The following is a 57,671-nucleotide window of genomic DNA, read 5'->3' as shown; positions in this document are numbered from 1 at the left end:
GATCGTCGGTAAAAAACTTGATGCCTATACCTGCTATGTTGACTGCAATGGCTAAGAGCAATACAATTAAATATGGCCGCTTTTGCGCTGAGAAAATTGAAACCGATGTACTATCCACTAAAAATAATTATGCCCAAAAATAGCTGAAATTAATTATTCCATGGCAGGTATTTTAGTTGATCGCGTTCGATTAGGGTTGGCTTGTTTTGGTTGAGTTGTTCCCCATTCAATACATTTCGATATAGGGCGAGATATTCTGTAGCCATTTTGCCGATGTTAAAATTATCTATAGCATATTGATGGCAATATTTTTTATCAAAAGCATCTGCATTTTTCAAGGCATCGGCCAGTTCAGAATTACTTGCTGATAAAAAACCAACTTCGGCAGGCACCAGCTCAGGAAGCGAGCCGTAAGGCGTGCCCAAAACCGGGCAACCAAAATAAAGGCTTTCAACAATAGCTATCCCGAATGGCTCGTGCCATAACACTGGGAAAAGCAAAGCTTTTGAACTGTTCATTACTACAGATTTTGCCTCGTCGCCAACCATGCCTTTAAACCTAACATTTAAATTAGGCGTAAAACGCAGGCCCATTTTAATGTTAAGGCGTGTACCGCCAAGCACCACCAGCTTATTGCCACTTGTGGTTGCTACATCAATAGCACCTTTTACATTTTTAACCCGCCAGGCGGCTTTGGCTAAAAAGTGGGCGTGGGTACGTTTGTTATTAAGATCGGGCTTTGAATAATCGGCAGTATCGATGGCATTATGTACAAACACTGATGAACCGTGCCTTTGGGCATGATTAGCTGATACAAATACCGAATTAACATCCAATTCGGCACTTCCCGGATTGTTATGCACTGTAACGATGTAAGGTTTTTTGGTAAAACCATGCACCTGGAACTGAAAATGCACCACATCAATATCATCAGGCACTTGCTGGTTTATGTCTTTAGCCGGATCATAGATCAGCACTTTTCCAAACGGACAACTCGATCCCTCCCCTACCAGGTAAGTAATTTTATGGCCAAGCCTATTCAATTCGCGGCCAAGCCACCAGATGATACGTTCGGTACCGCCGTATTTGGTTGCAGGGATTGGGGTGTTGTTTACAATGAGGATGTTCATAGATGTTGAGGCAAAGGTAATCATCTGCCTATTTGCTGTTTAACAAAATATACTATTTAGTTTTAGAGTTTAGTATATTCACTACAAAATCAATCCTTATCACAATGAAATTTAAACTACAACTTATATTAATAGCAGTAGCCTGCTTCATTCAACCGGTTTTAGCGCAGAACAACATGACCGACTTTAAAGCGCTTATTGCCAAAGACGATACAGCAGGAGCATTTAAACTATTGCAAAACTGGCAAAAAACAGGTACAAATGATCCCGATTTTTATATAGCCTTTTATAACTATTACGCTAAAAAAGCAATCACAGAGGTGTTAAGTCTTCAAAAAGACCAGCCGGAGGGCAAAAGTTTTCAAATTTCTGATAGTACAGGCAAAACGGTAGCTTATCTTGGAGGTGGTAGGTTGGCCTATAATTTCGCTTACGTGGATAAAGGTTTTAGCTATATTAACACCGGAATTGACAAATTCCCATCCAGACTGGATATGCGCTTTGGTAAAGTTTACCTGCTTGGAGCAATTGAAAACTATAAAACTTTTAGCGAAGAAATTATAAAGACTGTTACCTACGGGCAAACCATTGGCTTTAAATGGGTATGGAGTAATGGCAAACCGCTTGATGATCCTGAAAATTATATGCTCGGCACCATCCAGGATTATGTTTTGCAATTGTATAATGCCGGCGAACAAAACATGAATTACATCCGCGATATTTCGCTGGCCATTTTAAAATACAAGCCCGATCATGTGGTTAGCCTTTCCGACCTGTCAATTAGCTATATCGCGAAAAAAGAGTACTCCCATGCGCTCGAAGCCTTGCTGAAAGCCGAAAAGCTGTCGCCCCACGATTATGTTGTTTTAAATAATATCGCTTATTGCTACCAGCAGCAGGGAAATAAGCCCGACGCGATTAAATACTATCAGCTTGTAAAACAATATGGCGATGATGAGGCAAAAGTTGAAGCGGACAAAAAATTAGCCGAACTTAATAAATAGCTTTATTTCCTAAACCATTTCCTGCTCGCCACCAACAACCCAAACTCTTCCGAAGGATGCTTTTCGGTTGATTTATGATGAATTTTATGCGCCCTGCGGATCCCCCCCAAATAACGGTTATCGCTTTTAAAAGCCTTGAACCGGTTGTGAATAAACCAATCGTGAAAAATAAAATAGATAATGCCGTAAATGCTAATGCCTGTGCCTATCCAAAAACGATAATCTAAACTTAAATGACCTACCCACATCAGCCATAAAGCAAACAAGGCAAAGCCAATGCTGAACAAATCGTTCAATTCAAACCAGCCGTGGCGTTGCTGGTGGTGCGTTTTGTGGATAAACCACAGCGGGCCGTGGAACAGGTATTTATGCATTGCCCATGAGATGAGTTCCATGCCTCCTATGGTCAGCAACAAAATTCCAATGTTGATCAATACCTGCATTAGTGTATAAAACAAAAGCAGGAACATAAAGTTGTTCCTGCTTTTAAAATTAAAAATCCGAAATCGAAAATCCCAATCACGAAATTAGATATGTATCGCCCTGTTCTCGGTAGCCGCTAAACATGCCTCACGCATAGCTTCGGTATAAGTTGGATGGGCATGGCTCATGCGCGAAATATCTTCGGCACTTGCACGGTACTCCATCGCAACAACAGCCTCAGCTATCATATCGGCAGCACGCGGGCCAATCATGTGTACACCTAAAATCTCGTCGGTAGTAGCATCAGCCAATACTTTTACAAAACCATCCAAGTCGCCGCTTGCACGGGCACGACCGCTGGCTTTGAATGGGAACGAGCCCGTTTTATATTTAACACCAGCAGCTTTCAGTTGTTCCTCTGTCTGACCAACTGCGGCAACCTCTGGCCAGGTATAAACTACACCAGGGATTAGATTGTAATCGATATGTGGTTTCTGACCTACGATGATCTCGGCAACTAATGTACCCTCATCTTCGGCTTTGTGGGCAAGCATGGCACCTTTAATAACGTCGCCAATGGCATAAACGCCTTTAACGCTGGTTTCCAGATGATCATTAACGGTAATTTTGCGGCCACGTTCTTCAACGGTGATGCCAATATTTTCTAAACCTAAACCATCGGTGTAAGCAACACGGCCAACAGCTACCAGGCAGTAATCGCCTTTCAGTTCCAGCTTTTCGCCTTTTGGTGTATCGCAGCTTACGGTTACTTCATCGCCATTAACAACAGCGCCGGTAACTTTGTGGCCCAGGTAAAATTCCATACCCAGTTTGGTCAACACTTTTTGCAATTCGCGACCTAAACCCTTATCCATAGTTGGGATAATACCATCCATGTATTCAATTACCGATACTTTGGCACCAAGGCGGGCATAAACCGAACCAAGCTCCAAACCAATAACACCACCGCCAATCAACACAAGGTGCTTAGGCACTTCGCTCAGGCTTAAAGCTTCGGTTGAGGTGATGATACGTTTCTTATCAATAGGTAAAAATGGCAATGCCGATGGTTTTGAACCGGTGGCAATGATCACGTTTTTAGAAGTGATCTCGGTAGTAGTACCATCGCTCTTTTTAACAACGATGGTGTTTTTATCTTTAAATGATCCCACACCAAAATGGGTATCAATTTTATTTTTTTTCATCAGGTAGCTGATACCGCTGGTATTAGCATCTACAACCTGTTGTTTACGTTTGATCATCTGCCCAAAATCGATGCTCAGGTTATCCAGATTGATACCATGAGTTTTAAAAGCGTGGGCAGCGTTATGGTAATGCTCAGACGAATCGAGCAGCGCTTTTGATGGGATACAGCCCACGTTAAGGCAGGTACCGCCAAGGGTATTATACTTTTCAACAATAGCGGTTTTTAAACCCAGCTGGGCGCAACGGATAGCGGCTACATAACCACCCGGCCCCGAACCGATAACTATAACATCATATTGCATAGTAGTGTGTTTTTTATGGATGGCAAAGTTAAGGAATATTAAAGGGGTAATAAACAGTATTTTGTTAAAGTTGAGGGGAGTGATTGGAGGTTAGAGATCAGAGGTTAGTAAGAACCAAGATTTGGGGAGATTTTGAGGAATACAGGATTTTTTCTTTCATGACTTAAAATCCTGTCAATCCTTTAATCCCACAAATCATGGTTCAGACAATAATAAAAATCCTACCAACCCTTTAATCCCATAAATCATGGTTCAGACAATCAGCGAAATCAACGTAATCAAACCAATCAACGGTCGATAATTACCCTTATCCACCAATATTTTATCTCATTCTGTAACAGAGTTAATGATAAATCGGTTTATCGTTAACAGTTTATTAAATTTAGCCCAATTTAACCCCGACTGGTCTCATGAAAAAAATCAATTTACTATTGGTGCTGGTATGCTTTTGTACCGGCGCTTTTGCTCAAAGCAATTATGTTAAGGAGCATTTTACAAAAAAGGACGTTTACATCACCATGCGCGATGGTGTAAAACTGTTCACCTCCATCTATACGCCGAAAGATGCTTCGGCTACCAACAAGTACCCGATGATGATGCAACGTACCTGCTACAGCATCGCACCTTACGGCGAGGATAAATACCCTGCACGCCTTGGCCCATCAGAAATTATGATGAAAGAGGGCTATATTTTTGTGTACCAGGATGTGCGCGGCCGCTACAAAAGCGAAGGCACCTGGACCAACATGACGCCCGTAATCGACAATAAAAAAAGTAAAAAAGATGTTGATGAAGGTTCGGACACCTACGATACCATCGACTGGCTGGTAAAAAACGTAGTCGGTAACAATGGTAAAGTTGGCCAATACGGTATCTCGTACCCCGGCTTTTATACCGCGGCTGGTATCTTATCAAACCACCCGGCGCTTAAAGCTTCATCGCCACAGGCCCCTATTTCCGATTTCTTTTTTGATGATTTTCACCATAACGGCGCTTTTATTGAAGGTTACTTTTTCACCTTCCCGGTATTTGGTGTGCAGAAAACGGATACTACTTCAAAAGCATGGTATGCCAACACCATGTTTAATCCTGGTACTAAAGATGGGTACCAATTTTTACTGGACCTCGGTCCGCTTAAAAACGCTGATAAATATTACAAGGATAACTTTTTTTGGCAGGAAACCATCAACCACCCTAACTACGATGAGTTTTGGCAAAAACGTGGACTGCTGAAACACTACGGCAAAGTAAAACCTGCTGTAATGCTGGTTGGCGGCTGGTTTGATGCTGAAGATTTGACCGGTCCGCTGGCCATTTATAAAACTATTGGCAAAAGTGATCCGAATGCTTACAATACCATTGTAATGGGGCCATTTGGCCATGGCCGCTGGTCGCGCGAAACTGGGCATACTATGCACAGCAATGTTTATTTTGGAGATAGCATTGCTACCTTCTACCAAAAAAATATCGAGGCTAAATTCTTTAACCATTTTTTAAAGGGTAAAGGCGATAAAAACTCAGGCCTGCCAAACGCCTACATGTACAATACCGGTAAAAAAGAATGGGCTACTTTTGATAAATGGCCTGCCACCAATGCTGTGCACGAGAAATTGTTTTTAGGTGCCGATGGTAAACTGGCCAATACGCAACCGGCTGCCGAAGGTTCAGTATCGTACATCAGCGATCCGCTTAAACCGGTTCCTTATACCGAAGATAATACCACCACCATGGGCTTTACGCCGCACAATTACATGAGCGAAGATCAGCGCTTTGCAGGTCGCCGTCCGGATGTGCTGGTTTACCAGAGCGAGGTATTGAATGATGATGTTACCCTTGGCGGCGAGATCATGGCACACCTTAAAATTGCTACCACAGGTACTGATGCCGATTTTGTGGTAAAACTGATTGATGTTTATCCTCCCGATGAGCCGAACAACCCATACATGCCAAACAAAAACATCATCCTAAGCAATTACTGGCAAATGGTACGCTCGGAAGTGATGCCGGCACGTTTCCGCAACAGCTTTGAAAAACCAGAGGCTTTGGTAGCTAACCAAAAAACGGATGTAAACTTCCGCCTGCAGGATGTGCTGCATACCTTTAAAAAAGGTCACCGTATAATGATCCAGGTACAAAGCACATGGTTCCCGATAATTGCACGTAACCCACAAAAATTTGTGGAGAACCCATATAAAGCCGATGAAAGTGATTACATCAAAGCTACCGAAACGGTTTATAACGATAGCTTTATTGATGTGCAGGTATTGAAGTAGGGAGATTAGAGGCTGGAGGTTAGAGATTAGTTTTTTGCCTCTTTTATAAGAGACAATTGGAGAGAGGTTATAACAGGACAATAGCTTTTAACTTACCAAAGGTTAGGAGGCACCTACGGAGCCAAAAAGTTCCTCTCTGTTTGCTATAAACATGTTACTCCTACGGAGTTTAAATTATTCGCATACAACTCCGTAGGAGTAACATGTTTATAGCAAACAATTTTTTTAGTATTCCAGGCTCCGTAGGTGCCTCCTTTTTAAAGTGATTTCGCTGAGTTAGGTGTTTATCGCTCAAAATAAGCCATGGTAAATTCATAACTTTCGGGTATAATGAAAGAAAAAATAAGGCTGCATAAAGAGGCTGGCCATAGGGTGAAAATTTATAGTAAAGTATCGAAAAACAAGGAGGAGACACGTAATGGTTATATACTTGATTTTTCTGATAATTTAATATTGATCCAGCAAACTGATGATTTCAAACTTGATGGCTACGCTATTCTACCTATTAGCCAGGTGCAAAAAATACGTTATAACCGATCCGAAAAGTATTTTAATAAAATAATGCAGTGGGAAAACAGGCTTGAAACGTTAGGAATAAAATACCCTATTGATCTTGACAACTGGCGCTCTGCTTTTAAATCATTAAAAGCCCTCGATTTGAAAGTTATAGCCGAATGTGAAAGCGAGGTGATAGATAGCTTTACCATTGGCCCAATAGCCAAAGTGGGTAAAAAACTAATTCACATTACCTATTTTGATGCCGCGGGTTATCTTGATGATGGACCTACCAGTATCGATTACGAATCACTTACCCGGGTTGCGTTCGATTCGGAATACATCAATATATTCAGTAAGTATATCCGGCAACGAAAAGCCGCCAAATAATATTTTCTATGAAAATAGCGCTTCCCATCATATTACTCTTTATTGCGCAGACCTCTGTGGCTCAAATAAAAGTTACTCAATTAGCTAAAACAGATGTTCCAAAATCCATCATTTACAAAGGGCATATCATTAACGCTGCAAAATACGCCGATAAAACCGGCGATCACCTGGTGATCACTACAGAAACCGGCGAAACTCCAACCAAAAACAGCGAGAACAGCGACAGCAGGGACGCTGCCTTGTACGCTTATCATTATGATATGGGCGGGAACAATCAATTTAAATTGAGCTGGCAGTTGTATGATTTTATTTCAGATTGCCCGGTGGATATTAAAGCCAACTATGTTCAGGGATCGTTCGCGGTAACAGATGTTGATAATAACGGGATAGCCGAAGTATGGTTGCTTTACCGTACTACCTGCCGTGGCGATGTAAGCCCGAGCACTATGAAATTAATTATGCACGAGGGTGATAAAAAATACGCCGTGCGTGGCGAAAGCAAAGTAAAACTATCCGAAAAAGAAACTATCGGCGGTACATATACCTTTGATGCCGCTTTTAAATCAGCACCTGCCTCATTCAGGAAATATGCAGCCGATACCTGGAAAAAATATATAATGGATACATTTTAATCCTACACAATTAATTACATGAAAATAAAACAACTATACATTGCCGCAATTGCCCTTTTAGGCACCGGCACTTTTGCACAGCAAGCCAATGCCCAGCTATTGGAAGAGAAGGGCAAATTTACCCATGCCGATACGCTCCGTGGCATGCTTACGCCTTTGCGTACCTGTTATGATATCAACTACTATCACCTTGATGTGAAGTTTGATATCGATAAAAAATTTATCAGCGGCAGCAACCAATTCAAATTCACCGCTACCCAGGATTTTACCAAACTCCAGTTCGATCTGTTTGATAACCTGAAAATTGAAAAGGTTGTTTATAAAGGCAAAGAAGTTCCTTTTACCCGCGATGGAAACGCAGCCTTCGTAACCTTCCCGCAAACCATCAGTAAAGGCAGCAAGGATGAGTTTACCGTTTACTACTCGGGCAACCCGACTATCGCTAAAAATGCTCCATGGGATGGTGGTGTGGTGTTCAAAAAAGATTCGTTAGGTAAACCTTTTGTGGCTACCGCTTGCGAAGGAGTGGGCGCCAGCATCTGGTGGCCTAATAAAGATCACCTGGCCGATGAGGTGGACAGCATGATGATCAGCATCAGCGTACCAAAAGGTTTAAAAGATGTATCGAACGGTCGCCTGCGTAAAGTAACCCAGCTGAAAGATGGCTACACCCGTTTTGATTGGTTTGTGGCTAACCCTATTAACAATTACGATGTGGTTGCCAACATTGCCGATTATGTACACTTCAGCGATACCTACATGGGCGAAAAAGGCAAGCTTAACCTTGATTATTGGGTGCTGCCAACCAGCCTCGAAAAAGCTAAAAAGCAATTCGGTGCCAACGTAAAGCCAATGCTTAAAGCTTTTGAACATTGGTTTGGCCCCTACCCTTTTTATGAGGACAGCTACAAACTGGTTGAAACACCCCACCTGGGCATGGAACACCAAAGTGCTACCGCATACGGTAATAAATATCTGAACGGCTACCTGGGCTATGATATGTCGGGCACGGGCTGGGGTGCTAAATGGGACTATATTATTGTGCATGAAAGCGGTCACGAATGGTTTGGTAACAACATAACCGGTAAAGACCTTGCCGATATGTGGGTGCACGAAAGCTTTACCTGCTACTCCGAATCGCTATTTATTGAAGATAACTGGGGCAAAGCCGCCGGGCAGGAATACAACTTCGGTCTGCGTAAAGGTATTAGCAATGATAGCCCGATTGTTGGTATTTATAATGTGAACAAAGAAGGTTCGGGCGATATGTACCCTAAAGGCGCGGTTGTGCTGAACATGGTGCGTACCATTATTAATGATGATGAAAAATGGCGCAATATTTTGCGCGGCCTCAACAAAACCTTCTATCATCAAACAGTTACTTATGATGATATTACAGGTTACATCAGTAAGGAATCGGGCATGGATCTGACTGCCGTGTTTGATCAGTACCTGCATTATAAAACCCTGCCTGTGCTTGAATTTGCTAAAAGTCAGGATAACAGGTTGATTTGCCGCTGGGTTGCAGAGGCTAAAGATTTTAAAATGCCTATCCGCGTAAAAGTAAAAGGTGGCGAATATAAATTTATTACACCGGGCAACAGTTTTACTCCTGTTGATCTGGCCGGAGCAACTAAAGATAATATCGAAATAGATACTTTAAATTACTACGTGGGCATGCTCATCGATTAATCCCCCTAAAAAATGAAGACCAAATTTTTAAATATCTGCGCACTTGCTTTAGGCCTGATGGCTGCGGGACTAAACCCGGCCCATGCCCAATTAGGTGTTGATAAGGAAACTTTTACCCGTGCCGATACCCTCCGCGGAAGCTTAACGCCGCTACGTACCTGTTATGATATCAGCTATTATCATTTGGATGTGAAGTTTGATATTGCTAACAAATTCATAAGCGGCAGCAACCTGTTCAAATTTAAGGCAACGCAAAATTTCACTAAGCTGCAGTTTGATCTGTTTGCTAATTTGAAAGTAGAGAAAGTGGTTTACAAAGGTGCTGAAGTCCCTTTTACCCGCGAGTTTAATGCCGTATTTGTAACCTTCCCTACCGAAATTAAAAAAGGCAGCATTGATGAGTTTACCGTTTACTACTCGGGCAACCCAACTATTGCCAAACATGCGCCATGGGATGGCGGCATAGTTTATACTACCGATTCGTTAGGCAAACCATGGGTGGCTACGGCTTGCCAGGGCATTGGTGCCAGCATCTGGTGGCCTACTAAAGATCATCAGTACGACGAGGTGGACAGCGCCCTGATCAGCATCAGCGCCCCAACCGGATTGAAAGATGTATCAAACGGCCGTTTGCGTAAAGTAACCGACCTGGGCGATGGCTATACCCGTTTCGATTGGTTTGTGGCCAATCCCATCAATAACTATGATATTGAAGCCAACATTGGCGATTACACCCATTACGAAGGCATCTACCAGGGTGAAAAAGGCCCGCTTACACTGGATTACTGGCCGCTAAGCTACAACCTCGATAAAGCCAAAAAACAATGGGGACTTGATGCGCCACGCATGCTAAAATCGTTCGAGTATTGGTTTGGACCTTATCCTTTTTATGAAGATGGCTATAAACTGGTTGAAACCCCTCACCTGGGTATGGAACACCAAAGCGGTACGGCTTACGGCAATCATTATAAAAACGGCTACCTCGGTCGTGATTTATCAGGAACAGGTTGGGGCTTGAAATGGGATTTTATTGTAGTGCACGAAAGTGGACACGAATGGTTTGGTAATAACATTACCTCGAAAGATGTAGCCGATATGTGGGTACACGAAAGTTTCACCAACTACTCCGAGTCGCTGTTTATTGAAACCTTTTACGGCAAACAAGCCGGACAGGAATATGTGAACGGCACCCGCAAAAACATCCGTAATGACAGGCCTATTGTTGGCCCCTATGGAGTGAACAAGGAAGGTTCGGGCGATATGTATTACAAGGGTGGCAACCTGTTAAACATGGTTCGTACCATTATCAACAACGATGATAAATGGCGCGAGATCCTCCGTGGGTTAAACAAAACTTTTTATCACCAAACGGTTACTTATGATGATATTGTAGGCTACATCTGTAAAAAAGCAGGGATGAACCTTGCCCCTGTTTTTGATCAGTATTTGCATTATAAAGATCTGCCAATACTGCAATTCTCGGTTAAGGAAGACAAACTTTACGCCAAATGGCAGGCCAATGCCGTTGGCTTTAACATGCCTGTAAAAGTGCGCGTAAAAGGCGGCGAATATCAATTTATTAAACCTACCAATCAGTTTACACAGGTTAAAATTGATGGTATCAATAAGGATAATGTAGAGGTGGATACCTTTAATTATTATATTAAGGTGGAGTAGAGGTTGATATTAAAACAGACGTCATTGCGAGGAACGAAGCAATCGCACACAGGCAGGTCCGCCCTGTAAAGTTCGCGATTGCTTCGTTCCTCGCAATGACGTTTTGTTATTCAGCTGCCCAACAATCAATCCGCCATCTCACTGGCAAGTGCAATTTCCTTGTGACTATCCAGCGCTTCCAAACGGGATACCAGCGCTGCACGCACATCACGATAGGCATCTCCGCCTAAAGCTAAACGTAGCGGTGCAGGGGAAATGTCAACGCTGTCTATCATGGCCTGCACAGTTTTATTTACGTCGCCCTTTATCGGAAAGCTACCCGCTGCTATGGCCCTGCGCACATCACCGGCCGGGGTTTTATCATAGGCTTCCATTACCGGCGCGGTAACCATACCTGATGCAAAAGATGTTTTATGCGCGCCAGGCTCAACAATAGTTACACCTATATTTAGCGGTGCTACTTCTATGGCCAAGGTATCGCAAAAACCTTCAACTGCCCATTTAGTGGTATGATAAAAGCTAAAGTTTGGATAGGTAGTTTGCCCGCCTGCCGATGATAGCTGTAGGATGCGGCCGCCGCCTTGCTCTCTTAAATAAGGTAACGCCGCCCTGATCACCTGTATAGATCCAATGATATTGGTATCTATCTGCTGCCTGATCTGCTCATCACTTGCTTCTTCGGCTGCGCAAAACAGGGCGTAACCCGCGTTATTGACAATCACATCTATCTGCCCCAAATCGTCAAATGCTTTTTTCATTACCTCTTTTATCTGGGCGTTATCGGTAACATCCAGTTTTGCTACCCATAGCTTGTCGGTATATTTTTGTTTCAGATCGTCAAGTGCTTCTACCTTCCGTGCCGTAGCAACAACGCGGTGCCCTTGCGCTAATAATTTTTCTGTAAGTATTCGTCCCAATCCGGCAGATGAGCCGGTGATAAACCATGTTTTCATAACCTGATGTTTTTTTAATAACAGCAAAGTTATAGCCAGTTAAAAGCCCAACACCGACTGTATTCAAACCAATACCGGCATAAATCAAACCATTTGCCTTAATGCAGAAGGTTTTTGCCCGGTAGCTTTCCTAAACGCTTTGGCAAAATGTGTTGGATCGTCAAAACCAAGGCTATCGCTTATCTGGCTTACCGACCAGTTGGAATGGATCAGTAAAGCCTGCGCTTCCTGCATTGTCCTTTCGGCAATAAGCTGCGTGGTGGTTTTACCTGTTACGTCTTTCAGCGCCCGGTTCAAATAATTGGTATGTACTGCAAGTTTATCAGCAAACGCCTGGGGCGAGCGCATGGTTAGTTTCTGATAAGGATTTACTACCGGGAACTGATCATTCAACAATAACTTAAAAGCATCTGCCAACCGGGTTGCCGCGGTTTGGTTATTGCTTACGGAACGGGGTTTCAATTTGAGTGCCGCGTGCACACACTCCAACATGTATAAAAACAAAAGCTGGTATTTATTTTCGTAAGCTGATTCCTGCTCTGTTATCATTTTTTGGAAGAGGGCTTCAAAAGCGGCTTGCTCTTCTTCATTAAGTTTTAAAAACGAATAACCGGCATCATTAAATACGGCCATATCTGCCGGGCGCAGGTAGGTATGTAGCGGTAAAAAATCTTCGGTGAACATACAAGCGTAACCATTACAGGCCCCGCTATGGATCTGCCAGCGATATGGTGTTTCGCGATTGGTGAAAACCAGCACACAATCGCCGGGTTTTACCTGGTAGGTTTTTTCGCGGTAGTAATAGGTGGCATCACCGGTGATGAGCGAGATTTTGTAAAAATCCTTCCGGCTGTAAACCGCGGTTGCAGCCAAACTCTCATCCGAAAATTCATGCAGACGGATAGCCGCGAAATACCCGCCATTTAAAGAACCACTATCCGGTGGGGCATTTACATAATCGGTTAAAGTTTGTTGCTGAACCATAAACAAAGTTAATCAACCCGTTAAAGGCAAAAATGTTCGGTATGTAAAAATCCTCCGCATCAGTTTTACAAAAAAGACAAAAAAATCATGCTGCGGTGCAACTTTCGGTTACACACCGGCGTCTAATTTGAAACACAACTAAAACAATCGTCATGAAATCGATCTCAAAAATATTATTAGCAGCCATATTGGCAACCGGCACAGTAAGCTACAGTACAGCAAAACCAGTACATTATATTGTTAAACACGCCGATCAAACCACGCAAGACCGCCATTTATCAGGTTTCAGTGCTATCGACCTGGCCGGTTCATTCGATGTGTACTACACTCAGGGCGCTAACGAATCGGTAAAAGTAGAAGCACCATCAGATGTGATCGACAAGATCATTACCGAAGTTGATGGCGGTGTATTGAAAATTTACAGCAAAAAAGGCACCAACTGGGATAGCTGGAGCTGGGGCAAAAACCGCAAAATGATAGTACACGTAGTATCTAAAGATATGACCAGCATTAACGTGGCCGGTTCGGGCGATGTTTATTTTAGGGAAGGCATCAGCACCAACTCGTTAAAACTAAAAGTAGTTGGCTCGGGCGATATGCTGGGCAAAGTGACTGTTAAAAATTTGGAAAGCAGCATTTCAGGATCGGGCGATATGAAACTTTCGGGCCGCGCAGACAATTCGCGGGTAACGGTTGTTGGCTCCGGTGATTTTACCGCGCGTGAGTTGATCACCGTTAATACACAAGTTTCAATAGCCGGCTCGGGCGATGCAACTATCAATGCGAGCAACAAAATCGATGCCTCGGTAAGCGGATCGGGCGATGTGCATTATACTGGCGGTGCGAGGAATATTTCTTCTTCTAAAGCCGGTAGCGGAGATATTGAGAGGATATAACAGCCCTAAATAAAAACAGAAAGGTATAAAAGCCGTCATTGAGAAACGAAGCAATGACGGCTTTTTTTGTATTAAAACCTCGTATAAACAGCCACCTGAGCCACGTGGTTCACCACGTAAGCATCAGCCTGCTTAATGTATTGGTTCAGATACCCCGCTTCCGCATCAAACGATTTGCTGAAACGATAACCCACCGCTACATAAGCACGGTTCTGATCAAAAAAATGTTTATTTACTTTATTCTTATTCTGTACGTTTACAAAAGCCTCGTTTTGTAACGCGAGGAATGTACCCTGGGTAAACGCGACCGAATCCGGTTTCATCGGGATCACCGCACGAGCGAAATACCTGAAACGTTGTGCGAAATAACTGTCGTTTTTATTATCAGCAGTATTACCTAAAAAGCGCTGCTCCAACCTTAAGCGGTGTGAAAGTTGTACCCGCTTAACGAGTTTATGGCTGTAAGTGTACTGCTCCCAAATGCGGTGCTCCGGGCGAAATGTTGTTTCGTTTGCCGGGGTACGGCCATAGGTAGCTATATAAGCATAACCTAAAGCACCTACTTTATTTTTGGCGAAATAGTAGTTAGCCGCCGGACGGAGCAAAATGTGTTTGAGGTAGCTTACCTCATCGTGCGAGCGTAACTGCCCATCAAACGAGTAGCCCCAATGCTCGGACAGCTTATGGAAATGAAACCAGGCCGCCCAGCCCGAAAATTGATTGTCTTGTGCCAACAGCCTTGCAGGTGCCGCGAGCAACAGTACAACCACAATCAGTAGTTGTTTTTTTAATTGCATGGATTGTATATGTGTGTATAAAGGTTAACATTTGCAATTTATTGAATGATTTGGCGAGTTACAAGGTAAGTTATCTAAATCAGCAGACAACCACTCACCAAATCAACCCAATCAACCGTTCACTATTCCTTAAACCTCACCAGTGTGCGCCTACCCAGATCAACCGTTACCCTGAAGGCTTCCTGGTTGCTGCTGTAGCCCGGTGTTTGGTGCAGGCTGAATATAAACTGGCCTTTTACGCGTTTGTATAAAAACGGTGTGTAAATAATATCTAAACGGTTATAGGTTTTCTTTTCGAAAAACGCGTCGCCATAAATAATGTGGCTCCCCTTGCCTTTGTAAAACTCATCAAACAGTGCGAAACGTTTCCAGCTTAAATAAGCATTGGCTACAAAACCTTTGGGTGTTTGGAAACCGTCAACGCCACGCACCCGCTCGAAGGATGCCATTCCACCTGCTTCGATAGATAACGAATCTAATATGGTTTTATGACTGAGGTCTAAACCTAACCTGATCTGCCCTCCGCCATTATCCTGGATATGGTCGTTTGGTAGCAGAACTTCCGCGCCTGCATCGTGCATCAACAAAAAGTAATGGCTTATATAAAACGGCCCGGTAAGGCTCGGCCGGTATTTACCCGAAAAACCGAACAAAAACTGCTCACGATCGGTAACGGTTTGGCGGCTTACCCAATCTATCCAGGCTGTTTCGGTAAAATGATCGTTATGGAAACGGGTTAACAAACCCTCCACATTAGGGCGATAGTAGCGAAGGGTATCATTCAATAATGCACGAGGGTAATCGTCAAGCAAACCCTCCCTCGGGAAAGCACCTGCGTTAAACAACCAGTTTTTACCTGTGTAACTGTAATAGGCAACAGGATTCACTTTTAAAAAGTATGGTTTAGCACCAAACTCGTGAATGCCGTTGGCTCCAAAAACAAAGTGGTTCACGCTATCGAGGTTCAAACCCAGATCGAGCGTGGTACGTACACCTGAGTAGGTGCGCGAACGCGCCACAAAATCCTTATACTCTCGGTTATCCATAAACCCGAGGGCATTAAAATGTATATCAAGGCTTCCCTGTGCAAAAGAGGCGGTTGCGGTTATTATCGAAAAAAGGACTAAAAGGTATATCCGTTTAAACATAGCTATGGTATTATTCTACTGTAATATTGATGATCTTATTGTTGCGGCCGCCAACAAAAGGTTCAGTACGGATAGAGAAGATCAACTCGTACTTGCCCGGCTGTTTAGGCGCGGTTACATTAAATTTAAAGTTCCCGGTATCGCCGGTTTTTAATGAAATATTATTGAATGTGCTGTCGGCTTGTTGCTGGTTTACCTGGTCGGTGCCCTTAAAAAAACAAGCTTCCAGAAACACCTTATGCTTCGCGTTAACATTACTAAAGTTGATAGGGAAAGGATAAGGGTTTTTAAACTCCAGATCGAACTCTTTATTTGCCCCCGGAGCCATTACCTCTTTATATGATGCCACCTGGAAATCAATTTTTTGATAAGTGCGTATATCATCAACCCATCCGTTATACCATTTTCCGGCACTGTTAATTACCGAATCGGTAGTTGTACCGTTCATTGGGATATCGGCGCTCACCACGTAAGCCCGTTTATGTTGCAGGCTATCCTCTATCGGCCAGATATCATATTGAGTACGGCGGTAGTAACGCGCATCGTAGTCGAAACCTTTAATGGTATTATTGTAGAAATTGTATTTAGATGGATTTTGAAAGCCCTCGTTAAATATCACATAGTTATCCCCGGCTTTTTCGCGGATCAGTTTCGCCCATTCCTTAAAACCAAAGAAACTCCGTACCGCATCAACTTTTAACAAAGGAGGGAAAGCGATAATGATACAAACCCGGAGGATTACGATCATGGCCATGTTAATAATGGCCAACCTGTTAAACCATGAGGGTTTTACACCCGGCTGGGTAAAACTGATCAGTACCATCATGGATAGCGGTACATAAGCAATCAATGTCCAATGTAATTGTACCTCACCTTTAAAGGAGGTTAGGAAAAAGAAGGCCAAGATCCCAATGGCGTTAACACGTAATGTACGGGTAAAAACATCTTGTGATTTAGCTTTAAATCCTTTATAAAACAGCAACCAACCAATCAGCGGACCAGCCATCAGCAATTGTCCCAGTGGGTAGATGTAAGTATATTCAAAATTATACCCCTCAGCCGAGCGCTCGGATAAATGGTAGCTTAACGAAGGGAAACCATGATTAGCCTGCCAGATAATATGCGGCGCATACAAGGCCAAAGCCAATAATACGATAGCATAAAATGATCCTCGCTTTAATAATTTGATATTGGCTGCAAGGGTAAAAACAACCAGTAATATACCGTGATACTTGCTGTAAAGTAAGCACGCCACCACCACGCCGAGTAATACGGCCAGTTTAAAGCTATCTTTTTCAATGTATTGTTGATAGAAATACAGGAACAGCACTGTAAAAAACAGTAGCGGGGCATCCGGCGTGGTAGTGAAGCCATAGATATGGAACACAAATATGCCCGATATCACCAAAATAAAATTGATGGCATCAACCCGGTAACGCTTCAGCATTACCCACATCAGGTACAACGATGCCGTAGTGGTGATAACAGTAAACAGCCTCGCCCCAAACTCGTTATGCATTAAACTATAGCCAGCTTTAATATAAACAGCCACCATGGGTGGATGATCGTAATAGCCCCAATCTAAAAAGCGGGAGTAAACCCAGTAGTAGGCTTCGTCGGCGTGGATCTCGAGCGTAAAAGCCTGTACCGCGTTTAGCAATGCCCACAACAGCAAAAAGTAAATAATGAACTTATTATGTTTTACCGCCGTGTTATTTAAAGAGGTATCCTGCATTAAAATGGATGAGTAAATGAATGGGCAAAGGTATAATAAAAGATATAAGGCTTAAAGCATTGCCGATGCCGATGCGATAATTTGACGAAATTATACCACAATCTTCATACTTTAGCCAAGCCCACAAGCACTTTACCACTATACTTAACCCATGAAACAGGAATTTGAGGTTATCAAAAAACCACGATTAACGCTACTAAGCATCATTGAACCTTTAACAACCGAACAACTTAACCATATCCCAGCAGGCTTTAACAATAACCTGATCTGGAACTTAACTCATTTAATATCCGGTCAGCAGGGTATTCATTATACCCGTGCCGGGGTGCCAATTGTTGTTGATGATAAATATTTTACACCCTATCGCCCGGATACTAAACCGCAAGGTTTTGTTGATGCTGATGAAATTGCTAAAGTGAAAGAATTGTTTATCTCGACAATTGATAAACTGGAAGAAGACTACAATGCCGGTATTTTCAGCAACTATCAGCCCATGACAACCCGTTACGGCGTTACCTTGAGCAATATTGAAGAAGCCATCCGTTTTATCGCTTTTCACGAAGGGTTACATTTTGGCTATATATGGGCGCTTAAACGAGTGGTTTTGGAATAGACCAAATAACGTTTAAACACAACGGGGTGACATTATTTAATGCCGCCCCGTTTGCTTTTATCTTATCGATTTATATTCACCCAAGTGCAATGGCTTGGTGAAAACTATCTGCCACAAATGATTTTTTCTCGAGCGGAATGAGGCAGCGCTGGCGCTGAGGTAATACCGCCACATGCGGTGGAAAGTCTCATCGTATTGGGCGCTATCGCGTTGATCCCAGGTGGCATCGAGATTTTTTAACCACTCCAAACAGGTACGATCATAATGGGTGCCGAAGTTATGCCAGTCTTCCAAAATGAATAAACCTTGTGATGCCGTGGTAAGTTGAGCCGCGGATGGCAGCATGCCGTTAGGGAAAATGTATTTATCTATCCAGGGATCGGTAATTTTAGTTGAATAATTGCCGCCGATGGTGTGTTGCAGAAAAATGCCATCCTGTTTCAGGTTACGGCTAACCACCTCCATTAGTGTACGATAGTTGCGGTAGCCGATATGCTCGGTCATTGCTACGCAGGCTACACGGTCAAATTCATCGTTCAATTCCCGATAGTCATGCACTCTTATTTCTACAGGAAGGCCTTTACATTTTTCACGGGCATAGGCAGCTTGCTCTTCAGAAATGGTTACGCCTACTACGTTCACGCCATATCTTTCGGCGGCGAATTGTGATAGCCCGCCCCAACCACAACCCAGGTCGAGCATTTTCATGCCGGGTTCCAGTTTCAGCTTGCGGCATACCATATCTAATTTAGCTTCCTGGGCTTCTTCCAGTGTATTTGCACCGTAACCCCAGTAGCCACAGGAATATTGCATGTATTTATCAAGCACTAATTCGTAATGATCATTACCGATATCGTAATGTCGTTTTACTACTTCTTTAGAGCGCGATTGGGTTTGCTGGTTAAGGTATTTGGCTTTCAGGTAATATTTAAGGGTATTCAAATCGCGGGGCAGCATTTTATCTACCCTGTGATATTGCACTCTGAAAAAAAATTCATCCAAAGCTTCGCAATCCCACCAGCCTTCCATATATGCTTCGCCAAAACCTAATGATCCGCCGCCAAGCAACCTGTCATACAATTTGGGGTTATGCACCTGCGGATCCCATGGGTTTGTACCATTCATGGTGATGCCACCGGCCTTAAACATATTTTCAACAAGCTGTTTGGATGAACCCATAGTTTTAGTTATAGTGATAATTTGGGGCTAAATATACGTTACTGAGGGGATTTAAATAAATCCATATCTATTATCTGCCGCGGGTTTAGCGTAGCGTAACCCGTGGTGTAAAACAAGTTAAGCTTTCAGCTTAACCAACATTATAAAAACTAACACATCAGTTCGATATCAATCAAACCTTTATCCCCAGCATAATCTCTTGCACTACTGTAAAGAAAATCTTCCGGCTTATCCACCCAGCCAGCAACCACAGGATTATTATGCAAATAATCCAACTTTTGATCAATCATCTTATCACCAAACAATTCGATAGGGTGGTTTCCCGATTGCCAAAACTTATGATATTCATTACCGGGGTTCTTCTGACCTTCCCTCTCAAAAAACCAAAGCATCCATTTGCGTCGGCTTTCCTGTATGTTTTCGGCTACTGCTTTAGTTAGGGTTTTAGATGTATGTCTTTTGATATCTCGCAAAATATCCTGCATAGGCTTATCATTTGTTCCGATAATTAAATGTACGTGGTTGCTCATGATAACCCAGGCATATAGTTTTAAACCCTTGTTTTTAATACAGTATTTCAGGCTATCTACGATGATATCTTTGTATTCACGCCTTGTAAAAACATCTATCCAATTTACAACTGTGAACGTTACAAAATGGGGGAACTCCTGGTTATGGAATTTGTAGTTACGGCTCATTGGGCTTTAGGTTGTTTGTTGGGGTATTTAAGCTGGAAGCTTAAATGATAGTTCACCACGGGTTACGCTACGCTAAACCCGCGGCAGATAGTTTTATAAAAAAAGCTTTCCTTTCGGAAAGCTTTTTTGTACTTATTTAAATCACTTTAGAAATGGTTGGCTTAGCGTACTATACCTCTTCCATGCTTTCGCCCGTAACCGTTTCGCGGATCTTACTTTCCAGTTCTTCCTGCAACTCCGGATTATCGAGGATCAATTGTTTAACCGCGTCACGGCCCTGACCTAAACGGGTTTCGCCATAGCTAAACCATGAACCTGCTTTTTTAATAATGTTGTATTCAACGCCTAAATCGATGATCTCGCCGGCTTTTGAAATGCCTTCACCAAACATGATATCAAACTCAGCTATGCGGAACGGCGGAGCTACTTTATTTTTAACTATCTTAACTTTAACGCGGTTACCAGAAACCTCGTCGGTATCTTTAATTTGAGAGATACGGCGAACATCCAAACGTACCGAAGCGTAAAACTTCAAAGCGTTACCACCTGTAGTAGTTTCCGGGTTACCGAACATCACACCAATTTTATCACGCAATTGGTTGATGAAGATACAGCAGCATCCAGTTTTGCTGATGGTACCGGTTAACTTACGCAAAGCCTGCGACATTAAACGTGCGTGAAGACCCATTTTCGAATCGCCCATTTCGCCTTCAATCTCAGCTTTGGGAACCAATGCAGCAACAGAGTCAATAACCAGGATATCAATAGCTCCTGAACGGATCAGGTTATCAGCAATTTCCAAAGCCTGCTCACCATTATCTGGTTGAGAGATCAATAGGTTCTCAACATCTACACCTAATTTTTTAGCATAGAAACGGTCAAAAGCATGCTCCGCATCAATAAAAGCAGCAATGCCACCTTTTTTCTGCGATTCGGCAATAGCATGGATAGCCAGGGTTGTTTTACCTGACGACTCCGGACCATAGATCTCAATGATCCTGCCTTTCGGCAAGCCATTAACACCTAAAGCAATATCCAAACCTAACGAACCGGTCGAGATCACTTCAGTTTGTTCGATTATAGAATCGCCCAATTTCATGATGGAACCTTTACCGTATGTTTTCTCCAGCTTATCCAGCGTAAGCTGTAATGCCTTTAATTTATCCGAGCTGTTATTTTTATCTGTGTTAGCCATCGTTTTACTTTCTTCAACAAATATATAAATACATTTTTTATAATTACTAATTTTTTTAGTAATTTATTTTTAGGGTTAGAGAATGGTTGATTTAGTGAATAGTTGATTAGGTTATCTACATATAAATGTACTAACTATTCACTCCATCAACCACTCACCTAATCAACCTTTATCCACACTCCGCTTCTTCAATTCTTTACTAATAGCGTTAAGCTGTTTTTTCTTCTTTGCTTCTTTCGCCTTTCTTTCTTTTGCTGCTTCTGCCCTCTTTAAAGCTCCTTCAGTATTATTGCGCTCATAATAACGGCAAAACCAGGTAAGCGGACAAACATCACATTTAGGGCTGCGGGCCAGACAAATATATCGGCCATGCAATATCAACCAGTGATGCGCTACCGCTATATGCTCCTTAGGGATATTTTGTACCAGTTGTTTCTCAACGGCAAGTGGCGTGCGGGCATTATTAGTTAAACCAATCCTGTTAGCCACCCTGAAAACATGGGTGTCAACCGCCATAGCCGGCTCTTCAAATATTACCGAAGCTATTACATTGGCTGTTTTCCGCCCAACGCCCGGTAGTTTTTGCAGGTTATCTATACCCGAAGGCACTTCGCCGTTAAAAACTTCCATCAGCATTTTGCCCATACCTACCAAATGCTTGGCTTTATTATTAGGATAACTTACCGAGCGGATGTAATTGAAAACCTCATCGGATGTGGAGTCGGCCAGATCCTGAGCTGTAGGGAAACGGTCAAACAACGCCGGGGTAACCTGATTAATTCGTTTATCGGTACATTGCGCCGAAAGTATAACGGCCACCAGCAACTGAAATGGATTGTTATAATGCAGTTCGGTAACAGGGTTAGGCTGGTTTTGCGAAAAGTATTCAACAAAGTAGCGGTAACGTTCGGCTTTAAGCATAGTTAGTTCACTGGTTCATTTGTTCATTAGCTTATTGGAACTTTGCATACGGCAATACCTTCAATAAACTAAATGCCAAAACTATCAAACTTTTCACCAATGAACGAATGAACCAGTGAACTAATGAACCCACATAAAATAGAAAGGTTCATAAATCAATATTGTTAACCGGGGTTAACCATTATGATCTATGAACCAGTGGGGGAATCCGCAATAAGTACTAACGGAGGCTTTTTGAATAGTCAAGTATCTGGTGGATGGTCTGAACTTTTGGTTTTTTAACCAGCAGATCCAAATCAGCACGGATGGAATTGTAAAAAATCACATCGTCAGCATCCAGATTTTCTTGTACATCTCTGTTCATTTCGCCTTGGTTAGCTAATGCATTTAACGTTTTTGTAAAGGTTTCATCCATAAGCTTATTTTACTATAAATTTTATACGATTTATAACGGTGGCTTAAAGATAATATTTTGTTAAATGAAAATTAAATGAAATTTTTCTTTGGATGTCATTTCGCAGGGCTGTCATTAAAGTCATTAGGTCATTGATTTATTGGCAAATTTGCATACCAACAATTCAATGACCTAATGAAATAATGACCTAATGACTAATTTTTCAAACTAAGCTCCTTACTCTGCATCATTTTGCGGAGGTTATTGAGGGCGTAGCGCATCCGGCCAAGGGCGGTATTGATGCTTACATCAGTAATATCGGCAATCTCCTTAAAGCTCATATCGCCGAAGTGGCGCATAATGAGCACCTCTTTTTGCTCGGATGGCAATAACTGGATCAGGGCTTTCAAATCTTTATGGGTTTGTTCCCTAACCATTTTATCTTCAGTACTTTCGTCGTAATTGCCAAGCACTTCAAAAATATCAAAATCATCACCATTGCTTATCATCGGCGCACGTTTTTCGCGGCGGAAATGATCAATCACAAGATTGTGTGCAATGCGGGTTACCCATGGTAAAAATTTACCTTCTTCGTTATATTTTCCGGCTTTAAGGGTGTTGATCACTTTTATAAAAGCATCCTGAAAAATATCCTCGGCAAGGTATTCGTCTTTTACCAACAGGTAAATGGAAGTATATATTTTTGATTGGTAACGTCTTATCAGTTCTACAAGGCCCGCTTCATCGCCAGCTACATATAGATGGATTAGATCCTGATCACTCTTCAATTGAAAATCCATAGAAAGTACTACTTAAACTTAATTCTTAGTTAAAACCTTTTAAAGTAAAGTATATTCTATAGCGTGCTCCTTAGGGGTTACAGATTTGTTTCTTCAAATAAAATAAATAATTGGCGAAAAAACAAATAAAATTTTTTTTTTGGAGTTATACATTACTATTAATCGGCATAATTGAACGCAAAACCATCAATAATTTGGTAAGCTTACTTTAGACTGACTTTTAATACCGAAGGTTTAATCATTAACCAAAATAAATTTTTCAAAAATTAGTTGTTAAAAAAGTATTAAGCCTTAAAAAGTCAACAAACTGTAAACACATGAAAATGACCTGTTAAATTGGTATAAACAATTAAAACCGATTTGCATACTGCTAAATTTTTTAGGATTTTTGCATTCCGAAAAGTTCATGGTGCATTGGTCAGAATTTATGGTAAATTATTTGCTGTAAATCGCCGTTCAGGCTATGATCTGTGAACCATCAACCCATCGAACTAATTCAACAGAATGAGTACAGAAGCAGAAAAAGATCCGCAAAAACATATAATTATAAAAGGCGCAAGGGTGCATAACCTGAAAAACCTTGATGTGGCCATCCCTAAAAATAAATTAGTGGTGGTTACGGGCATGTCGGGCTCGGGCAAATCGTCGCTCGCGTTCGATACACTTTATGCCGAGGGGCAGCGCCGTTATGTGGAAAGCTTGTCGTCATATGCCCGCCAGTTTTTGGGCCGTATGAACAAGCCCGATGTGGATTATATTAAGGGCATAGCCCCGGCTATCGCTATTGAACAAAAGGTGATCACCTCCAACCCGCGCTCAACCGTGGGTACTTCTACCGAGATCTATGATTATCTGAAGCTGCTTTTTTCGCGCATCGGCAAAACCATTTCGCCTATATCGGGCAATGTGGTTAAAAAAGATTCTGTTACCGATGTGGTGAATTTTGTGCTCTCTTTACCTAACGAAACTCAGGTAACCATCCTTGCACCATTACATCCACACAACAACCGTACTTTAAAAGAAGAACTTGCGGTGCTGATGCAAAAAGGTTTTGTAAGGGTTGAATACAATGGCAAACTATCGCGCATTGAGGCATTGCTGGAAGATGAGACCGTTGAAAATGTGTCGATGATAGCTGCCGAGCCGGTAGTTGAGATTAAAAAAACGAAATCTAAAAAAGCAACCGCCGAAGCTGCGGAAGTAGAACCACCCGCTACCGTACGCATTGTGGTTGACCGCGTTACCAAAAACGAAGAGGATGAAACCATAAGCCGCCTCGGCGATTCCATCCAAACCGCCTTTTTTGAAGGTAAAGGCGATTGCTTTGTCCGCTTCCAGGAACCTGACGGAGAGACTGAGCATGAACGTTTTTTCTGTGATAGATTTGAACTGGACGATTTAAAATTTGAAGAGCCGACGCCAAATTTTTTCAGCTTTAACAACCCTTACGGCGCTTGCAAAAAATGCGAGGGCTATGGTAAGGTGATAGGCATTGATGAGGATTTGGTTATCCCCGATAAAAGCAAATCCATTTACGAAGGAGCCATTGCCCCTTGGCGCGGCGAAAAAATGCGCGAATGGAATGATGCCCTGGTTCGCCATGCATTGAAATTTGATTTCCCTATCCATCGTCAGTATAACCAACTTACTGAAAAGGAACAGCGACTGATATGGACCGGCAATAAATTTTTCCGCGGCCTTGATGAGTTTTTCAAGGAAATGGAAGAGCAGACCTATAAAATTCAGTACCGTGTTTTGCTATCGCGATACAGGGGCAAAACCACCTGTCCGGAATGTAAGGGTAGCCGGTTGCGGATGGATGCGTCGTACGTAAAGATCAACACCAAATCAATTACCGATGTGGTATTGATGCCTTTGGACAAAGCATTCGAGTTTTTCAAAACGCTTGAACTGAGCGAGAACGATGCAAAAATTGGCAAACGATTATTAATGGAGATCACCAACCGTTTAGGTTTTTTGAACGATGTTGGCTTGAGTTACTTAACACTTAACCGTTTATCAAATACCCTATCGGGCGGTGAATCGCAGCGTATTAACCTGGCTACTTCCTTAGGCAGCAGCTTGGTAGGTTCAGTTTATGTGTTGGATGAGCCGAGTATCGGTCTGCACCCTCGCGATACTGAGCGATTGGTAAGCGTTTTAAAATCTCTTCGCGATGTGGGCAACACCGTTTTGGTTGTTGAGCACGAAGAAGAGATCATGAAAGCTGCCGACCATATCATCGATATCGGCCCTGAGGCTGGCACTCATGGTGGAGAACTAATTTTCACCGGCACTTATGACGAAATTATAAAGGACGAAAAAAGTCTTACCGGTAAATACCTGAGCGGCAGGGAAGAAATAGCCATCCCGAAAAGCCGCCGTAAATGGCATGATTTTATCGAGATAAAAGGCGCTCGTGAAAACAACCTGAAACATGTAGATGCCAAATTCCCTTTGGGAGTGCTTACCGTTGTCACCGGTGTATCCGGTTCTGGTAAAACCAGTTTGGTAAAACGCATCCTTGCCCCTGCTGTACAAAAAGCTTTAGGCAATTATTCGGGCGAGCAAACAGGCTTGTACGATGCCATTGATGGCGATTTTGGCAAAATAGAACAAGTTGAACTGGTTGATCAAAACCCTATCGGCCGTTCATCACGTTCCAACCCGGTTACTTATGTTAAAGCCTGGGATGAGATCCGTAACCTTTACGCTTCGCAACCGGCAGCAAAAGCAGCAGGCTTAAAACCATCGGCGTTTTCTTTTAACGTAGAGGGCGGTCGTTGCGATGTTTGCCAGGGCGAAGGCGAAGTGAAAATAGAGATGCAGTTTATGGCTGATATCTTCCTTACCTGCGAAACCTGTGGCGGTCATCGTTTTAAACAGCATGTACTCGATATTCAATACAAAGAGAAAAACGTATCGGAGATCTTGAACATGACCATCGACGAAGGCGTTGAATTTTTTGCCAAAGAACCTAAGGTAATTGCCAAAATAAAACCATTGGTTGATGTTGGTTTGGGTTATGTGCAATTGGGTCAATCATCAAACACTTTATCAGGCGGTGAAGCACAGCGTATTAAGCTGGCATCATTCCTGGTTAAGGGTAACAATACTAACAAAACGCTTTTCATTTTTGATGAACCAACTACCGGTTTGCATTTTGCCGATATCAAAAAACTTTTGAAATCATTCGACGCACTGCTTGACCATGGTAACACCATCATCGTTATCGAGCATAACATGGATGTAATTAAATGCGCCGATTGGGTAATTGATATCGGCCCCGAAGGCGGTGACCGTGGCGGTAAAGTTGTTTTTGAAGGTGTTCCCGAAGATTTGATCAAGCAAAAAGGCAGCTATACCGGTAAGTTTTTGAAAGATCGGTTTTAATTTTTCAGGTATTTTAAGTTCAAAGCTTGCGCTCGTTTGTAACGAGCGCTTAACATGGTTTTGCGTTTGCAACGCAATTAACCAACAGAATCAAGCCAGCAAATTTCAATAAATTACGGTTTGCGTTATAAACGCAAACCCACGTTAACCACTCATCACAAATGAGCGCAAGAAGCTTTACTACGCATACAATATTGATATTCAATTAAATAATATCTATATTTACCTAAGCCTTACTACACCCTCTTTAATTCAAACTCCATTCCCGGAGACATTTATTTTTATTCACTAACACCTAAATTTTATTACCATGCCAGGTACTAAACAACTTTACGACACTATCCGTCCTGCCTTATTTGGCGGACATTTAACCCAAAACCATGTTGATGGCATCGAAGCCATTATTAAAGCTGCTGAAGACGGCGGCGTAACCGACGAACGCCAGGTAGCCTACATGCTGGCCACGGTTTATCACGAATGCGATGGCACTATGCAACCTGTAAGAGAAAACGGGCGCGGAGCGGGGCATCCTTACGGCCAAAAACTTAAAATGGGCGGCGGCCCCGGCCACCGAGTACCCTATACCACGCCCGATCAGATCTATTACGGTCGCGGGTATGTGCAGTTAACGTGGTATGAGAATTACGAAAGCATGGGCAGATTGCTGCATATCGATCTGCTTAACAATCCGGATCTCGCCCTACAAGATGACATCGCTGCTGAGATCATGGTAAAAGGCATGACAAAGGGCATGTTCACCGGCGTAAACCTCGACAGATATTTTAATGCAGACCGCACTGATTGGGTAAACGCCCGAAAGATCATTAACGGATTGGACATGGCCGATAAGATAGCCGGTTATGCAAAGCTATTTTATAAGGGATTAACGGGAATTGATGCCTGAAGTTATTCTTCTTTATCCCTCATATTATAATCTTCTACCAAAATCCGGTTTGTTCTTTCAATAATTACTCTTTTGTTGAAATGATCATCGAGCAAGTAAGCAGGGATAAAGAAGATCATCCAGATGCCTAAAACAGTTGACTCGGCAATATTCCAATCAAAAATTGCTAAAATAAAAGTCGAGAGCAGCAGTGAGATAAAACCGATTAATGAATAATAATTTGATTGCCTAAGTTTTAAAGTAGCCCCATCAGATCTGTAATTCATTTTAAACGCGAAGTGTAATAGCGGGATAAATAAAAAGAAAAACAGGAGTTTCTGTAAAAAGCCAAGCGGCTCAAAGCTTCTTTCTAAAGCAGAATTCAGGTTATCAACTTGCTTAATCCTATAATCCATTACCTCGCTTTCAGGTACGTCTCTACTGTCAAATTCAGCAACGGCTACTTCAACTGCCAGCTCTGTATAGTTGGCCTTGTTGTCAATTATTTCGATCAATTTTTCTGTAGATAGCTTTTTGTATTTTTGTTGCAGTTCTTCTTTTGTGATCATTGAGACTTAGGTGATATTTATCTCAAATATAATAAAGCAAATCCATCGAAACATGCTTAAACCTATTCTCTCTCATTATTAAGTAATAATCAGCTTATTCATCTCCCGGCTACCGCTATATTTAATATATTAGCCTGAATGAATAAGCTGATCACTTACTTTGTATTGTTACTTTCAATTCAGCTTTGCGCCTGCCATTCAAATATCTCCGACAAGCATAAAACCGTTTTCAATATCAACCTCGAAGAGGGCCTAACTTCTCTTGATCCTGCCTTTTGCCGTAACCATTATACCATTTGGATGGACAACCAATTGTATAATGGCCTGGTGCAGGTGAACGATAGTTTAAAAACCATCCCCTGCATAGCCAAAAGCTGGGAAACATCTGCCGATGGTTTGCTTTATACGTTTCACCTCCGCAATGATGTTTATTTTCATGACGACCCGCATTTTGCCGGTGGCCATGGTCGATTGGTTAAAGCGTCAGATTTTGCGTACAGCTTTGGCCGGTTGATCGACCCTAAAGTAGCCTCGTCCGGTTCATGGATCTTCAGCGATAAGGTGAAAGATAAAAGCGCCTTTATAGCAGCGAACGACAGCACATTTCAAATAAAACTTAAGCAGCCATTCGCTCCTTTTTTGAGTTTACTTACCGCGCAATATTGCTCGGTAGTACCTAAGGAGGTTGTTGAATTTTACGGTAAAGATTTCAGGAGTCACCCTGTTGGTACAGGTCCGTTCAGATTTAAATACTGGAAAGAGGGCGAGGTTTTGGTGCTTTTAAAGAATGAGCGCTACTGGGAAAAGGACGATAAGGGCAACCGCCTCCCCTACCTCAATGCTATCCGCTCTACCTTTATTGCCGATAAGCAAACCTCCTTTTTAGAGTTTGTGAAAAAGAACATCGATTTTTTAAATGATATAGATGGCAGCTATCGCGATGATATCCTCACCAAATCGGGCAAGGTAACGCAAAAATATAAAGGCAAATTCATCCTGAATACCGCTCCTTATTTGAATACCATATATATAGGTATGTTGGTGGATACAACCTTGCCTATCGTTAAAAAATCCCCATTAAAAATCCTGAAGATAAGGCAGGCGATTAATTACGCCATCGACCGCGAGAAGATGATCAAATATCTGCGTAACAGCATGGGCACACCTGGTTATGGCGGCTTCGTACCGCCGGGCATGCCGGGTTTTAAAGGTAACGACGTACACGGATACAATTACGACCCCGAAAAAGCCCGTTGCCTGCTCCGTGATGCAGGCTTTCCTAATGGTAAAAATATGCCCGAGATTACGCTGGCCACAACAATCGGCTATCGCAGTTTGATTGAATACGTACAGGGTCAATTGGAGCGTGTTGGTATAAAAACCAATGTGGAAATAACACAAGGTGCAAGCTTGCGGGAGCTGATCTCTAAAAATGGCATAAACTTTTTTTATGGCTCATGGATAGCCGATTATCCCGATGCTGAAAATTACCTTTCGGTATTTTATTCTAAAAACAAAATTCCTTTCGGGCCAAATTATACTGGCTTTAACAATAAAAAATTTGATGAACTGTTTGAGCAAACTTACCAGGTAAAGGATGATGAAAAACGCTTCGCTATTTACCATCAAATGGATAATCTGATGATGCAGCAATCGCCGGTAGTGGTTTTATATTATGATAAGATAGTGAACCTTTACCAGAATAATATTAGCGGCTATAGCTTGAATGGGCAGAATTTATTGGTGCTAAAGAAGGTGGTGAAGAAGTAGAGCGTAGGTTAAAAAAAACAAAAACAGCCGCTAATCTGCCGCGGGTTTAGCGATAGCGTAACCCGTGGTGTAAAATCACTTAAGTCTCTGACTTAAGTGACTACCGGATTAGATGAGTTATTCGCAATGGGTTAAGTTATAGCTAAGTCGGTGGCAGATGGTATGTTGGACTATTGAGGTTAAGTCAGAGACTTAACCTGTTATTCCCACGGGTTACGCTATCGCTAAACCCGCGGTAGTGAGTTATTAAAAAGGGCTTCCGGAAATTCCGGAAACCCTTTTTGTAATTTCTTAGAAGATGCCAGACGACTGAAATATCTTTCAAAAAATGACTCAATGACCTAATGACTCAATGACCAACTAAAGAAGGTCAAATCCAATATCTTTCCTAAAGTACATCCCATCATAATATATCCTACTTGCATCGGCAGTAGCCTGCTGCAATGCACTAAACATATTATCCTGCACAGTAGTAATAGCCAAAACACGACCACCGGTAGTGATCACATCCTCACCATCCATAGCCGTACCTGCATGGAACACGATAGAATCGCGCACGTTTTCGGTACCGGTTATTACTTTATTTTTAAGGTATTCTCCCGGATAGCCACCTGCTACCATTACTACGGTGGCCGCGGTTTTAGGGCTTATGATAATTTCTTTTTCGTTCAGGTTTCCTTCGGCAACACCTAAAAGCAGGTCAACAAAGTCCGAATCTATACGGCGCATTACGCTCTCGGTTTCCGGGTCGCCCATGCGGCAGTTGTATTCAATTACCCATGGTTCGCCGTTACTGTTCATCAGGCCGATAAAGATGAAACCCTTGTATGGGATACCATCTTTTTTCAAACCCTCAACTGTAGGGATGATCACACGCTCCTCTACCTTTTTCATATAAGCAGCATCAGCAAATGGCACCGGCGAGATAGAACCCATACCACCTGTATTGAGGCCGGTATCGCCTTCGCCTATGCGTTTGTAATCTTTGGCTTCGGGTAATATTTTATAGCTGTTGCCATCGGTCATCACAAATACCGATAGTTCAATGCCTGTTAAAAACTGCTCCACAACCACACGCGAACTTGCTTCGCCAAATTTGGCATCGGCCAGCATAGCGGTAAGTTCGGTTTGGGCCTCTTCTAAAGTAAGGCAGATCAGCACGCCTTTACCGGCCGCTAATCCATCAGCTTTTAATACTACCGGTAAGCCGGCAGTGGCTAAATATGTCAACCCATCTTCCAGGGTATCTTTAGTAAAAGTTTTATAAGCGGCAGTAGGGATATTATGCTTCTCCATAAACTGCTTGGAAAAATCCTTGCTGCCTTCCAATTGGGCGCCTTCCTGCTGCGGACCAACAACCGGGATGTTTTTCAGCTGCTCATCAGCCAGGAAAAAATCATGAACGCCTTTTACAAGTGGTTCTTCGGGACCAACCAATACCAGGTTAATGTCCTCATTTAAAACAAGCGCTTTAATGCCTTCAAAGTCGGTAACCTTGATGTTTACATTTGTACCGTATTGCGTTGTGCCGGCATTACCGGGCGCAATAAAAAGTTTCTCACACTTAGGGCTCTGGGCTACTTTCCAGGCGAAGGCGCTTTCCCTTCCGCCCGAACCAAGGATCAGGATATTCATGCGGCAAAGATAGTTTTTTTAACAAGCCTTTAATACTATATATAAGGCTACTTGTGTTATAAGTAGTAAATTTACCACATGGCCCGTAGACTTGAAAAGTTTGAAAAGCTCCCGGTATATCAAAAAGCACAGGAATTATTTGACCTTGCCGATGTTATTGCCGAAGCTTTAAAGGAAGACAGCATGAAAGAGCACCTGGCTATCCAGATCTGCAGCAATGCCGCCCTCATCCAGGCAAAAATTGCCGGTGCCGAAGGCGGCAGTCTCTACTCGTTACGCATGCAGAACGCAGTATTGATCAAGCTGGCCGTGCAAGACATGTTCAATGCCGTATCCTTCGCATCAATGGTAAAAATAAACGAAGAGGATTACGTGCAACTAATGCGCGAAAAGATAGAAGAGTTTAGGCTGGTGTTTGTGGATTGGATCCGCGGGTTTGATAAAACTTACGATATCCCCGATAACTGGGCCATCCGTTTTGATACCAGCACACCCGAGCAGGAAAAGCTGGAAGAACTGATGTTTGATGAAGACCGTTTTTTCGGCGAGTTTAACGAAGATGACCTGAACGATTTTGAAAGCGAAGATTTGGATGAGGAGGACGATGATGACGATAAGGGCGGGAAAGGTGATGACAAAAACAACAATGATTAATAAAACCCCGATGCCCGCATTAGCGATAGTAGCGGATACCGGCCTTGTGGCTAAGGCCTGTGCAGTATGAGCGGATAGCGCGGGCCGCAGGCAATGCCATAGTAGCTATTTTCTGAACCGGGATTTGGGTAGGTTTTTAAGATTTATTAGATTTTTTGGAGAATTAGCCAATCAAAATCCTGTCATCCCATAAATCCACCCAAATCACGGTTCAGACAACTTAACGAACAACCCACAAACAACAACTTTAACTAACACCTTAATGTCAATCTTTCACCCTTAACAGCGCTTTACGCCTTAAACCTTTCGGCTTTCGGCGCAAAATCTTACATTTGCCTGTCAATTTGGCTCTAATGGCCGCTATGGCGCAATTGTTGAACCGGGTTGAATCATAATAAAATAATATGTTAAATTTTATCAGTAAGCTTTTCGGAAGCAAATCAGAACGGGATGTAAAAAGCATACAGCCTATAATTGAGAAAATTAAGGCTGAATTTCCAAAACTTGGCTCCCTGAGTAATGATGAGCTTAGGGCTAAGACCATATATTTTAAAGAAACTATAGCTCAGGGCCTTTCGGGCATCGACAGCGAGATCCAGGCTATTAAAGATCGTACAGAAAACGAGCTTGATATGGATGTAGCTGAAAAAGTTGAGTTATACACTCAGCTTGATAAGCTTGAAAAAGACCGTAACAAAGAGCTTGAAGATATATTGATGAACATTTTGCCGGAGGCATTTGCAGTTGTTAAAGAAACCGCGAGCCGCCTTGCTGCCAATCCATCGATAGAGGTTACCGCTACTGATTTCGACCGTCAGCTGGCCGCACGCAAGCCGAACGTGGTTATTAAAGGTGATAAAGCTATTCACAGCAGCACCTGGATTGCCGCCGGGAACGAGGTTACCTGGAACATGGTTCACTACGATGTACAGCTTATTGGCGGTACCGTATTGCACCAGGGTAAAATATCGGAGATGGCTACAGGTGAGGGTAAAACGTTGGTAGCTACACTGCCTGCATACCTTAACGCCCTTGCCGGACAAGGTGTACACATTGTAACCGTGAATGATTATCTGGCTCGACGAGATAGCGAGTGGATGGGTCCGCTGTATGAATTCCACGGCCTTTCGGTTGATTGTATTGATAAACACGAGCCTAACTCTGAGGCACGTCGCGCAGCTTATTTAGCTGATATTACTTTCGGTACCAACAACGAATTTGGTTTCGATTACCTGCGTGACAATATGACACGCACGCCTGAAGAACTGGTACAACGCAAATTGCACTACGCGATGGTGGATGAGGTTGACTCGGTTTTGGTTGATGATGCCCGTACACCTTTAATTATATCAGGTCCTATCCCACGTGGAGATGAGCATGAGTTTTATGAGTTGAAACCACGCATTGAGCGTTTGGTTAACGCGCAGAAAAATTACATCAACGGCGTATTAAACGATGCTAAAAAAGCTATCAACGCAGGTGATACAGATGTAGAAGGTGGTGGTTTAGCATTGTTACGTGCTTTCCGTGGTTTACCAAAAAGCAAGGCTTTAATTAAATTTTTAAGTGAGGGCGGTAACCGCACCATCCTGCAAAAAGTAGAAAACCACTACATGCAGGATCAAAGCAAAGAAATGCCGAAGGTAGACTCGGAATTATTCTTTGTTATCGACGAGAAAAACAACTCGGTTGAGCTTTCTGAAAAAGGTATTGAGCTGATCACCGCTTCGGGCGAGGATCCTCACTTCTTTGTGATGCCTGATGTAGGTACCGAAGTAGCTGAAATTGAAAAATCAAGCCTGAGCCCTGAAGATAAAATAGCGCGCAAAGATGAGTTGATGCGTGATTTCTCGATCAAATCTGAAAGGATCCACTCGGTTAACCAGTTATTAAAAGCTTATACCCTGTTTGAAAAAGATACCGAATACATTCTGGACGAAGGCAAGGTTAAGATAGTTGACGAGCAAACCGGTCGTGTATTGGATGGCCGCCGCTACTCTGATGGTTTACACCAGGCTATTGAGGCTAAAGAGAACGTAAAAGTTGAGGATGCAACTCAAACTTTTGCAACCATTACCCTGCAAAATTACTTCAGGATGTACCACAAACTTTGCGGTATGACCGGTACAGCCGTTACTGAAGCAGGTGAGTTATGGGAAATTTACAAGCTTGATGTGGTTGAAATTCCAACCAACTCGGGCATTGTTCGTGATGATCGCCAGGATCTGGTTTACCGTACCGTGCGTGAAAAATACAACGCCGTTGCCGAAGAGATCGTTAAGTTAACACAGGCCGGTCGCCCGGTATTGGTAGGTACTACTTCGGTAGAGATTTCTGAATTATTGAGCCGTATGCTTAAGTTGCGCGGCATTAAACATAACGTACTGAACGCCAAAATGCACCAGAAAGAAGCCGATATTGTGGCTGAGGCTGGTAAAGCAGGTACGGTGACCATTGCTACCAACATGGCTGGTCGTGGTACGGATATTAAATTAGGCCCAGGCGTTAAAGAAGCCGGAGGTTTAGCTATCGTTGGTACTGAGCGCCATGAATCGCGCCGTGTTGACAGGCAGTTACGTGGTCGTTCTGGTCGTCAGGGTGACCCGGGTTCTTCACAGTTCTTTGTATCGTTAGAGGATAACCTGATGCGTTTATTCGGATCGGAGCGTATTTCGAGCCTGATGGTACGTATGGGTATTGAAGAGGGCGAAGTGATCCAGCACTCTATGATCTCCAAATCGATAGAGCGTGCGCAGAAAAAAGTAGAAGAAAACAACTTCGGGATCCGTAAGCGTTTGTTGGAGTACGATGATGTGATGAACTCACAACGTACCGTGATCTACACCAAACGTAAAAACGCTTTGTTTGGCGAGCGCTTAGATGTTGATTTGAGCAATACCATTTTTGATGTTGTTGAAGATATTGTAACCGAATATAAAGAGAGCAACAACTTTGATGGTTTCCAATTGGAAATTATCCGTTTGTTCTCTGTAGATGTTGATTTTAGTGCCGATGTTTTCGCTTCAAAATCTGTAGCTACTTTAACCGATGAGGTTTTCAACGGTGTTATGGAGTTTTACAAACGTAAACAGGAAGCCGTTGCACAACAGGCTTACCCGGTTATTAAAGATGTTTACGAAACCCGCGGCGAGTACATTGAAAACATTGTAGTTCCGTTTAGCGATGGTATCCATGGCATCCAGGTAGCTGTTCCGCTTAAAAAAGCGGTTGAAAACCATGGTCACGAGGTATTTAAATCGTTCGAGAAAAACGTTACCCTATACCTGATAGATGATGCATGGAAAGAGCACCTGCGCGAAATGGACGAGTTAAAACAATCGGTACAGAATGCGGTTTATGAGCAGAAGGACCCGTTATTGGTTTACAAATTTGAAGCTTTTGAATTGTTCCGCGGCATGTTGGCCAATGTGAACAAGGAGATCGTAAGCTTCCTGTTCCGCGGCGGTATCCCGGTTCAGCAACAGGCCGAAGAGGTAAGGGAAGCAAAGCCTGAACCAAAATTGGATCTGCGTAAAATGAAAACCACCAAAGCCGAGGTAGTAACCGAAAGCAATGGCGTACCGTTGGACGATTTTCCGCAAGAGCAACAAAAAATCACCCCGGTAAGGGTTGAAAATAAAATTGGCAGGAATGATCCTTGCCCATGCGGAAGCGGCAAAAAATTCAAAAACTGCCACGGCGTAGGGCAGGTTTAAGTAGCCTTTTAAAAACGTCATCCCGAACTTGTTTCGGCATGACATCATTTTTATATAACAAGAACTATGAAAAAAGCAGTATTTGATCAATCAACCAAACAGACGATAATCAAATACTGCTTTTTCGTTTTATTGCTATTAGCATCAACCCACAGCTTCGCCCAAACCCGTGGCAAAGTTGAAGTGGTGAAAGATCCATTGGTTGATTCGTTGATAGCCAAGCGATTTTCGCTTAGCGGTGTAACCGGAACCGATCCTTCGGGAGCGACTTATGGTTACCGGGTGCAGTTCTTCAGCGGTTCAAACCGCAGCGCTGCCTTTAACGCCCAGGCCAAACTACAGGCCCAATACCCGGAGTTGCGTACCTATATCAACTATCGCGAACCCAACTTTAAAGTAAAAGCAGGCGACTTCCGTACCCGGCTCGAAGCCGAAAAACTGGTGCAGGAAATACGATCGTCCTTTTCAAGCATATTTATTCTTTCCGAAAAAATTAATCTTCCTAAAGCGGATACCAATAATGATTAAAGAGCAAATACAGGAGCTATCAGCAAAAATATTTGATGATGTAGTGGCCACCCGTCGCCATTTGCATGCCAATCCAGAATTATCTTTCCACGAGATCCAGACTTCGGCCTATGTTGCCCGTAAACTGGAAGAACTGGGTTTAGAATACCATAAAATGGCCGATACCGGTTTGGTAGCCCTGATCCAGGGCGAAAAACCATCTGACGCCGGCAACGTAGTTGCTTTACGTGCCGATATGGACGCACTGCCGATATTGGAAGCTAACGAGGTATCATACAAATCACAAAATCCGGGTGTAATGCATGCCTGTGGTCATGATGCGCACACTTCATCATTATTGGGTACGGCAAGCATTTTAACCGAGTTGAAAAGCCAGTTTGCTGGAACAGTAAAACTGATCTTTCAGCCTGCCGAGGAAAAACTACCGGGCGGTGCAAGCCTGATGATCAAAGAAGGCGTTTTAGAAAACCCGAAACCGGCAGCGGTATTAGGTCAGCATGTGATGCCTTTGATTGATGCCGGTAAGGTAGGTTTCCGTGCTGGTAAATACATGGCTTCAACCGATGAGCTGTATGTTACCGTTAAAGGTAAAGGCGGCCACGGAGCGCAACCTCAACAAAATATCGACCCGGTGATCATCACCGCCCATATATTAACCGCCCTGCAACAGGTAGTTAGTCGCTTTGCTGATCCGAAAAGTCCATCGGTACTTTCGTTTGGTAAAGTGATAGCCAACGGTGCTACCAACGTGATCCCGAATGAGGTTTACCTGGAAGGCACCTTCCGTACCATGGATGAGAAATGGCGCGAAGAAGCCCACAAACGCATGAAAAAAATGGCCGAAGGCATTGCCGAAAGCATGGGCGGAAGCTGTGATTTCAATATTATGCGCGGTTACCCATTCCTCATCAACGAAGAAAAACTAACCAACGCCACCCGCGGCCATGCCGAAGATTATTTAGGCAAGGAAAACGTACTCGACCTGGATATCTGGATGGCAGCCGAAGATTTTGCTTATTACTCACAAGCGGCTGATAGCTGTTTTTACCGTTTGGGAACTCGTAACGAAGCGCGTGGGATCACCTCATCGGTACATACGCCTACTTTTGATGTGGAAGAGGATGCGTTTAAGGTGAGTACAGGCTTGATGGCCTATTTGGCGTTGAAGCAATTAGGCAACTAATTTTTGAGGCGAAAGGAAAAAGGTTAAAAGCGAAAGGTGCAACTGCCTTTTTCCTTTCGCCTTTAACCTTTCACCTAATTTTACCATGAAAAAACTCCTCCTGCTCCTTATCATCATAACTGCCGGTTTTACCTCCAAAGCCCAACAGATCAACCGCTTCAACCCGGATACTATCCGCACTATCGTGATTGATTCATTGGTTGATATCCGCTCTCACAAACTCAACGCGCAGGATTTTATCGACGCCGTTTTAGCCGACACTGGTTTTTACAAAGCTTTCCAAAACATGAAAAAGTTCGGCTTTACTGCCGAGAATCGGATTTTCACTTATGATAAAAAGAATAAGGTAGATGGCCGCATATATCGCAAAATAATCCATAGCAACGCTGCCGGGAAACATAAAATTGAATACATAGCAAAAAAGGATAGCGGCGACGTGTACAAGAAGAATGGTAAATACCAATTGTACACGGTAGAGATGTTCGATTTTATTTTCATGAATGCCTACAACTCCGACTTTACCAAAGGCGATGCATTGCCAGGATCGGGAGGCAAAAATGAATCGTACAAAAGCAAACTTAAAGCGCTCATCTTTACACCAGGGCGCAAAATAAACGGCATCCCCTTCATCAGCAGCAAAACCGAAATATTTGGCAGTGACATGCGTCAGTATTACTATTACGAATTTGCCCGTGGTAAATACCTCGACACCATCCCGGTTTATCGCTTTAAAGTACGGTGCAAACCCAGCACATCAGATGGCGATACCATGATCAAGGAGATGACCACCATTTTTGATGAGCGTACTTTCCAGATTTTAGGCCGCTATATTGATATGAAGTTCAGCAATATGTTCTTTGATTTTAATGTTCAGATGAACATCGAACTGAATAATTTTGATGGAGAACCGCTACCTACCAAAATTACTTACCAGGGTAACTGGAGTATTCCTTTTCATAAAGAAGAAAGGGCGGGTTTTTTGATTGTGCATAAGGATTATAAGAGGGAGTAGTACACATTGCCATCAGTTTATGCGTGTGATCATCATGGTCTTGATTTTGGGGGTTAAGTTGAAAACTTAACCTATTGCAACCACGGGTTACGCTATCGCTAAACCCGCGGTAGATTTTAGATTTTTTAAATACGCTGCCGCGGGTCTCTGACCCGTGGTGGAACATCGGTTAAGTTTTCAACTTAACCGATGTTCCCAAGCCATATCATCTTAAAATACAGGATAGATTTTACTATAATCCTATCTTCTCATTCACCAACTCAATAATCTCAGCCTCCAGCGCAATCGCTTTCCGCTCAATTTCATTTCCCCGGTACATGATATCCACCACATAATCCTTATCCTTATACCCTGAAGCGTTGATCTTCACATTCATAAACGCACCTAAAACAGCCGTACGGGCACAAAGCGCGGCCACACCTGCATCAGTTACCGAATTGGGATTGCCTGTTAGTACCATGGCTTTAATCATCTCCATACTATCCAGAGCGGTTTTCATTACTTTAAAAGGTATTTCAATGGCAAAACGGGTAGCATCCTGTATCGCTTTATCACGAGCAGCCTTTTCCTCATCGTTTGATTTTGATAAACTGAACGCCTGCATAATGCGGTTAAAAGCGATGGTATCCTGATCAACCAGCGTCAGCAGATCATTTTTAAACTGCTGCCCTTTTTGTGCCCAATCGCTAAATTCCTGCCAGCGGCTATCCCATCCTTTTTTGTGTGAACTTAAGTTAGCCACCATAATAGCCAGCGAGGCACCCAAAGCACCAACAGCCGCCGAAATAGAACCACCACCCGGCGCAGGGCTTTCGCTCGCGGTTTCGTCAGCCAGATCGGTAAGGCTCATGTTGATGAGTTTACTATCGGCCCTATCTTTTAATAAATATTCAATAATGCGTTCTTCGGGCTTAAATGGCGAAAGCTCGTCCAGCCCCATCGATTTGATGGCGATTTTGATCAACTCCTTTTCGCTCACCCCTACCGAGCGTTGTTGTTTTTCAAGGAAATACCTGCCGGCATCGAGCATGGCTTTGAGCGGGATCAATCCCACCAGTTCGCTACCGGTTACCCGGATGCCGCGGGCGGCGGCTTTATCGCAAACTTCATCAAAAGCTTTATGAACAGGCGTAACGTTGATATTGGTCAGGTTCATCGAGATCTGTGCAACGCCGTACTCTTCAATATACCAGCCTATAGCTTTCACCGATTTTAACGAGCCGGGAACAGTTTTGGCCTTCCCATTTTCGTCATAAACTATCTTACCATTTATAGGATCGCCCTCACGTAGCGTACGCCCAGCCTCCCGTACATCAAAAGCGATAGAATTTGCCCTGCGCACAGAGGTTGTGTTGAGGTTAACATTATAAGCTACCAAAAAATCCCTTGCCCCAATTACGGTAGCCCCGCGCTTAACGTCATTTTCCGCCGGGCCAAAATCGGGCGCCCATTCCGGTTGTTTGATCTTTTTGAAAAAGCCTTCATATTCGCCTGCACGAATTATTGATAGATTGCTACGGCTTTTGTTAGGCTGAGCAGCTTCATATAAATAAACCGGAATCTGTAACTCTTCCCCTACCCGTCTGGCCAGTTTCACAGCGTATTCGGCAGTCTCCTCCATGGTAATATTACTAATCGGTATCAGCGGACAAACATCTGTAGCGCCCATCCTTGGGTGTTCGCCTTTTTGTTTGCTCATATCAATCAGTTCACCGGCTTTTTTTATGGCGAGGAATGCCGCTGCGATTACATTTTCAGGTTCGCCTACAAAAGTTACCACAGTACGGTTGGTGGCTTTGCCGGGGTCAACATTCAATAACCTTACGCCTTCAACAGATTCAACGGCATCGGTTATTTGTTTGATGATATCAAGGTTTACACCTTCGCTAAAATTGGGTACGCATTCTATTAATTTCATTGGAGAGATTGGAGGTTAGAGATCAGAGGTTAGTTTTTTTATTAAATAATCAGCGAAATCATAAAAATCATTCAAAATCAACGGTCGCCCGTGTATACTTTGGTGGGTTTTAGTTTTCCCTGGTGATAAAGTATTTCGCGGTAATCGCTGCATGGGTAGGCCTGCATATCGGCAAGCTTGCCTTTGCTTAATGTACCGCGGTCATTTAGTTTTAGTGCCTGTGCTGCGCGGTAGGTCAAACCAGCTAAAACTTCGGCGGTGCTTAGCTTTTCGGCTGCGGCCATTACCGAGGCCTGCATCAGCAGATCGCCCATAGGGGCCGAGCCAGGGTTCCAGTCGCTGGCTATGGCCAGGCAGGCACCGGCATCAAGCAGTTTGCGGGCCGGGGCATATCCCATCCCTAAACCTAACGAAGCGCCTGGTAAAGTTACTGCAACGGTATCTGAATTGGCTAATAATTTTATTTCATAATCGCCGCTGGCTTCCAGGTGATCGGCCGAGGCGGCCCTTGCCTTAACGGATACTTCGCTGCCGCCTGTTGTAAACTGATCGGCATGCACGGTTACTTCAAAACCCATTTGTTTGGCCCGGCTTAAATAAAATAAAGCATCGCTGGTATTAAAAGCGCTTTGTTCAATAAAAATATCAACCCTATCGGCAAGGCCTTGCTGTTTAATTTTAGGCAGCAGATCATTGAGCAATTGTTTAAGGTACTCACTTTCATTGCCGTCAAAATCTTTGGGTTTGATATGCGCTGTAAGGCAAGTCGGTATAATGTGAGCGTGGGTTTTATTTGCGGCCTAGTTAATGGCTTTGAGCTGTTTCAACTCTTCATTCACAGATAAGCCATAGCCGCTTTTTACTTCGATGGTGGTTACACCTTCTGCCAAATGGCGATTGATCCGTTGTTGTAATAATAAGCTTAGTTCAACTTCGGTAGCCGCGCGGGTTTGCGTTACCGAATCCCAGATGCCACCTCCTGATGCCGCGATCTCCAGATAGCTTTTACCGGCGTTACGCATGGCATAATCTTTAGCCCGGTTACCCGCAAAGCAGATGTGTGTATGGCAATCTACAAAGCCGGGTAGCAATACCTGCTCACCGGTTATTTCTTCTATTTGTACAGATGGATAGTTTTTGCGGAGTTTTCCGAAATCATCTACAGAGAGGATGGTGCTATCTTCGGTCAATATCCCACCGTTCGGGATGATTTGCAATTGCTCATCTTTTATTGCTCCTTTAAGCGGCAAGCCGGTTAAGGGTAATATTTGTGTAAATGGACCGATTAGTTTTTTCATTTCGTATCTACCAGTAATATATTGTAGAACCAGACTTACGAAGTTTTAAAAACTTCGTAAGTCTTAAGCCGCTAAGTTATTTCCTACCCGTCATTGCGAGTAATAAAAGCCGAGGCCTCTGAAGGAGATATGACATTTGCTGGCAGGCCTGTCACTCTGAGCTTGTCGAAGAGTCGTGCGCAGAGGCCCTACCCACCATGCTTCGACAGGCTCAGCATGACACCCAATTTAAACTTGTCATGGGTAGGAACGAAGCAATCCCAAACTATACAGGGCGAACTTGCATAGCCACTCTGCTTATCGGGGATTGCTTCGTACCTCGCAATGACGTGGTTTTTATTTGTGGTATTATAATTCGGTTACCAAACCTTTAATCCAAACTTATCCCCCCACTCAGCGGCCTTATCATAGCCGGCATCGGTATGCCTGAAAATGCCCGTGGCCGGGTCATTGTACAATACCCGCTTTAGGCAAGTTGCTGCCCGCTCGGAGCCATCTGCCAATACCACCATACCGGCGTGTTGCGAGTAACCCATACCTACCCCACCGCCATGATGGAACGAGATCCAGGTTGCGCCGCCCGAGGCGTTGGCCATCAGGTTAAGCAGCGGCCAATCTGATACCGCGTCCGATCCATCCAGCATCGCCTCGGTTTCCCGGTTCGGCGATGCTACCGATCCACAATCCAAATGATCCCTGCCTATCACTATCGGGCCTTTTACTTTACCGGTACGTACCAGTTCGTTAAATATCAACCCGGCTTTTTCACGCTCGCCCATACCCAGCCAGCAAATGCGGGCAGGCAGGCCTTGGAAGGCGATTTTTTCACGTGCTTTTTTAAGCCAGGTAATTAAAGGTTTATTTTCGGGGAAGGCATCGATCAGCGCCTGATCGGTAGTATAAATATCTTCCGGATCTCCAGATAATGTCACCCACCTGAACGGCCCCTTCCCCTCGCAAAACAACGGGCGGATATAAGCCGGTGTAAAGCCGGGGAAATTAAAAGCATCGGCCTCGCCGCCCTGGCGTGCAAACTCGCGCAGGTTGTTCCCATAATCAAAAGTTACAGCGCCTTTGTTTTGTAATTCCAGCATCAGGCCAACGTGTCTCGCCATACTTTTTAACGACAGTCGTTTATACTCTATCGGATCACTCTTCCGCAAATCGGCGGCTTCCGTTAATGACAAACCGTTAGGGATATAACCATTTAAGGGATCGTGTGCCGAGGTTTGATCGGTAAGCACATCAGGGATAATATTATCTTTTAGTAGCTTTTCGAGTAGGTCACCGGCATCGCTCACCAAGCCTACCGAAAGTGTTTCCTTTTTGGCGATGGCCTCTTTTACCCAAGTGATGGCTTCATCGTACGAATCCGTCATCCGGTCGATGTATTTGGTATCAACCCGTTTTTGAATACGTGATGCATCTATATCGGCACCTAAAAATACGCCGCCTGCCATAGTTGCAGCTAATGGTTGAGCGCCGCCCATTCCGCCTAAACCGGCACTTATAATTAGCTTTCCGGTTAAGTCACCATTAAAATGTTGGTTGCCGCATTCTACAAAGGTTTCGTAGGTACCTTGCAAAATGCCTTGTGTTCCTATATAGATCCAACTCCCGGCTGTCATCTGGCCGTACATCATCAGGCCTTTTTCGCGCAGCTCATTAAAATGTTCCCAGTTGGCCCATGCGGGTACCAGGTTGCTATTGGCTATTAAAACCCGCGGCGCTTCGGGATGGCTGCGGATAATGCCCACCGGTTTGCCCGATTGGATCAGCAATGAATGATGCTCATCCAGTTCCAACAACAACTCAATTATTTTGCGCAATGCTTCCGGGTTTCGGGCTGCCTGACCTATACCACCGTAAACAACCAGTTCATCAGGATTTTCGGCTACCTGGCCGTCGAGGTTATTAAGCAACATCCGGAGCGGGGCTTCGGTTTGCCAGCTTTTGGCATGTAGCTGCATACCACGAGGCGCTTTGTACACCGGGTGGTTGGCGTAAGTTTTAATAAATTCCGAACTCGTCATGATTTAGATCTATTTGGTGAGCAATAGCGGCCTCGTTAGCTATTTTGAGCAGCGAGCCGTCGGTAATTAATTTATATAAGCTGTTGATATCATCAGCAAAAACACGGTCGTCCTGTATAAAATCAACGTGTTGGCGTACCAATTGATGGCAGGCTTCGATAACCGGGGTTGATTTTAGCGGCCTGCGGAAATCCATAGCCTGGGTAGCGTAAAGCAGTTCGATAGCCTGGATGTATTCGATATTATCAATTACCTGGTGCAATTTGCGCCCACTGATGGAACCCATGGATACATGGTCTTCCTGCCCCAGCGAAGTAGGTACGCTATCGGCACTGGCCGGGAAGCAGAGGGTTTTATTTTCGGTAACGAGAGCTGCCGTGGTGTATTGCGGAATCATCAGACCTGAGTTTAGCCCGGCATCGTGTGTAAGCAGTTTCGGCAAACCGTAGCGGCCTTCGCTCATGAGGTAGCAGCGCCTGTCGGCAATGTTGCCAATTTCGGCAGCGGCGATTGTGGCGTAATCGAGCGGTAAAGCCAATGGCTGTCCGTGGAAGTTACCGCCGCTGATGGTATCATCGGCATTAAAAATAACAGGGTTATCGGTTACCGAGTTAAGTTCAATCTCAGTGAGTTCTTTCAAATGCAGCCAGGCATTGCGCGATGCGCCGTGTACCTGCGGCATGCAACGCAAGGAATATGGATCCTGCACCCTATCGCAATTAATATGCGATGAGTTGATCTCTGACCCATCTAACAAAGTGAATAACCGGTGGGCTACCATCCGTGTTCCTTTAAACGGGCGGATGTTATGCAAACGCTCATCAAAAGGGCGGATAGAACCCATCAGTCCTTCTAACGACATAGCCCCGATCAGGTCCGCTCGGTTCAACGCATCATCCAATCGTTGCACTGCTTTTATGGCGAATGAGAGAATAAACTGAGTACCGTTAATTAAAGCAAGACCTTCTTTGGGGCCAAGCGATAAAGGTTTCAGGCCATGTTTATTCAACACCTTTCCGGCAGGCAATCTTTCATCTTTCTCAAATACCTCACCCAAACCTATTAAAGGCAAAAACAAATGCGATAAAGGAGCCAAATCTCCGGAAGCCCCTACCGAACCTTTCTCCGGAACAACGGGAACGATATCATTATCGATATGCCAGATGATCCTTTCGAGCGTACTTAATGCGATACCCGAATAACCCTGTGCCAATGCATGCACTTTGGTAATCATCATGAGCTTGGCAACTTCCTGCGGGATGGGTTTCCCCACGCCTACACTGTGGCTTTTCAGGATATTGCTTTGTAACAGGCTGGTATCTTCTTCCGAAATCCGCGTATCGCACAACGGACCAAAGCCTGTATTGATACCGTAAACCGGATGCTGGTCATGCACTATCTTTTTCACCTCTCCCCACGAGGCTCTGATCATTTCAGCGGCTTCATTATTGATGATGCCTTTGGTTTTGCCTGCGGCTATGTCCAGGCAAATACCTATGGTAAGATGATCGGTGCCGTAATTAAATGTACTTTTCATTGTCCGGCTGGTTTTAAATTGGTGTTTAATTTTTGAACGATATTATCGGCCAGTTTAGTTTGGCGGAACGCATTTTCGAGCGCGCTTATGGCCGGGAGTAATTGTTTAATGGTTTCGTCGACACCCACCAATTCGGCCATCGATTGGCTGATAGCTTCCCAAACAGGCATAATCTGTTTAAGCAAATCCCGACCTTCAGCTGTAAGTGTGACCAATTGCCTGCGGCCATCATCGGCACAGGTATCGGTACTTACCAAACCTTTTTTCTTCAAGTTGGTGATCAATTGGCTTGCCGCCGGGTGCGATACTTCTATCTGCTCACTCAATTCTTTAATAGACAAAGCATCATTTTTTGATAACAGGTAAAACACAGGAAACCAACTGGCATCAAAATCGATACCCACCGTTTGGTAGGCCTTATTAATTTCAGACAAAAACGCTTCGCTCAATCGCCTTAAACGACTGCCCAAAACCAAATGCCCTAAGCTTTGATACAAATTCATGATGCAATTTATATAAGTGCTTATATAATTACAAATTTTATTTTATTCATTGATCATTCACGATGAGTCACTACGTGTTTTCACTCATTTATTTAGCGTGTTTTTACGCAGCTGTCCTGTTTGCATTTTCGATAAATTAGCAACTGAACATCAACCATTTGCAAGGCGCACCGATGAAAAAAGAAGCGGAAGAGAAAACAGAAGAACAGACACCTGCCAAACCCGTATTTTCAAATACGGTTACTGTTTGGATAGGTATCATCAGTTCGATAATAACGATCATACTTACGGTTTACACCACATCCAACAAGGTGCGATTGGATAAATTGGAAAACAGCCTTAACGAGCGTTCAACAGAGGTAGAAGAATCGAAAGAGCGGGTAGCCCGTTACCAGTGGGTTTACTCTTTATATGGTGATCTGAACAGCACCGATGTACGCCGGAAAAACTTTGCCGTTGGTTTGATCACCCTCGCTCTTAATGATAACGAATCAAAAAAACTATTCTCGGCCCTGCAAACCTCCACCGATACTGTTTTACAAAGCGTTGGGCAAAGCGGTCTGCGGGCATTAAAGGCATCCTCAGTTAATACTGAACTTGCTTCGCTGATATCAAAAGTAGATACCTCCAATTCGGCAGCGAGGATCAGCGCTGTTGGTGAATTAGAGAAAAAGTATGCATCTTCGCCCGAGGCCATTACCCAGATCCTAAATTTTTACAGCACGGAAAATATTTCAACTTTATCGCAGGATGGTATTATAAATGGCTTATACTTTCTCAGCCGTACCGATCCAACGGTATGGAGCCAACAGCAGATACAACAAGGGCGGGACATTATAAAAAGGATATTGGCCTTAAAACCGGGCCAGAAGACCGCCAAGGAACTGGACAGGTTTGAGAAGGTTTTGGGAACGGCTTCAAAAAAGCAATAAGCTATTAATGTTTAATGACCGACATTGTGGAAACTAATCTGCTTAACGGCAATTTTCATTATACTTGAATGAACTTTGCTAAGTAATGAACCTTACTATTCAACTTCAGGAACAACTGAACAATTTAAAATTGAGAACTAAGTTATCCGCATGTGATGACGGCCATTTCCCAGCTCAGTATGCTTTTATTAGAGGAGGCGAAAGGCAGATGCGTACAGAGTTTGCAGCCACAAACCAACAATACTCTATTGTATTGTACGAACGTACAGATAAATACAAACATGAAATTTGTTTTGCGCGCGGAATATTTAACAGCCTGGAGAGGCTTGCTATAGTTATCGACCTTTGGGTAGATAGGTTAAAAGATGCGAATGAAATTAGCGATCAGTTTCAGGAACTTGAACTTTACAAGAGCTTTTCATTTAAAAACCCCGACCCTGCTATTGATAAGGCCTGGGAAAAGGTGAAAAACATGCAATTTAATGATACTGAATACTGGAAGAAACCAGAATGGCAAGCACGCTATTCAGAAATGCTTAATGCCGCAAAACACTACGGAGTTTTTAAAAACCTTTATCCTTTTACTTCACACTATGCCCTCCGTTTTAGTAAAGACGAAAGCATCCGCAAGGTCTGGAATTTATTTTTAAATATAGAACCCTCCTGGCATACCAATGAAAAAGCCTTTAGGGTATCGTACGGCGAAAAAGATGTAGAGGTTTTCGATGATATTAATGACGCCCTCGATTTTTTTGCCACTAAAATGGAGGAGATAGTCCCCTTGAGGTACCAATAGAAATCATCATTTTCTGTTGCCTAAGTCAAACGAAAAGAGATTTTTTTTACTATACAAGAGCTTCCGGCTCCACTATTATAATTATGGTATACAATATAAGTAAGGTAGCTACCAGGCAAATTAAACCGGCAAGCAAGGCCCGCCATATGGTAAACGTTTTGCCACCGGTGGCAATGTGCTCATTTATTTGTTGCCCCTGCAAATTTTGCACAAGCAATGTAGTACCCCAGGCATAAGCCAAAGGAATAATAAACTTAGGGAACCGCTCTATATTAATGGTAAGGGAAACCACCAAAATAACCACCATAAGAACAACACCTGCTATTACCCAGGTAACAGCAGCCTTATCGCGTTGGTCAAAGGCCCTATAATTTTGCGATACCAGGTAACCTGCAGCCAACGGGCCAAATAAAAACGTGGCTACACGAATGCTTTTAACAGTATAAATTTTAGGCCTTTGTACCTGAAATTGAATTTCATCTTCGGCCTGAATGTAGTGCGTCATAAAGTTTAGATCGATCAGGCTACTAATATAAAGCTTCTTAAAGATATGGTTTGAATTATATCAGGGCGTAAATACCTCAATAGTTTCGTTGCCAACTATTGCAAGTTGTTTGGTTTGTGGATCAAACACCATCTGGACCAGGTTTTCCCGGCTAACGATGCTTGACCGTTGCTTTCCGCTATTAAAATATTCGGCTTTATCTACTACCTCGCCTGTATTGATATTAATGATCTTTGGATACTTAAATGTATCCCAGGCCAGTTCCTCATTAATAGCAAAAAGGTTCCCAAATTCAACATCAACTTTTACCGGCGTAGAGATCGTATCTGTTTCGATATCCCAAACAGCGATATGGTTCCGTGGAAAATGTTCTTCCTCGTCATCAATAACTTCATCCGATGAGCCAATAAGTACTTTGTAATCGCTGATAAAACTTGCAGTACAAATTTCGGTATATGAGTTATGACGCAACTTCGGTTTATCAAGCAGAAGCGGATTATTTAAACACTCGTCAATATCAAAAATGAAGATGTCATCCAAGGGGTGCCAAAACCAACCTTTACTTATTAAAAATTTACCCGACGGGCTTACTTCTAACCTTGAGTGGAAAAAATCCAACGGGTCACGGTTCGATATATTGGTGATGATCTCGCCTGTTTCCACATTCTCAAAATCAAGTCGGCAATACTCAATAGGGCAATGTATTAGGTAAGTTATATCGTTAACAGTAATAAAGGCAGCAGGATACTCATAAACGTTGGCGCAATAATATGATCGGTTGATCTCGCGCAGCAGATCGCCATTTTTCAGTAACAAACCTTTGGTACCAAGTTTTTGGTAAATAAAAGCATACTCTCCATTGGCAGAGGTTATGGCCCCATCAAAACTATAAGCATAAGAATCCCTAAAACGATCTATATTAGTTCCATCCATGGAGTATTGCCGTCCGGCATGCACCCAATCTATAATGGTACCATCAAACCAGGAGATAGTTGTGATATAGTTTGCTATAATTGTTTTGTGTTCCATTTATAATCAATAATTCGCAACGTGATTACTTTGCAAACATCACCTTCAAAGCAGTAACCTGTTTAACACAACGTGCCGGTTTCTTCTCGTCCTGAACAATAATACGGAAAGGCCCATCAGCAGGGGCTAATGGTTGCCCATCAATTTTATCGGCCAAAATAATAGTCCTGTCCGTAAAACCTTTATCCAGTTCGGCCAGACCGAAAAGTACCTGGTAGCCATCGCTGGCTTCAACCAAAAGATATTTGGCCAGGTTTTCGCCTCGCAGGTCGGCACCTAAAGTAACACCAGCCTTGATGAGGATATCAGATAATGTAACGCCCGAGTAGGTATGATCTTTGCCATCCCGGTCTTTACGGGTAACAGTCGTCTGTTTGTATTGCTGCAGATCGGCAGGGGTGATGGTTAGTGGGGTAGTTACTTCGCCGCTTACTTTTACCACTGCTTCTTTAGCTGTGGTTTGGGCTTGGGTTGCGATGCCGCTTATAAGCAAGAAAAATATGAGGGCGTATTTTTTCATTTTTTTATAATGTTTAATTTTTTGTTGTTAGATGAGGATCTGCAAAGCGCTTATCGGTTATAAAGGTATCATCGGTAAGCATATTCAAAAAGGCTATTAATTGCTTTTTTTCTTTAGGCAACAGTTTTAATGATCGACCGCCCGTTATATTCGATTCATTTTGCAAAAAAGCGCTCAATGATACTGATTGTTTAATATGTTCACTGTAGTGATCGATTACTTCGTCAAGCGTTTTAAAACGGCCATCGTGCATATAAGGTGCGGTTAAAGCTATGTTGCGCAGGGTCGGCACTTTAAAACGCCCCCTATCAGTGATCAGCCCCGTAAACTCGGCCATACCTTCATCTTTCGAAACACTATCGAGGCCGTTGTTATGGAACAGTTCGAGATAGGTTTTAGGGCCGCCATGGCAGTGGGTGCAGTTCGCTCCGCGGATGCCTTTTTCAGGATCTGGTCCGCGGTTAAACAGTTCCATACCTTTAAGTTCATCTGCGGTTGGTTTATAGTAGCCGCTTAAATACTGATCGTACCGTGAGTTGGCTGAGATCAGTGTACGTTCAAACTGGGATATTGCTTTTACAATACGCTCACCTGTTATGGTGCTATCGCCATATACAATTTTAAACAGACCGGGGTATAGTTTAGTATTGCTTAGTTTTTTCACCGATACCCCGATGGCCTGGCCCATTTCGTGCGGATTGGTTAGCGGAAACGTGGCCTGCTCTTCCAGTCCGTTGGCCCTTCCATCCCAAAAAAACTTACGTGCCCATAACAGGTTGGCCAACGACATAGAGTTTCGTGTAGCCAGCTGGTTATTTATCCCCATGCTTAAAGCTCTGCCATCGGTAAAAGCTTTTGATTGCTGGTGGCAGCTTCCGCAGGATATGGTATTTGTTGCGGATAGTTTCTTTTCGTAAAAAAGTAAACGGCCTAAATAAACTCCCTGTTGCGTTGTGGGGTTATCGGCCGGAACGTTGATGCGATTCCCGAAGTTGGCGGGATAAACAAGTTTATATTCTCCGGTGGGGATAATGGGATCAGTGTTGGTGTAGGCGGAGAGTGCCACAACGATGAGCAAAAGACATAGCACAGGCAAAGCTTTTCCTTTCAAGGAGAAGAATAATAGCTTATTATGTGCGTGATTATTTTTCATCTTTTTTACAAAACGCCATCGCGAAGTACAAAGCAATCCGGAATTGGCAGAATGGATCTGTACAGTCGGGGATTGCTTCGTACCTCGCAATGACGAGTAGTATTTTTAATTCGTTTACTAAACCCTTCCTAAAATTAGTAGTTATAAATCACGTTGGCAAAGTAATTCCGGCCCATTTCGGGGTAGCCTTCAACGAGGGTATAATTCCTGTCGAACAAATTGTTTACCCCGCCTTCAATAGCAAAACCTTTAACCAGGGTAAAATGTGCTTTTACATTAGTTAAATAAAATTCGTGCGATATGGTGCCGTAGCTGGTACTGTAGCGGTTAGAATTATACTCTTCCGAGGCCAGGATATACAATTTGGCAAGCGGCGCGTATTGCAACGATGCGAATACCTTATTTTTCGGCACATCGGTAAAATGGATCTGCGGAGCGGAAAGGTTGTTACGCACTATTAAAGTATAATTCGCATCAAATCTTAATTGCGGTATAATAGGATAACCAACCGCCAGTTCGGCACCATAGTACTCGGCCCTACCAACGTTTTGCACTTGCGATTGGTTTACTTTGGTCACCGGATCAACCGCTACATTATTCACCGTTTGGATGCTGTTGTTGATCTTGCTGTAAAAGCCTGATGCCTGCACTGATAATTTACCGCCGATGAGCGAGTGGTAACTCAAGTCATAATTCAGGGCGTTTTCGGCTTTTAGGTCAGGATTAGGGATGGCTGTACCAAACTTGTACGAGTAGCGATCTTTAATAGTAGCAAACCTTGTTTTGCGGGCTACCGAAAAACTGAGGGCGTTGGCGTTATCAAAATCGTACTGAATTAAGCCCTGCACATTCCAGGCACCGTTGCTATTGGCAGGCAGATCGCTGATATTGCCGCTAGTATATTGCTGGGCTTGCGTGCTGCGCCTGTCGTTATAGGCAACACCGGCGTTCACTTTTAATGCCGAGGTAATATGGTAGGTATCTTCGGCACCTACATAAAAGTTATTATCGGCATCGCGGCGGGTTGGCTCGCCAATGTTGTGTTCGCGGTGTACATCCTGTTTGTATTGGGCTACCACGCTAAAGTTGTTGTTTTTGAGATCAGTATTTTCGAAAGTTACGTTACCGCCCAAAGTGTAATCATCATAAATACTCCTGAAAGCGTAAGGCTTGGTGATGGTATTGTATGATGCGTTATCGTAACTATCTATCTCGTTTTTAAACTGATCGTAATACCAGCGGGTTTTAATCACGTTAGTGCTGTTCAGTTTGTTATTACTTAACAGGTACAAACCGCGGGTATCCCAGTTTGGCCATTTCCAGTAACGTGGGCTTTTAAATAAGGAGTTCTGGGTATCGTCGCCTGCGTAAACCGGTGTACCTTTTTTACCTCGGTGATAAGTATAGCCTACGGCATACTCTTGCGATGCAGTTGGCGTAAAACCTATTTTACCGCTCAGATCGATATCATTACTGTATGAATTATCCCGGTGACCGCCATCTTCATTTTTAACAGGAGTAAATTTTGACGATAACGGGAAATAATCGCGCTTTAACTGCGAGGCCGATACCTGGTAATAAAATTTACCAAGGCTGCCGCCGATATTGGTATTGAGCCTGTAACCACCGTTCAGGTAACCGGCAACAGCATTAAGTTCGAAAGGGTTAACCGGCTTCCGGCTGATGAGGTTGATAGCACCGCCTTCGGCATTGGGGCCAAACAATACTGATGAATACCCTTTGGATACATTGATCTCCGACAGGTTAAAAGTATTATATCTGGCCAAATCAACATAACCATCATAAGGTACATACAAGGGTACACCATCTAAATAAACCGGCACCTGCCTGATATCAAAACCACGCACGTTAATAGCCGACTCATTACGCGGACCAACGGCTGTAAGCGTAACACCCGGCAACAGGCTTAACGCGTGTGAAACATCGTACCTGTTATAGAGGCTTAATGTACGGGCGCTTAATTTACTTGACCGTACACTATCTTTTATACCAATAATATTTACCTGGCCAAGGTTAAATACCCTTTTGCCCGTATCTGAGGTCTGCCCCGAAACTTTACCGGCATTAAACATGACCAGCGTAATAAAAAATAAAGAAAAATAGAGTAAATGTTTTTTCATGAAATGATTTACGTTATATTTTTAAAAGTATAACGTAAAAATGCAAAACAGAATTTACAAATCCATATAAATTTGAATCAATTGCGATTATTTTGATAACAAAAACATGAAATCGTTTTATTTTTTACCGTTTTCGCTCAAAAAATCAAAAAACTTTTGTTGAATTGACTTAAATTCCGAGATAACTTCAAGCCCGAAGGGCGTAACAATAGCTACTCCCCCTCCCTTGCCTCCTCTTTTTGAAATTACAAGTGGTTGCTTGAAGCCACTGTTGATATGATTAACCAAATCCCAGGCCTGCTTGTACGACATTTTCATTTGCAGGGCCGCCTGCCTGATAGAACCCGAAGCATGGATGCGCTCCAACAATTCAACCCGGCCATGGCCTAAAACTTTTTCGTCGCCTATTTCTATCCAAACGCGGCCGTTTAGTTTAAATGGTGGGATATCCATTAGTATTGGTATAATTACTCTCTCAATTTTTTCTGCTCTCTCAACATTTGCGCATAGTCCATCCGGCGCACCATGGCGTTTACTGTATTGGCAATCCGGTTAGCACGAGTTGTTTCAGCTTTAGCGCTATCTATCCATTTAATAAAATATCCGCGGTGACTTTCGGCAAGGCTCATAAAAAAATCATTGCCCTCGGGTTCGTACTCCAGGCACTCCTGCAGATCGGCGGGGATAGTGAATTTAAAATCATCATCAGGTTCCAGGCGTACCCTCAGGATAGAGCCGCGGCTTTTGTGCAGACTTTTGCAGATCTCGCGCTTAATCGCTAATATAAAATTGCCTTCGCCCATGGGCATTAAGGCCATGCCGCCCACTTCTAACTCATCGAGCTTACCTCTTACACGGAATGATTTCTTATTTCCGGGCTTCATTTCCTGTGCAATATCGGCCGGGATGTCGATATAGGTCCAGCCTGTTTTCTCGCCCTGCTCGGCAAATCGTAATATAATGGTGGTAAAATCAACCATAAGTATTATTTAACGGCATATTACTGTCGTAATCGCTAAAAAATATGCGAAAATGTTAAATGTTTGTTAAATCACTCAAATTAACTCATTCGGCTGTAACGGAATGATAGTTGGCGATGTCTTATGAGTATAAAAACAATTTGAAATTTAGAATTTAAAAACCTTAAAAACAACAACAATATGAAAACTTTAAAATCACTTATGCTTGGCTTAGCTTTATTAGTAGCAGGCACCGCCGCAAAAGCAGCAAATAAAATAGATGGAGAAAACCTTACCAAAAATTTCGCGATCAACACTTATATCGATGCCATGACCCGCGGCAAACTGAGCGGCTTTAGCGAGGTAGTTGACCAGTCGGCAAAATTCAGCATGCTTCGTGGTACTACAGTATTAAGCTTCGGTAAAACAGAAGTAGTTGATCAATTAAAATCAACCAAAAATACCGAGCAGGATTGCATTACCAGCACATCGGTAGTTGAAAGCAACAATGACCTTGCAGTAGTAAAAGTAGATATGAAATACAGCACTTTTACCCGCAGCAACTATGTAACCATTACCAACACCGGTAGCGGTTGGAAAATCACAAACGTGTACAGCGTTTTTAAATAAGCAAGTTTTAGTTTAGTGTTTAATATGTAAGTAGGTAAAGGCCCCGTTGGTTGCGGGGCCTTTTTATTTTATAGCGATTGAGTTTTTATTGACTGCTTGTTGATACGTGGCTCCTATGGAGCCTTAGAAGATTGGAACTCGCTGGCTATAAACACGTAACTCCTACGGAGTATTAAAAGCTTGCAAAGTACTCCGTAGAAGTTACGTGCCTATAGTAAAAATAAAGACCGTCTTCCCGGCTCCATAGGTGCCGCGTACGCCAACTCTTACTTCACCAACGGGTTAAGCACCTTCTGCCATTTATCATAACCTTTGCTATTCAAATGCAAATAGTCATTATTAAACAAGCTCGAATCGGGCTGAGTTGTTCCCGGTTTGTAGGTAGATGGAACAAGATCAACGTAATGACTGTGTGGTTTATCTTTCAGATAGTTTTTTACCAAATCATTAGCTGCATAAACCACATCATAATATTTAGCACGCACGGGGCTTGGCTTTATCGACATAAAATAAACCTCGGCTTTGGGCAACTTCTCATGGATCATTTCCCAAAGTTTGGTAAATGCGGTTAAAACATCCTGTGCCGATTTCCCGGCAGCGATATCATTTTCGCCTGCATAAATAAAAATTTTGCGGGGCTGATATGGGAACAGAATGTATGGGGTATAGTAGTCGGCTATTTGCCAAAGTTCGCAGCCACCAACTCCACGTCTGATAATTGGTTTACCGGCATAACGCTGTTCCAGATCCGTCCACTTGCGGATGGATGAGCTGCCGATAAACAGGATGCCATTTTTTTGCGGAAAACTGATACTGTCCTGGTGTTTAAATGCGCGGATCTCGTTATCAAACGGAAAACCCTGCTGGGCAAATGCACCGGCGCTTATTAATAGGCCGATGAACAATAAAAAAAGTTTGTTTTTCATTACGGGGTAGCTATGCGTTCTTCAAAAAATAAAAACGGCAATTGATTTTCAATGCCTTTAATGATCCATATCGGACCGTTTTCGGCATGCAATATAATTTTTATTGATTGATTTTGCTGCTTTTCGCATTCGGCCAATACCTGCAGGCATGATCCGCACGATGTAATGGGTTTGACAATAGGGAAGTCATCCGAGTGCGCGGTTATCGCCATGGCCTCAATTGGATCATCCGGGTGATTAGCGCCCCAATTAAACAAAGCCACACGTTCGGCGCAAAGGCCCGATGGGTAGGCTACATTTTCCTGGTTACTTCCGTAAAGTATCTTCCCGCTTTTTAAACGCAGGGCGGCACCTACACGGAATTTTGAGTATGGCGAGTGAGAGTTTTTTAATGCTTTCTGCGCTTCGAGGCACAAATCGTGATCATCTTTATTTAGATCGGCCAACGATTCATATTCGTCGAAGGCTATTTTAATTTCGTGGCTTATCATATATTATCCACCGATGTTAAAAAATCGGGGGATACAAGATAAGAAATTTTTACAGGAAATATGTCTTTTTCTGAACCCTTAATTAGATATTCTTTTTAATCTAAACTTATTCACATTAACATGCGAACTTTTAAATTTTTCAAGTCCATTTGCCTGGCAATATTGGCATGCCTTATCACGCTAAGCGGATGCAAATTCAACAGCACATACATTAATCGCGAAGACGACAAACAGGCTGCCGAAAAGGTAACCAACAAATTTTTCGAACTAATAAAGGCAAAGAAATATAATGACACATTTAAACTTTACAGCGACAAGTTTTGGACTGTAACTCCCAAAAGCAAAATGCTTGAGATATATACCATGTCAGAAAAAAAACTTGGTGAACTAAATTCGGCAACTGTAGATAACTGGGAAACGCGCAGAGTTGAAGGCTCTGATCCATCTGCCGAGTATGTTTTTGCTTACAAAACAAAGCATAGCAAATACCAGGCAGTTGAATCTATACGCTTGATGCGAGAAAAAGATGGTTCGATAAAAATCGTTGCTTATAATGTTAACTCAGAAGGTCTTTTTAAATAAACCAGCATCTTGGTACTAAAGCAAAAGAGGGACTGCGATTTGATTCGTTAGTCCCTCTTTTATAAAATTAAAATAATGTTGCTTACACTGCCACCGGCAACTCCTCTTCTGCTACCTCGGTTTCTTTTAGTGTAGGATTAATAGTTTCATCATCTTTTTCAACCCTCAAATTATTTACAATGTGCATTTGGCGGGTTGGGGTGTTTTTGCCCATAAAATATTCTAACAGGCCTTTTACGTTGGCATCACGCAAAATTACCGGATCGAGGCGCATATCCTTGCCAATGAACAACCCAAACTCCTCGGGCGAGATCTCGCCCAAACCTTTAAATCGAGTAATTTCTGGTTTGTTGCCTAATTTGGCGATAGCATTGCGGCGCTCTTCATCGCTGTAACAATAAATAGTTTCCTTTTTATTACGAACACGGAACAGCGGGGTTTGCAAGATTGACACGTGACCGGCTTTCACCAAATCTGGGAAAAACTGTAAAAAGAAAGTCATGAGCAGCAGGCGGATGTGCATACCGTCAACGTCGGCATCGGTAGCTATTACAATATTGTTGTAACGCAGGCCATCCAAACCATCCTCAATATTGAGGGCATGCTGCAACAGGTTAAACTCCTCGTTTTCGTAAACCACTTTTTTGGTTAAGCCGAAGCAGTTTAGCGGCTTACCTTTTAAGCTGAATACGGCCTGGGTCATCACATCGCGCGATTTGGTGATCGATCCACTGGCCGAGTCACCTTCGGTGATGAATAGCGTGGTATCCTGTTTACGTTCGTGTGTATCTTCAAAATGGAGTTTGCAATCGCGAAGCTTGCGGTTATGCAACGATGC

53 protein-coding genes (2 of these 53 running past the window's edge) are annotated in these 57,671 nt (G+C 43.2%); 20 read left to right on the top strand and 33 right to left on the bottom strand.

Going from position 1 to position 57,671, the window contains the following annotated elements:
• Positions 1 to 61, bottom strand: partial view of a glycosyltransferase family 39 protein gene (locus AAFN85_RS25020; protein ID WP_347530514.1) — the 5' end (the start) only. Its footprint begins 1,553 nt before the window's first position; 61 of the gene's 1,614 nt are visible here — the first part of the coding sequence; the start codon lies at positions 59 to 61; its stop codon lies beyond the left edge, outside the window.
• Positions 62 to 149: 88 nt separating this feature from the next.
• Positions 150 to 1,130: a glycosyltransferase gene (locus AAFN85_RS25015; RefSeq protein ID WP_347530513.1), complete on the bottom strand. Its 981-nt coding sequence runs from the start codon at positions 1,128 to 1,130 to the stop codon at positions 150 to 152.
• A gap of 104 nt (positions 1,131 to 1,234) precedes the next feature.
• Here AAFN85_RS25015 and AAFN85_RS25010 point away from each other — a divergent pair, with 104 nt between their 5' ends.
• Positions 1,235 to 2,134 (top strand): hypothetical protein, encoded by a 900-nt coding sequence (locus AAFN85_RS25010; RefSeq protein WP_347530511.1) that lies wholly within the window; start codon positions 1,235 to 1,237, stop codon positions 2,132 to 2,134.
• Between the two features lie 2 nt (positions 2,135 to 2,136).
• Here AAFN85_RS25010 and AAFN85_RS25005 read toward each other — a convergent pair whose 3' ends face one another.
• Positions 2,137 to 2,604 carry a sterol desaturase family protein gene (locus tag AAFN85_RS25005; RefSeq protein WP_347530510.1) on the bottom strand — a complete coding sequence of 156 codons (468 nt, stop codon included), beginning with the start codon at positions 2,602 to 2,604 and terminating at the stop codon, positions 2,137 to 2,139.
• 57 nt (positions 2,605 to 2,661) lie between these two features.
• Positions 2,662 to 4,065, bottom strand: a complete 1,404-nt coding sequence (gene lpdA / locus AAFN85_RS25000) for a dihydrolipoyl dehydrogenase (protein WP_347530509.1) — start codon at positions 4,063 to 4,065, stop codon at positions 2,662 to 2,664.
• A 410-nt stretch (positions 4,066 to 4,475) separates the two neighbouring features.
• Here lpdA and AAFN85_RS24995 point away from each other — a divergent pair, with 410 nt between their 5' ends.
• From AAFN85_RS24995 to AAFN85_RS24975, 5 genes are all read left to right on the top strand, one after another.
• Complete coding sequence (locus AAFN85_RS24995) at positions 4,476 to 6,338, top strand: CocE/NonD family hydrolase (protein WP_347530508.1); 1,863 nt, start codon at positions 4,476 to 4,478, stop codon at positions 6,336 to 6,338.
• Between the two features lie 330 nt (positions 6,339 to 6,668).
• The gene (locus AAFN85_RS24990; protein WP_347530506.1) at positions 6,669 to 7,223 is read left to right on the top strand and encodes a hypothetical protein; all 555 of its coding nucleotides are present in this window, start codon (positions 6,669 to 6,671) and stop codon (positions 7,221 to 7,223) included.
• Positions 7,224 to 7,231: 8 nt separating this feature from the next.
• Entirely contained in the window at positions 7,232 to 7,855 is a 624-nt protein-coding gene (locus AAFN85_RS24985) for a hypothetical protein (RefSeq protein WP_347530504.1), read from the top strand.
• A gap of 18 nt (positions 7,856 to 7,873) precedes the next feature.
• Positions 7,874 to 9,547, top strand: coding sequence for a M1 family metallopeptidase (locus AAFN85_RS24980; protein ID WP_347530502.1), 1,674 nt, complete (start codon positions 7,874 to 7,876; stop codon positions 9,545 to 9,547).
• A gap of 12 nt (positions 9,548 to 9,559) precedes the next feature.
• Complete coding sequence (locus AAFN85_RS24975) at positions 9,560 to 11,224, top strand: M1 family metallopeptidase (RefSeq protein ID WP_347530501.1); 1,665 nt, start codon at positions 9,560 to 9,562, stop codon at positions 11,222 to 11,224.
• A gap of 125 nt (positions 11,225 to 11,349) precedes the next feature.
• Here the strand turns inward: AAFN85_RS24975 and AAFN85_RS24970 are convergent, their stop codons facing one another.
• Both AAFN85_RS24970 and AAFN85_RS24965 read right to left on the bottom strand, forming a co-directional pair.
• Entirely contained in the window at positions 11,350 to 12,177 is an 828-nt protein-coding gene (locus AAFN85_RS24970) for an SDR family oxidoreductase (RefSeq protein ID WP_347530500.1), read from the bottom strand.
• Between the two features lie 84 nt (positions 12,178 to 12,261).
• A complete protein-coding gene (locus AAFN85_RS24965) occupies positions 12,262 to 13,161 on the bottom strand; it encodes an AraC family transcriptional regulator (protein ID WP_347530499.1) in 900 nt (299 codons plus the stop codon).
• 152 nt (positions 13,162 to 13,313) lie between these two features.
• Here AAFN85_RS24965 and AAFN85_RS24960 point away from each other — a divergent pair, with 152 nt between their 5' ends.
• On the top strand, positions 13,314 to 14,057 hold the full coding sequence (locus AAFN85_RS24960) for a head GIN domain-containing protein (RefSeq protein WP_347530498.1): 744 nt from the start codon (positions 13,314 to 13,316) through the stop codon (positions 14,055 to 14,057).
• 71 nt (positions 14,058 to 14,128) lie between these two features.
• Here AAFN85_RS24960 and AAFN85_RS24955 read toward each other — a convergent pair whose 3' ends face one another.
• From AAFN85_RS24955 to AAFN85_RS24945, 3 genes are all read right to left on the bottom strand, one after another.
• On the bottom strand, positions 14,129 to 14,854 hold the full coding sequence (locus AAFN85_RS24955) for a DUF2490 domain-containing protein (protein WP_347530496.1): 726 nt from the start codon (positions 14,852 to 14,854) through the stop codon (positions 14,129 to 14,131).
• A gap of 122 nt (positions 14,855 to 14,976) precedes the next feature.
• Positions 14,977 to 15,900 (bottom strand): hypothetical protein, encoded by a 924-nt coding sequence (locus AAFN85_RS24950; RefSeq protein WP_347530495.1) that lies wholly within the window; start codon positions 15,898 to 15,900, stop codon positions 14,977 to 14,979.
• Positions 15,901 to 16,012: 112 nt separating this feature from the next.
• Positions 16,013 to 17,737, bottom strand: a complete 1,725-nt coding sequence (locus AAFN85_RS24945) for a glycosyltransferase family 39 protein (RefSeq protein ID WP_347530494.1) — start codon at positions 17,735 to 17,737, stop codon at positions 16,013 to 16,015.
• A gap of 151 nt (positions 17,738 to 17,888) precedes the next feature.
• On the opposite strand from AAFN85_RS24945, the gene AAFN85_RS24940 reads away from it, so the two are divergent.
• Positions 17,889 to 18,350: a DinB family protein gene (locus tag AAFN85_RS24940; protein WP_347530493.1), complete on the top strand. Its 462-nt coding sequence runs from the start codon at positions 17,889 to 17,891 to the stop codon at positions 18,348 to 18,350.
• Positions 18,351 to 18,407: 57 nt separating this feature from the next.
• Here AAFN85_RS24940 and cfa read toward each other — a convergent pair whose 3' ends face one another.
• The 6 genes from cfa to AAFN85_RS24910 form a co-directional block, all read right to left on the bottom strand.
• Entirely contained in the window at positions 18,408 to 19,529 is a 1,122-nt protein-coding gene (cfa, locus tag AAFN85_RS24935) for a cyclopropane fatty acyl phospholipid synthase (RefSeq protein WP_347530492.1), read from the bottom strand.
• Positions 19,530 to 19,678: 149 nt separating this feature from the next.
• Positions 19,679 to 20,227 (bottom strand): transposase, encoded by a 549-nt coding sequence (locus tag AAFN85_RS24930; RefSeq protein ID WP_347530491.1) that lies wholly within the window; start codon positions 20,225 to 20,227, stop codon positions 19,679 to 19,681.
• Between the two features lie 169 nt (positions 20,228 to 20,396).
• Entirely contained in the window at positions 20,397 to 21,422 is a 1,026-nt protein-coding gene (recA, locus tag AAFN85_RS24925; RefSeq protein ID WP_347530490.1) for a recombinase RecA, read from the bottom strand.
• A 162-nt stretch (positions 21,423 to 21,584) separates the two neighbouring features.
• Positions 21,585 to 22,343, bottom strand: a complete 759-nt coding sequence (gene nth, locus AAFN85_RS24920) for an endonuclease III (protein ID WP_347530489.1) — start codon at positions 22,341 to 22,343, stop codon at positions 21,585 to 21,587.
• Between the two features lie 220 nt (positions 22,344 to 22,563).
• Positions 22,564 to 22,758, bottom strand: a complete 195-nt coding sequence (locus tag AAFN85_RS24915; RefSeq protein ID WP_347530488.1) for a hypothetical protein — start codon at positions 22,756 to 22,758, stop codon at positions 22,564 to 22,566.
• A gap of 194 nt (positions 22,759 to 22,952) precedes the next feature.
• Entirely contained in the window at positions 22,953 to 23,537 is a 585-nt protein-coding gene (locus tag AAFN85_RS24910) for a sigma-70 family RNA polymerase sigma factor (protein ID WP_022829898.1), read from the bottom strand.
• A 504-nt stretch (positions 23,538 to 24,041) separates the two neighbouring features.
• Between AAFN85_RS24910 and uvrA the strand changes: the two genes are divergently transcribed.
• On the top strand, positions 24,042 to 26,930 hold the full coding sequence (uvrA, locus tag AAFN85_RS24905) for an excinuclease ABC subunit UvrA (RefSeq protein ID WP_347530487.1): 2,889 nt from the start codon (positions 24,042 to 24,044) through the stop codon (positions 26,928 to 26,930).
• Positions 26,931 to 27,240: 310 nt separating this feature from the next.
• On the top strand, positions 27,241 to 27,834 hold the full coding sequence (locus AAFN85_RS24900) for a glycoside hydrolase family 19 protein (RefSeq protein WP_347530486.1): 594 nt from the start codon (positions 27,241 to 27,243) through the stop codon (positions 27,832 to 27,834).
• Positions 27,835 to 27,836: 2 nt separating this feature from the next.
• Here the strand turns inward: AAFN85_RS24900 and AAFN85_RS24895 are convergent, their stop codons facing one another.
• Positions 27,837 to 28,382, bottom strand: a complete 546-nt coding sequence (locus tag AAFN85_RS24895; RefSeq protein ID WP_347530485.1) for a hypothetical protein — start codon at positions 28,380 to 28,382, stop codon at positions 27,837 to 27,839.
• A 138-nt stretch (positions 28,383 to 28,520) separates the two neighbouring features.
• Here AAFN85_RS24895 and AAFN85_RS24890 point away from each other — a divergent pair, with 138 nt between their 5' ends.
• The gene (locus AAFN85_RS24890) at positions 28,521 to 30,152 is read left to right on the top strand and encodes an ABC transporter substrate-binding protein (RefSeq protein ID WP_347530483.1); all 1,632 of its coding nucleotides are present in this window, start codon (positions 28,521 to 28,523) and stop codon (positions 30,150 to 30,152) included.
• A gap of 360 nt (positions 30,153 to 30,512) precedes the next feature.
• On the opposite strand, the gene purD is transcribed toward AAFN85_RS24890, so the two are convergent.
• On the bottom strand, positions 30,513 to 31,787 hold the full coding sequence (gene purD / locus AAFN85_RS24885; RefSeq protein WP_347530482.1) for a phosphoribosylamine--glycine ligase: 1,275 nt from the start codon (positions 31,785 to 31,787) through the stop codon (positions 30,513 to 30,515).
• Positions 31,788 to 31,865: 78 nt separating this feature from the next.
• On the opposite strand from purD, the gene AAFN85_RS24880 reads away from it, so the two are divergent.
• From AAFN85_RS24880 to AAFN85_RS24860, 5 genes are all read left to right on the top strand, one after another.
• Positions 31,866 to 32,441, top strand: a complete 576-nt coding sequence (locus AAFN85_RS24880; protein ID WP_347530481.1) for a hypothetical protein — start codon at positions 31,866 to 31,868, stop codon at positions 32,439 to 32,441.
• A gap of 404 nt (positions 32,442 to 32,845) precedes the next feature.
• Positions 32,846 to 36,157, top strand: coding sequence for a preprotein translocase subunit SecA (gene secA, locus AAFN85_RS24875; protein WP_347530480.1), 3,312 nt, complete (start codon positions 32,846 to 32,848; stop codon positions 36,155 to 36,157).
• A 66-nt stretch (positions 36,158 to 36,223) separates the two neighbouring features.
• Complete coding sequence (locus tag AAFN85_RS24870) at positions 36,224 to 36,685, top strand: SPOR domain-containing protein (RefSeq protein WP_347530479.1); 462 nt, start codon at positions 36,224 to 36,226, stop codon at positions 36,683 to 36,685.
• Positions 36,678 to 37,868 carry a M20 family metallopeptidase gene (locus AAFN85_RS24865; protein WP_347530478.1) on the top strand — a complete coding sequence of 397 codons (1,191 nt, stop codon included), beginning with the start codon at positions 36,678 to 36,680 and terminating at the stop codon, positions 37,866 to 37,868. Before AAFN85_RS24870 ends, AAFN85_RS24865 begins: the two co-directional genes overlap by 8 nt.
• A gap of 85 nt (positions 37,869 to 37,953) precedes the next feature.
• Positions 37,954 to 38,880, top strand: coding sequence for a hypothetical protein (locus tag AAFN85_RS24860; protein ID WP_347530477.1), 927 nt, complete (start codon positions 37,954 to 37,956; stop codon positions 38,878 to 38,880).
• 232 nt (positions 38,881 to 39,112) lie between these two features.
• On the opposite strand, the gene ftcD is transcribed toward AAFN85_RS24860, so the two are convergent.
• From ftcD to AAFN85_RS24830, 6 genes are all read right to left on the bottom strand, one after another.
• A complete protein-coding gene (gene ftcD, locus AAFN85_RS24855; protein ID WP_347530476.1) occupies positions 39,113 to 40,798 on the bottom strand; it encodes a glutamate formimidoyltransferase in 1,686 nt (561 codons plus the stop codon).
• 77 nt (positions 40,799 to 40,875) lie between these two features.
• Entirely contained in the window at positions 40,876 to 41,547 is a 672-nt protein-coding gene (locus tag AAFN85_RS24850; RefSeq protein WP_347530524.1) for an amidohydrolase family protein, read from the bottom strand.
• Between the two features lie 51 nt (positions 41,548 to 41,598).
• A complete protein-coding gene (locus AAFN85_RS24845) occupies positions 41,599 to 42,096 on the bottom strand; it encodes a hypothetical protein (protein WP_347530475.1) in 498 nt (165 codons plus the stop codon).
• Positions 42,097 to 42,455: 359 nt separating this feature from the next.
• Entirely contained in the window at positions 42,456 to 44,129 is a 1,674-nt protein-coding gene (hutU, locus tag AAFN85_RS24840) for a urocanate hydratase (protein ID WP_347530474.1), read from the bottom strand.
• The gene (gene hutH / locus AAFN85_RS24835; protein ID WP_347530473.1) at positions 44,107 to 45,666 is read right to left on the bottom strand and encodes a histidine ammonia-lyase; all 1,560 of its coding nucleotides are present in this window, start codon (positions 45,664 to 45,666) and stop codon (positions 44,107 to 44,109) included. The genes hutU and hutH overlap by 23 nt, the downstream gene beginning before the upstream one ends.
• Positions 45,663 to 46,169 carry a MarR family winged helix-turn-helix transcriptional regulator gene (locus AAFN85_RS24830; RefSeq protein ID WP_347530472.1) on the bottom strand — a complete coding sequence of 169 codons (507 nt, stop codon included), beginning with the start codon at positions 46,167 to 46,169 and terminating at the stop codon, positions 45,663 to 45,665. Before AAFN85_RS24830 ends, hutH begins: the two co-directional genes overlap by 4 nt.
• Positions 46,170 to 46,342: 173 nt before the next feature.
• Here AAFN85_RS24830 and AAFN85_RS24825 point away from each other — a divergent pair, with 173 nt between their 5' ends.
• Both AAFN85_RS24825 and AAFN85_RS24820 read left to right on the top strand, forming a co-directional pair.
• Positions 46,343 to 47,101 (top strand): hypothetical protein, encoded by a 759-nt coding sequence (locus AAFN85_RS24825; RefSeq protein ID WP_347530471.1) that lies wholly within the window; start codon positions 46,343 to 46,345, stop codon positions 47,099 to 47,101.
• Positions 47,102 to 47,186: 85 nt separating this feature from the next.
• Positions 47,187 to 47,897 carry a DUF6193 family natural product biosynthesis protein gene (locus AAFN85_RS24820; RefSeq protein ID WP_347530470.1) on the top strand — a complete coding sequence of 237 codons (711 nt, stop codon included), beginning with the start codon at positions 47,187 to 47,189 and terminating at the stop codon, positions 47,895 to 47,897.
• Between the two features lie 49 nt (positions 47,898 to 47,946).
• Here the strand turns inward: AAFN85_RS24820 and AAFN85_RS24815 are convergent, their stop codons facing one another.
• The 7 genes from AAFN85_RS24815 to AAFN85_RS24785 form a co-directional block, all read right to left on the bottom strand.
• The gene (locus AAFN85_RS24815) at positions 47,947 to 48,402 is read right to left on the bottom strand and encodes a hypothetical protein (protein WP_347530469.1); all 456 of its coding nucleotides are present in this window, start codon (positions 48,400 to 48,402) and stop codon (positions 47,947 to 47,949) included.
• Positions 48,403 to 48,462: 60 nt separating this feature from the next.
• Positions 48,463 to 49,431 (bottom strand): hypothetical protein, encoded by a 969-nt coding sequence (locus AAFN85_RS24810; protein ID WP_347530468.1) that lies wholly within the window; start codon positions 49,429 to 49,431, stop codon positions 48,463 to 48,465.
• A gap of 25 nt (positions 49,432 to 49,456) precedes the next feature.
• Positions 49,457 to 49,951 (bottom strand): molybdopterin-dependent oxidoreductase, encoded by a 495-nt coding sequence (locus AAFN85_RS24805; protein ID WP_347530467.1) that lies wholly within the window; start codon positions 49,949 to 49,951, stop codon positions 49,457 to 49,459.
• 13 nt (positions 49,952 to 49,964) lie between these two features.
• Positions 49,965 to 51,104: a cytochrome c peroxidase gene (locus AAFN85_RS24800; protein ID WP_347530466.1), complete on the bottom strand. Its 1,140-nt coding sequence runs from the start codon at positions 51,102 to 51,104 to the stop codon at positions 49,965 to 49,967.
• Positions 51,105 to 51,238: 134 nt separating this feature from the next.
• Positions 51,239 to 53,245 (bottom strand): TonB-dependent receptor plug domain-containing protein, encoded by a 2,007-nt coding sequence (locus AAFN85_RS24795; RefSeq protein ID WP_347530465.1) that lies wholly within the window; start codon positions 53,243 to 53,245, stop codon positions 51,239 to 51,241.
• Between the two features lie 117 nt (positions 53,246 to 53,362).
• Positions 53,363 to 53,698: a winged helix-turn-helix domain-containing protein gene (locus AAFN85_RS24790; protein ID WP_347530464.1), complete on the bottom strand. Its 336-nt coding sequence runs from the start codon at positions 53,696 to 53,698 to the stop codon at positions 53,363 to 53,365.
• 14 nt (positions 53,699 to 53,712) lie between these two features.
• Positions 53,713 to 54,225, bottom strand: coding sequence for a YdeI/OmpD-associated family protein (locus AAFN85_RS24785; RefSeq protein ID WP_347530463.1), 513 nt, complete (start codon positions 54,223 to 54,225; stop codon positions 53,713 to 53,715).
• Between the two features lie 180 nt (positions 54,226 to 54,405).
• On the opposite strand from AAFN85_RS24785, the gene AAFN85_RS24780 reads away from it, so the two are divergent.
• Entirely contained in the window at positions 54,406 to 54,834 is a 429-nt protein-coding gene (locus AAFN85_RS24780) for a nuclear transport factor 2 family protein (protein WP_347530462.1), read from the top strand.
• A gap of 266 nt (positions 54,835 to 55,100) precedes the next feature.
• On the opposite strand, the gene AAFN85_RS24775 is transcribed toward AAFN85_RS24780, so the two are convergent.
• Positions 55,101 to 55,760, bottom strand: coding sequence for a GDSL-type esterase/lipase family protein (locus AAFN85_RS24775; protein WP_347530461.1), 660 nt, complete (start codon positions 55,758 to 55,760; stop codon positions 55,101 to 55,103).
• On the bottom strand, positions 55,760 to 56,251 hold the full coding sequence (locus AAFN85_RS24770; protein WP_347530460.1) for a cytidine deaminase: 492 nt from the start codon (positions 56,249 to 56,251) through the stop codon (positions 55,760 to 55,762). The genes AAFN85_RS24775 and AAFN85_RS24770 overlap by 1 nt, the downstream gene beginning before the upstream one ends.
• A 120-nt stretch (positions 56,252 to 56,371) precedes the next feature.
• Here AAFN85_RS24770 and AAFN85_RS24765 point away from each other — a divergent pair, with 120 nt between their 5' ends.
• Positions 56,372 to 56,833, top strand: coding sequence for a DUF4019 domain-containing protein (locus AAFN85_RS24765; protein ID WP_347530459.1), 462 nt, complete (start codon positions 56,372 to 56,374; stop codon positions 56,831 to 56,833).
• Positions 56,834 to 56,915: 82 nt separating this feature from the next.
• Here AAFN85_RS24765 and AAFN85_RS24760 read toward each other — a convergent pair whose 3' ends face one another.
• A protein-coding gene (locus AAFN85_RS24760; RefSeq protein ID WP_347530458.1) for a DNA topoisomerase IV subunit B crosses the window boundary here: on the bottom strand, positions 56,916 to 57,671 show its 3' portion. Its footprint extends 1,143 nt past the window's final position; 756 of the gene's 1,899 nt are visible here — the last part of the coding sequence; the start codon falls outside the window, past its right edge — the gene reads right to left on this strand; its stop codon occupies positions 56,916 to 56,918.

It is taken from the genome of Mucilaginibacter sp. CAU 1740 (assembly GCF_039839285.1).
In the GTDB taxonomy this organism is placed as follows: Bacteria; Bacteroidota; Bacteroidia; order Sphingobacteriales; family Sphingobacteriaceae; genus Mucilaginibacter.
This window is presented reverse-complemented; position numbering and strand designations above follow the sequence as displayed.

Bases quoted from the DNA above. Each gene is read 5' to 3' on its own strand.
- recA (WP_347530490.1), bottom strand. From the start codon at position 21,422: ATGGCTAACACAGATAAAAATAACAGCTCGGATAAATTAAAGGCATTA.
- AAFN85_RS24890 (WP_347530483.1), top strand. From the start codon at position 28,521: ATGAATAAGCTGATCACTTACTTTGTATTGTTACTTTCAATTCAGCTT.
- AAFN85_RS24770 (WP_347530460.1), bottom strand. From the start codon at position 56,251: ATGATAAGCCACGAAATTAAAATAGCCTTCGACGAATATGAATCGTTG.
- AAFN85_RS24880 (WP_347530481.1), top strand. From the start codon at position 31,866: ATGGCCCGTAGACTTGAAAAGTTTGAAAAGCTCCCGGTATATCAAAAA.
- AAFN85_RS24965 (WP_347530499.1), bottom strand. From the start codon at position 13,161: ATGGTTCAGCAACAAACTTTAACCGATTATGTAAATGCCCCACCGGAT.
- AAFN85_RS24830 (WP_347530472.1), bottom strand. From the start codon at position 46,169: ATGAATTTGTATCAAAGCTTAGGGCATTTGGTTTTGGGCAGTCGTTTA.
- AAFN85_RS24765 (WP_347530459.1), top strand. From the start codon at position 56,372: ATGCGAACTTTTAAATTTTTCAAGTCCATTTGCCTGGCAATATTGGCA.
- AAFN85_RS24955 (WP_347530496.1), bottom strand. From the start codon at position 14,854: ATGCAATTAAAAAAACAACTACTGATTGTGGTTGTACTGTTGCTCGCG.
- AAFN85_RS24915 (WP_347530488.1), bottom strand. From the start codon at position 22,758: ATGGATGAAACCTTTACAAAAACGTTAAATGCATTAGCTAACCAAGGC.
- AAFN85_RS24910 (WP_022829898.1), bottom strand. From the start codon at position 23,537: ATGGATTTTCAATTGAAGAGTGATCAGGATCTAATCCATCTATATGTA.
- purD (WP_347530482.1), bottom strand. From the start codon at position 31,787: ATGAATATCCTGATCCTTGGTTCGGGCGGAAGGGAAAGCGCCTTCGCC.
- AAFN85_RS24950 (WP_347530495.1), bottom strand. From the start codon at position 15,900: ATGGATAACCGAGAGTATAAGGATTTTGTGGCGCGTTCGCGCACCTAC.
- AAFN85_RS24975 (WP_347530501.1), top strand. From the start codon at position 9,560: ATGAAGACCAAATTTTTAAATATCTGCGCACTTGCTTTAGGCCTGATG.
- AAFN85_RS24805 (WP_347530467.1), bottom strand. From the start codon at position 49,951: ATGAAAAAATACGCCCTCATATTTTTCTTGCTTATAAGCGGCATCGCA.
- ftcD (WP_347530476.1), bottom strand. From the start codon at position 40,798: ATGAAATTAATAGAATGCGTACCCAATTTTAGCGAAGGTGTAAACCTT.
- AAFN85_RS24860 (WP_347530477.1), top strand. From the start codon at position 37,954: ATGAAAAAACTCCTCCTGCTCCTTATCATCATAACTGCCGGTTTTACC.
- AAFN85_RS25015 (WP_347530513.1), bottom strand. From the start codon at position 1,130: ATGAACATCCTCATTGTAAACAACACCCCAATCCCTGCAACCAAATAC.
- AAFN85_RS24790 (WP_347530464.1), bottom strand. From the start codon at position 53,698: ATGGATATCCCACCATTTAAACTAAACGGCCGCGTTTGGATAGAAATA.
- hutH (WP_347530473.1), bottom strand. From the start codon at position 45,666: ATGAAAAGTACATTTAATTACGGCACCGATCATCTTACCATAGGTATT.
- AAFN85_RS24815 (WP_347530469.1), bottom strand. From the start codon at position 48,402: ATGACGCACTACATTCAGGCCGAAGATGAAATTCAATTTCAGGTACAA.
- cfa (WP_347530492.1), bottom strand. From the start codon at position 19,529: ATGGGTTCATCCAAACAGCTTGTTGAAAATATGTTTAAGGCCGGTGGC.
- AAFN85_RS24785 (WP_347530463.1), bottom strand. From the start codon at position 54,225: ATGGTTGATTTTACCACCATTATATTACGATTTGCCGAGCAGGGCGAG.
- AAFN85_RS25005 (WP_347530510.1), bottom strand. From the start codon at position 2,604: ATGTTCCTGCTTTTGTTTTATACACTAATGCAGGTATTGATCAACATT.
- AAFN85_RS24995 (WP_347530508.1), top strand. From the start codon at position 4,476: ATGAAAAAAATCAATTTACTATTGGTGCTGGTATGCTTTTGTACCGGC.
- AAFN85_RS24985 (WP_347530504.1), top strand. From the start codon at position 7,232: ATGAAAATAGCGCTTCCCATCATATTACTCTTTATTGCGCAGACCTCT.
- AAFN85_RS24820 (WP_347530470.1), top strand. From the start codon at position 47,187: ATGAACCTTACTATTCAACTTCAGGAACAACTGAACAATTTAAAATTG.
- AAFN85_RS24895 (WP_347530485.1), bottom strand. From the start codon at position 28,382: ATGATCACAAAAGAAGAACTGCAACAAAAATACAAAAAGCTATCTACA.
- nth (WP_347530489.1), bottom strand. From the start codon at position 22,343: ATGCTTAAAGCCGAACGTTACCGCTACTTTGTTGAATACTTTTCGCAA.
- hutU (WP_347530474.1), bottom strand. From the start codon at position 44,129: ATGACGAGTTCGGAATTTATTAAAACTTACGCCAACCACCCGGTGTAC.
- AAFN85_RS24865 (WP_347530478.1), top strand. From the start codon at position 36,678: ATGATTAAAGAGCAAATACAGGAGCTATCAGCAAAAATATTTGATGAT.
- AAFN85_RS25010 (WP_347530511.1), top strand. From the start codon at position 1,235: ATGAAATTTAAACTACAACTTATATTAATAGCAGTAGCCTGCTTCATT.
- AAFN85_RS24870 (WP_347530479.1), top strand. From the start codon at position 36,224: ATGAAAAAAGCAGTATTTGATCAATCAACCAAACAGACGATAATCAAA.
- secA (WP_347530480.1), top strand. From the start codon at position 32,846: ATGTTAAATTTTATCAGTAAGCTTTTCGGAAGCAAATCAGAACGGGAT.
- lpdA (WP_347530509.1), bottom strand. From the start codon at position 4,065: ATGCAATATGATGTTATAGTTATCGGTTCGGGGCCGGGTGGTTATGTA.
- AAFN85_RS24900 (WP_347530486.1), top strand. From the start codon at position 27,241: ATGCCAGGTACTAAACAACTTTACGACACTATCCGTCCTGCCTTATTT.
- AAFN85_RS24825 (WP_347530471.1), top strand. From the start codon at position 46,343: ATGAAAAAAGAAGCGGAAGAGAAAACAGAAGAACAGACACCTGCCAAA.
- AAFN85_RS24960 (WP_347530498.1), top strand. From the start codon at position 13,314: ATGAAATCGATCTCAAAAATATTATTAGCAGCCATATTGGCAACCGGC.
- AAFN85_RS24775 (WP_347530461.1), bottom strand. From the start codon at position 55,760: ATGAAAAACAAACTTTTTTTATTGTTCATCGGCCTATTAATAAGCGCC.
- AAFN85_RS24810 (WP_347530468.1), bottom strand. From the start codon at position 49,431: ATGGAACACAAAACAATTATAGCAAACTATATCACAACTATCTCCTGG.
- AAFN85_RS24970 (WP_347530500.1), bottom strand. From the start codon at position 12,177: ATGAAAACATGGTTTATCACCGGCTCATCTGCCGGATTGGGACGAATA.
- AAFN85_RS24930 (WP_347530491.1), bottom strand. From the start codon at position 20,227: ATGAGCCGTAACTACAAATTCCATAACCAGGAGTTCCCCCATTTTGTA.
- AAFN85_RS24780 (WP_347530462.1), top strand. From the start codon at position 54,406: ATGAAAACTTTAAAATCACTTATGCTTGGCTTAGCTTTATTAGTAGCA.
- AAFN85_RS24940 (WP_347530493.1), top strand. From the start codon at position 17,889: ATGAAACAGGAATTTGAGGTTATCAAAAAACCACGATTAACGCTACTA.
- AAFN85_RS24800 (WP_347530466.1), bottom strand. From the start codon at position 51,104: ATGAAAAATAATCACGCACATAATAAGCTATTATTCTTCTCCTTGAAA.
- uvrA (WP_347530487.1), top strand. From the start codon at position 24,042: ATGAGTACAGAAGCAGAAAAAGATCCGCAAAAACATATAATTATAAAA.
- AAFN85_RS24845 (WP_347530475.1), bottom strand. From the start codon at position 42,096: ATGAAAAAACTAATCGGTCCATTTACACAAATATTACCCTTAACCGGC.
- AAFN85_RS24795 (WP_347530465.1), bottom strand. From the start codon at position 53,245: ATGAAAAAACATTTACTCTATTTTTCTTTATTTTTTATTACGCTGGTC.
- AAFN85_RS24980 (WP_347530502.1), top strand. From the start codon at position 7,874: ATGAAAATAAAACAACTATACATTGCCGCAATTGCCCTTTTAGGCACC.
- AAFN85_RS24990 (WP_347530506.1), top strand. From the start codon at position 6,669: ATGAAAGAAAAAATAAGGCTGCATAAAGAGGCTGGCCATAGGGTGAAA.
- AAFN85_RS24945 (WP_347530494.1), bottom strand. From the start codon at position 17,737: ATGCAGGATACCTCTTTAAATAACACGGCGGTAAAACATAATAAGTTC.